This window comes from Nonomuraea insulae (assembly GCF_042656245.1).
Genome location: NZ_JBHSPA010000097.1, coordinates 52,860 through 108,018 on the forward strand (window position 1 = coordinate 52,860; position 55,159 = coordinate 108,018).

55 protein-coding genes (1 of these 55 running past the window's edge) are annotated in these 55,159 nt (G+C 70.2%); 36 read left to right on the forward strand and 19 right to left on the reverse strand.

Annotated features, from left to right (window positions below):
• The 3 genes from ACFPZ3_RS58895 to ACFPZ3_RS58905 form a co-directional block, all read left to right on the forward strand.
• On the forward strand, positions 1 to 805 hold an 805-nt coding region (locus ACFPZ3_RS58895), incomplete at its 5' end, for a sensor histidine kinase (protein WP_379523192.1).
• On the forward strand, positions 793 to 1,446 hold the full coding sequence (locus ACFPZ3_RS58900; protein ID WP_379523193.1) for a response regulator: 654 nt from the start codon (positions 793 to 795) through the stop codon (positions 1,444 to 1,446). The genes ACFPZ3_RS58895 and ACFPZ3_RS58900, both read left to right, overlap by 13 nt.
• A gap of 166 nt (positions 1,447 to 1,612) precedes the next feature.
• Positions 1,613 to 2,536 (forward strand): NADP-dependent oxidoreductase, encoded by a 924-nt coding sequence (locus ACFPZ3_RS58905; RefSeq protein ID WP_379523194.1) that lies wholly within the window; start codon positions 1,613 to 1,615, stop codon positions 2,534 to 2,536.
• A 69-nt stretch (positions 2,537 to 2,605) separates the two neighbouring features.
• Here ACFPZ3_RS58905 and ACFPZ3_RS58910 read toward each other — a convergent pair whose 3' ends face one another.
• Positions 2,606 to 3,190: a TetR/AcrR family transcriptional regulator gene (locus tag ACFPZ3_RS58910; RefSeq protein ID WP_379523195.1), complete on the reverse strand. Its 585-nt coding sequence runs from the start codon at positions 3,188 to 3,190 to the stop codon at positions 2,606 to 2,608.
• A gap of 132 nt (positions 3,191 to 3,322) precedes the next feature.
• Here ACFPZ3_RS58910 and ACFPZ3_RS58915 point away from each other — a divergent pair, with 132 nt between their 5' ends.
• The 3 genes from ACFPZ3_RS58915 to ACFPZ3_RS58925 all read left to right on the forward strand — a co-directional run bounded on the left by ACFPZ3_RS58915 (position 3,323) and on the right by ACFPZ3_RS58925 (position 5,033).
• A complete protein-coding gene (locus tag ACFPZ3_RS58915; protein ID WP_379523196.1) occupies positions 3,323 to 4,060 on the forward strand; it encodes an SDR family oxidoreductase in 738 nt (245 codons plus the stop codon).
• 230 nt (positions 4,061 to 4,290) lie between these two features.
• Positions 4,291 to 4,617 (forward strand): cupin domain-containing protein, encoded by a 327-nt coding sequence (locus ACFPZ3_RS58920; RefSeq protein WP_379523197.1) that lies wholly within the window; start codon positions 4,291 to 4,293, stop codon positions 4,615 to 4,617.
• Positions 4,614 to 5,033, forward strand: coding sequence for a hypothetical protein (locus ACFPZ3_RS58925; protein WP_379523198.1), 420 nt, complete (start codon positions 4,614 to 4,616; stop codon positions 5,031 to 5,033). Before ACFPZ3_RS58920 ends, ACFPZ3_RS58925 begins: the two co-directional genes overlap by 4 nt.
• A 91-nt stretch (positions 5,034 to 5,124) precedes the next feature.
• On the opposite strand, the gene ACFPZ3_RS58930 is transcribed toward ACFPZ3_RS58925, so the two are convergent.
• The 4 genes from ACFPZ3_RS58930 to ACFPZ3_RS58945 form a co-directional block, all read right to left on the reverse strand.
• Positions 5,125 to 5,349, reverse strand: coding sequence for a hypothetical protein (locus ACFPZ3_RS58930; RefSeq protein WP_379523199.1), 225 nt, complete (start codon positions 5,347 to 5,349; stop codon positions 5,125 to 5,127).
• Positions 5,350 to 5,588: 239 nt separating this feature from the next.
• Positions 5,589 to 7,571, reverse strand: coding sequence for a hypothetical protein (locus ACFPZ3_RS58935; RefSeq protein ID WP_379523200.1), 1,983 nt, complete (start codon positions 7,569 to 7,571; stop codon positions 5,589 to 5,591).
• 203 nt (positions 7,572 to 7,774) lie between these two features.
• Positions 7,775 to 8,254, reverse strand: coding sequence for a hypothetical protein (locus ACFPZ3_RS58940; protein ID WP_379523201.1), 480 nt, complete (start codon positions 8,252 to 8,254; stop codon positions 7,775 to 7,777).
• A gap of 156 nt (positions 8,255 to 8,410) precedes the next feature.
• Positions 8,411 to 9,046: a TetR/AcrR family transcriptional regulator gene (locus ACFPZ3_RS58945; protein WP_379523202.1), complete on the reverse strand. Its 636-nt coding sequence runs from the start codon at positions 9,044 to 9,046 to the stop codon at positions 8,411 to 8,413.
• Between the two features lie 141 nt (positions 9,047 to 9,187).
• Between ACFPZ3_RS58945 and ACFPZ3_RS58950 the strand changes: the two genes are divergently transcribed.
• The 6 genes from ACFPZ3_RS58950 to ACFPZ3_RS58975 all read left to right on the forward strand — a co-directional run bounded on the left by ACFPZ3_RS58950 (position 9,188) and on the right by ACFPZ3_RS58975 (position 17,821).
• Positions 9,188 to 10,465, forward strand: a complete 1,278-nt coding sequence (locus ACFPZ3_RS58950) for an erythromycin esterase family protein (RefSeq protein WP_379523203.1) — start codon at positions 9,188 to 9,190, stop codon at positions 10,463 to 10,465.
• Between the two features lie 149 nt (positions 10,466 to 10,614).
• A complete protein-coding gene (locus ACFPZ3_RS58955) occupies positions 10,615 to 12,144 on the forward strand; it encodes an FAD-dependent monooxygenase (protein ID WP_379523204.1) in 1,530 nt (509 codons plus the stop codon).
• 289 nt (positions 12,145 to 12,433) lie between these two features.
• Positions 12,434 to 13,840, forward strand: a complete 1,407-nt coding sequence (locus tag ACFPZ3_RS58960; protein WP_379523205.1) for an alpha/beta hydrolase — start codon at positions 12,434 to 12,436, stop codon at positions 13,838 to 13,840.
• Between the two features lie 260 nt (positions 13,841 to 14,100).
• Positions 14,101 to 15,528, forward strand: coding sequence for a hypothetical protein (locus ACFPZ3_RS58965; RefSeq protein ID WP_379523206.1), 1,428 nt, complete (start codon positions 14,101 to 14,103; stop codon positions 15,526 to 15,528).
• A gap of 242 nt (positions 15,529 to 15,770) precedes the next feature.
• Positions 15,771 to 17,135 (forward strand): ankyrin repeat domain-containing protein, encoded by a 1,365-nt coding sequence (locus ACFPZ3_RS58970; protein WP_379523207.1) that lies wholly within the window; start codon positions 15,771 to 15,773, stop codon positions 17,133 to 17,135.
• A 53-nt stretch (positions 17,136 to 17,188) separates the two neighbouring features.
• Positions 17,189 to 17,821 (forward strand): DsbA family oxidoreductase, encoded by a 633-nt coding sequence (locus ACFPZ3_RS58975; RefSeq protein ID WP_379523208.1) that lies wholly within the window; start codon positions 17,189 to 17,191, stop codon positions 17,819 to 17,821.
• Positions 17,822 to 17,839: 18 nt separating this feature from the next.
• Here the strand turns inward: ACFPZ3_RS58975 and ACFPZ3_RS58980 are convergent, their stop codons facing one another.
• Both ACFPZ3_RS58980 and ACFPZ3_RS58985 read right to left on the reverse strand, forming a co-directional pair.
• A complete protein-coding gene (locus tag ACFPZ3_RS58980; protein WP_379523209.1) occupies positions 17,840 to 20,056 on the reverse strand; it encodes an MFS transporter in 2,217 nt (738 codons plus the stop codon).
• A 96-nt stretch (positions 20,057 to 20,152) separates the two neighbouring features.
• Complete coding sequence (locus tag ACFPZ3_RS58985; RefSeq protein WP_379523210.1) at positions 20,153 to 20,734, reverse strand: dihydrofolate reductase family protein; 582 nt, start codon at positions 20,732 to 20,734, stop codon at positions 20,153 to 20,155.
• A 158-nt stretch (positions 20,735 to 20,892) separates the two neighbouring features.
• On the opposite strand from ACFPZ3_RS58985, the gene ACFPZ3_RS58990 reads away from it, so the two are divergent.
• Complete coding sequence (locus tag ACFPZ3_RS58990) at positions 20,893 to 21,147, forward strand: hypothetical protein (RefSeq protein WP_379523211.1); 255 nt, start codon at positions 20,893 to 20,895, stop codon at positions 21,145 to 21,147.
• Here ACFPZ3_RS58990 and soxR read toward each other — a convergent pair.
• Positions 21,082 to 21,612: a redox-sensitive transcriptional activator SoxR gene (soxR, locus tag ACFPZ3_RS58995; protein ID WP_379523212.1), complete on the reverse strand. Its 531-nt coding sequence runs from the start codon at positions 21,610 to 21,612 to the stop codon at positions 21,082 to 21,084. The two genes, ACFPZ3_RS58990 and soxR, sit on opposite strands and share 66 nt — an antisense overlap.
• Before the next feature lie 68 nt (positions 21,613 to 21,680).
• Positions 21,681 to 22,244, reverse strand: a complete 564-nt coding sequence (locus ACFPZ3_RS59000; protein WP_379523213.1) for an MFS transporter — start codon at positions 22,242 to 22,244, stop codon at positions 21,681 to 21,683.
• A 285-nt stretch (positions 22,245 to 22,529) separates the two neighbouring features.
• Between ACFPZ3_RS59000 and trpB the strand changes: the two genes are divergently transcribed.
• Genes trpB through ACFPZ3_RS59020 form a run of 4 tightly spaced genes read left to right on the forward strand, consistent with a single transcriptional unit; the run spans position 22,530 to position 25,910 of the window.
• A complete protein-coding gene (trpB, locus tag ACFPZ3_RS59005; RefSeq protein ID WP_417629174.1) occupies positions 22,530 to 23,735 on the forward strand; it encodes a tryptophan synthase subunit beta in 1,206 nt (401 codons plus the stop codon).
• Entirely contained in the window at positions 23,732 to 24,547 is an 816-nt protein-coding gene (gene trpA / locus ACFPZ3_RS59010) for a tryptophan synthase subunit alpha (protein WP_379523214.1), read from the forward strand. Before trpB ends, trpA begins: the two co-directional genes overlap by 4 nt.
• Entirely contained in the window at positions 24,544 to 25,299 is a 756-nt protein-coding gene (locus ACFPZ3_RS59015) for a GntR family transcriptional regulator (RefSeq protein ID WP_379523215.1), read from the forward strand. The genes trpA and ACFPZ3_RS59015 overlap by 4 nt, the downstream gene beginning before the upstream one ends.
• Before the next feature lie 53 nt (positions 25,300 to 25,352).
• Entirely contained in the window at positions 25,353 to 25,910 is a 558-nt protein-coding gene (locus ACFPZ3_RS59020; protein WP_379523216.1) for a GNAT family N-acetyltransferase, read from the forward strand.
• Between the two features lie 351 nt (positions 25,911 to 26,261).
• On the opposite strand, the gene ACFPZ3_RS59025 is transcribed toward ACFPZ3_RS59020, so the two are convergent.
• Positions 26,262 to 27,770 (reverse strand): carboxylesterase/lipase family protein, encoded by a 1,509-nt coding sequence (locus ACFPZ3_RS59025; RefSeq protein ID WP_379523217.1) that lies wholly within the window; start codon positions 27,768 to 27,770, stop codon positions 26,262 to 26,264.
• Between the two features lie 221 nt (positions 27,771 to 27,991).
• On the opposite strand from ACFPZ3_RS59025, the gene ACFPZ3_RS59030 reads away from it, so the two are divergent.
• A complete protein-coding gene (locus tag ACFPZ3_RS59030; RefSeq protein ID WP_379523218.1) occupies positions 27,992 to 28,165 on the forward strand; it encodes a hypothetical protein in 174 nt (57 codons plus the stop codon).
• Between the two features lie 288 nt (positions 28,166 to 28,453).
• Positions 28,454 to 29,806, forward strand: a complete 1,353-nt coding sequence (locus tag ACFPZ3_RS59035; protein ID WP_379523219.1) for a glycosyl hydrolase family 28-related protein — start codon at positions 28,454 to 28,456, stop codon at positions 29,804 to 29,806.
• Positions 29,807 to 29,882: 76 nt separating this feature from the next.
• Here the strand turns inward: ACFPZ3_RS59035 and ACFPZ3_RS59040 are convergent, their stop codons facing one another.
• Genes ACFPZ3_RS59040 through ACFPZ3_RS59050 form a run of 3 tightly spaced genes read right to left on the reverse strand, consistent with a single transcriptional unit; the run spans position 29,883 to position 33,179 of the window.
• Positions 29,883 to 31,427 (reverse strand): hypothetical protein, encoded by a 1,545-nt coding sequence (locus ACFPZ3_RS59040; RefSeq protein ID WP_379523220.1) that lies wholly within the window; start codon positions 31,425 to 31,427, stop codon positions 29,883 to 29,885.
• 34 nt (positions 31,428 to 31,461) lie between these two features.
• On the reverse strand, positions 31,462 to 32,295 hold the full coding sequence (locus ACFPZ3_RS59045) for a carbohydrate ABC transporter permease (protein WP_379523221.1): 834 nt from the start codon (positions 32,293 to 32,295) through the stop codon (positions 31,462 to 31,464).
• Positions 32,292 to 33,179 (reverse strand): carbohydrate ABC transporter permease, encoded by an 888-nt coding sequence (locus tag ACFPZ3_RS59050; protein WP_379523222.1) that lies wholly within the window; start codon positions 33,177 to 33,179, stop codon positions 32,292 to 32,294. Before ACFPZ3_RS59050 ends, ACFPZ3_RS59045 begins: the two co-directional genes overlap by 4 nt.
• Positions 33,180 to 33,378: 199 nt before the next feature.
• Here ACFPZ3_RS59050 and ACFPZ3_RS59055 point away from each other — a divergent pair, with 199 nt between their 5' ends.
• Genes ACFPZ3_RS59055 through ACFPZ3_RS59080 form a run of 6 tightly spaced genes read left to right on the forward strand, consistent with a single transcriptional unit; the run spans position 33,379 to position 40,094 of the window.
• On the forward strand, positions 33,379 to 34,668 hold the full coding sequence (locus ACFPZ3_RS59055; protein WP_379523261.1) for an ABC transporter substrate-binding protein: 1,290 nt from the start codon (positions 33,379 to 33,381) through the stop codon (positions 34,666 to 34,668).
• Positions 34,661 to 35,653, forward strand: coding sequence for a Gfo/Idh/MocA family protein (locus tag ACFPZ3_RS59060; protein ID WP_379523223.1), 993 nt, complete (start codon positions 34,661 to 34,663; stop codon positions 35,651 to 35,653). Before ACFPZ3_RS59055 ends, ACFPZ3_RS59060 begins: the two co-directional genes overlap by 8 nt.
• A complete protein-coding gene (locus ACFPZ3_RS59065; RefSeq protein WP_379523224.1) occupies positions 35,650 to 37,245 on the forward strand; it encodes a heparinase II/III domain-containing protein in 1,596 nt (531 codons plus the stop codon). Before ACFPZ3_RS59060 ends, ACFPZ3_RS59065 begins: the two co-directional genes overlap by 4 nt.
• Positions 37,229 to 37,966, forward strand: coding sequence for an amidohydrolase family protein (locus ACFPZ3_RS59070; protein ID WP_379523225.1), 738 nt, complete (start codon positions 37,229 to 37,231; stop codon positions 37,964 to 37,966). The genes ACFPZ3_RS59065 and ACFPZ3_RS59070 overlap by 17 nt, the downstream gene beginning before the upstream one ends.
• Positions 37,963 to 38,769, forward strand: coding sequence for an amidohydrolase family protein (locus ACFPZ3_RS59075; RefSeq protein ID WP_379523226.1), 807 nt, complete (start codon positions 37,963 to 37,965; stop codon positions 38,767 to 38,769). Before ACFPZ3_RS59070 ends, ACFPZ3_RS59075 begins: the two co-directional genes overlap by 4 nt.
• The gene (locus ACFPZ3_RS59080) at positions 38,748 to 40,094 is read left to right on the forward strand and encodes a GTP cyclohydrolase IIa (protein WP_379523227.1); all 1,347 of its coding nucleotides are present in this window, start codon (positions 38,748 to 38,750) and stop codon (positions 40,092 to 40,094) included. The genes ACFPZ3_RS59075 and ACFPZ3_RS59080 overlap by 22 nt, the downstream gene beginning before the upstream one ends.
• An 18-nt stretch (positions 40,095 to 40,112) precedes the next feature.
• Here ACFPZ3_RS59080 and ACFPZ3_RS59085 read toward each other — a convergent pair whose 3' ends face one another.
• The 4 genes from ACFPZ3_RS59085 to ACFPZ3_RS59100 all read right to left on the reverse strand — a co-directional run bounded on the left by ACFPZ3_RS59085 (position 40,113) and on the right by ACFPZ3_RS59100 (position 43,009).
• Positions 40,113 to 40,874, reverse strand: coding sequence for a sugar isomerase domain-containing protein (locus ACFPZ3_RS59085; RefSeq protein WP_379523228.1), 762 nt, complete (start codon positions 40,872 to 40,874; stop codon positions 40,113 to 40,115).
• 64 nt (positions 40,875 to 40,938) lie between these two features.
• On the reverse strand, positions 40,939 to 41,061 hold the full coding sequence (locus ACFPZ3_RS59090) for a hypothetical protein (protein ID WP_379523229.1): 123 nt from the start codon (positions 41,059 to 41,061) through the stop codon (positions 40,939 to 40,941).
• A 10-nt stretch (positions 41,062 to 41,071) separates the two neighbouring features.
• Positions 41,072 to 42,151: an AraC family transcriptional regulator gene (locus tag ACFPZ3_RS59095; RefSeq protein ID WP_379523230.1), complete on the reverse strand. Its 1,080-nt coding sequence runs from the start codon at positions 42,149 to 42,151 to the stop codon at positions 41,072 to 41,074.
• A 9-nt stretch (positions 42,152 to 42,160) separates the two neighbouring features.
• On the reverse strand, positions 42,161 to 43,009 hold the full coding sequence (locus ACFPZ3_RS59100; protein WP_379523231.1) for a fumarylacetoacetate hydrolase family protein: 849 nt from the start codon (positions 43,007 to 43,009) through the stop codon (positions 42,161 to 42,163).
• Positions 43,010 to 43,124: 115 nt separating this feature from the next.
• Between ACFPZ3_RS59100 and ACFPZ3_RS59105 the strand changes: the two genes are divergently transcribed.
• The 5 genes from ACFPZ3_RS59105 to ACFPZ3_RS59125 all read left to right on the forward strand — a co-directional run bounded on the left by ACFPZ3_RS59105 (position 43,125) and on the right by ACFPZ3_RS59125 (position 48,694).
• Entirely contained in the window at positions 43,125 to 44,420 is a 1,296-nt protein-coding gene (locus tag ACFPZ3_RS59105; protein ID WP_379523232.1) for an aspartate aminotransferase family protein, read from the forward strand.
• Positions 44,421 to 44,474: 54 nt separating this feature from the next.
• Positions 44,475 to 45,434, forward strand: a complete 960-nt coding sequence (locus ACFPZ3_RS59110) for a hypothetical protein (protein ID WP_379523233.1) — start codon at positions 44,475 to 44,477, stop codon at positions 45,432 to 45,434.
• Positions 45,435 to 45,439: 5 nt separating this feature from the next.
• Positions 45,440 to 45,769, forward strand: a complete 330-nt coding sequence (locus tag ACFPZ3_RS59115; RefSeq protein ID WP_379523234.1) for a hypothetical protein — start codon at positions 45,440 to 45,442, stop codon at positions 45,767 to 45,769.
• A gap of 162 nt (positions 45,770 to 45,931) precedes the next feature.
• Complete coding sequence (locus ACFPZ3_RS59120) at positions 45,932 to 47,044, forward strand: ABC transporter substrate-binding protein (protein ID WP_379523235.1); 1,113 nt, start codon at positions 45,932 to 45,934, stop codon at positions 47,042 to 47,044.
• A 78-nt stretch (positions 47,045 to 47,122) separates the two neighbouring features.
• A complete protein-coding gene (locus ACFPZ3_RS59125) occupies positions 47,123 to 48,694 on the forward strand; it encodes a phospholipase D family protein (RefSeq protein ID WP_379523236.1) in 1,572 nt (523 codons plus the stop codon).
• Positions 48,695 to 48,830: 136 nt separating this feature from the next.
• On the opposite strand, the gene ACFPZ3_RS59130 is transcribed toward ACFPZ3_RS59125, so the two are convergent.
• Positions 48,831 to 49,313, reverse strand: a complete 483-nt coding sequence (locus tag ACFPZ3_RS59130) for an SDR family NAD(P)-dependent oxidoreductase (protein ID WP_379523237.1) — start codon at positions 49,311 to 49,313, stop codon at positions 48,831 to 48,833.
• Between ACFPZ3_RS59130 and ACFPZ3_RS59135 the strand changes: the two genes are divergently transcribed.
• The gene (locus ACFPZ3_RS59135; RefSeq protein WP_379523238.1) at positions 49,312 to 49,848 is read left to right on the forward strand and encodes a TetR/AcrR family transcriptional regulator; all 537 of its coding nucleotides are present in this window, start codon (positions 49,312 to 49,314) and stop codon (positions 49,846 to 49,848) included. The genes ACFPZ3_RS59130 and ACFPZ3_RS59135 overlap by 2 nt on opposite strands.
• 112 nt (positions 49,849 to 49,960) lie before the next feature.
• On the opposite strand, the gene ACFPZ3_RS59140 is transcribed toward ACFPZ3_RS59135, so the two are convergent.
• Positions 49,961 to 50,500, reverse strand: coding sequence for a DUF1062 domain-containing protein (locus ACFPZ3_RS59140; RefSeq protein ID WP_379523239.1), 540 nt, complete (start codon positions 50,498 to 50,500; stop codon positions 49,961 to 49,963).
• Positions 50,501 to 51,081: 581 nt separating this feature from the next.
• On the opposite strand from ACFPZ3_RS59140, the gene ACFPZ3_RS59145 reads away from it, so the two are divergent.
• The 5 genes from ACFPZ3_RS59145 to ACFPZ3_RS59165 all read left to right on the forward strand — a co-directional run.
• Positions 51,082 to 51,942, forward strand: a complete 861-nt coding sequence (locus ACFPZ3_RS59145) for an MOSC domain-containing protein (RefSeq protein ID WP_379523240.1) — start codon at positions 51,082 to 51,084, stop codon at positions 51,940 to 51,942.
• Positions 51,943 to 52,127: 185 nt separating this feature from the next.
• On the forward strand, positions 52,128 to 52,604 hold the full coding sequence (locus tag ACFPZ3_RS59150) for a hypothetical protein (RefSeq protein ID WP_379523241.1): 477 nt from the start codon (positions 52,128 to 52,130) through the stop codon (positions 52,602 to 52,604).
• A gap of 227 nt (positions 52,605 to 52,831) precedes the next feature.
• Positions 52,832 to 53,674: a class I SAM-dependent methyltransferase gene (locus ACFPZ3_RS59155; protein ID WP_379523242.1), complete on the forward strand. Its 843-nt coding sequence runs from the start codon at positions 52,832 to 52,834 to the stop codon at positions 53,672 to 53,674.
• 317 nt (positions 53,675 to 53,991) lie between these two features.
• Positions 53,992 to 54,198, forward strand: a complete 207-nt coding sequence (locus ACFPZ3_RS59160) for a hypothetical protein (RefSeq protein WP_379523243.1) — start codon at positions 53,992 to 53,994, stop codon at positions 54,196 to 54,198.
• A 34-nt stretch (positions 54,199 to 54,232) separates the two neighbouring features.
• A protein-coding gene (locus ACFPZ3_RS59165; protein ID WP_379523262.1) for an AAA family ATPase crosses the window boundary here: on the forward strand, positions 54,233 to 55,159 show its 5' portion. Its footprint extends 489 nt past the window's final position; 927 of the gene's 1,416 nt are visible here — the first part of the coding sequence; the start codon lies at positions 54,233 to 54,235; its stop codon lies off the right edge, out of view.

Here is a 55,159-nt window from a genome sequence, read left to right on the forward strand (position 1 = left end):
ATGGTGGCGGCCGAACTCCGGCATCTCCCTGAACTGGTGGCTGCTGTTGATCTGCGCCTCCTACGGCGCGCTGCTCGGCTGGGGCGCGCTGGCGCGCTCCCGCCGCGCCCTGCTCGGCTCCCTGCGCGAACGCGCCCGCCGCGCCGAGGCGGAGCAGGGCAGGCGGATCGCCGAGGCCCGCATGGCCGAACGCCGCCGGCTGGCCAGAGAGATGCACGACGTGCTGGCCCACCGGCTGTCCCTGGTGGCCACCCACGCCGGGGCACTGGAGTACCGCCCGGACTCCTCCCCTGACCAGCTCGCGCGGGCCGCGGGGGTGGTCCGCACCGGTGTCCACCAGGCGCTGGAGGAGTTGCGCCAGGTGATCGGGCTGCTCCGCGAGCAGGACGACGAGCTGGACGAGCTGGAACCCCGGCCTGGCCTGGCCGACCTGCCCGGACTGATCGCCGAGGCACGGCAGACCGGCCAGCCGGTACGTGTGCGCGAGGAGGTCACCGACGACGCCGGCCTGCCGGCTGCCGCGTCCCGTACCGCGTACCGCGTCGTGCAGGAGGGGCTGACCAACGCCCGCAAACACGCGCCCGGCCAGCCGATAGAGGTGCTGCTGCGCGGCGCTCCCGGCACGCCCCTGCTGATCGACATCCGCAACCCGCTGGCCCCAGCGGGCACCGCCCCGCTCGCGCCCGGCAGCGGCCTCGGCCTGGTCGGGCTCACCGAGCGGGTACGACTGGCCGGCGGGCAACTGGACCACCACAACACCGACGGAGAGTTCCGGCTGCGGGCCCGGCTACCATGGCCCGCGTGATCCGCGTGCTACTGGTCGATGACGATGCCCTGGTCCGCGCCGGGCTGTCCATGATGCTCGACGGCGCCGCCGGCATCACCGTCGTCGCCGAGGCGGCCGACGGCCAGGAGGCGATCACCGCCACCGACGCGCACGCCCCCGACGTGGTCCTGATGGACCTGCGCATGCCGCGCGTGGACGGCATCACCGCCACCCGCCGGCTGCGCGCCCGCACCCGGCCGCCCGAGGTGATCGTGCTGACCACGTTCGACACCGACGAGAACGTCCTGCACGCGCTCCGCGCCGGCGCCGCCGGGTTCCTGCTCAAGGACACCTCGCCACCGCAGATCGTGGAAGCGATCACCCGGGTCGCCGCGGGAGACCCGATCCTGTCCCCGCGCATCACCCGGCGGCTGATGGACCGCACCGTCGCCCAGGCCGGCGCCTACGAGCGCGCCCGCGCCGCACTGGCCACCCTGACCCCGCGCGAGCACGAGGTGGCCCTGGCGATCGCCCAGGGCAGGACGAACGCCGACATCGCCGCCGGCCTTGCCATGGGCATCACGACGGTGAAGGCCCACGTCTCCAGCATCCTGACCAAGCTCGGCCTGGACAACCGCACCCAGATCGCGCTCCTCGCCCACGACGCGGGCCTCACCTGAAGGGAGTCGCGGCGCCGGGGGTGATGCCGGTTCAGAACACGAGCGCGATCTTTCCGGTCAACCTTCCGGGACGAAAGGGTTCACGACGGTAGATAGGCCCGGAGCAGGGGCACAACCTGGGCGGATACCACCTGTTCGATACCCACACCACCAGCGAGGACCTGTCATGCAAGCCGTCACCGTCCGAGAGCGCGCCGCCGGTCTGGCCGGGCTTTCCCTGACAGAAGAGCCATACCCGCACGCCGCCGAGAACGACGTCATCGTCCGGGTGCACGCGGCAGGTTTCACGCCTGGAGAGCTCGACTGGCCGGGAACGTGGTCCGATCGCGCGGGCCGAGATCGCACGCCCACCGTGCCCGGGCACGAACTGTCGGGTGTCGTCGCCGAGTTGGGGTACGGAACCACCGGCCTGACCGTCGGCCAGCGGGTGTTCGGGCTGACCGACTGGACCCGCGACGGCTCGCTGGCCGAGTACACCGCGGTGGAGGCCCGCAACCTCGCGCCGCTTCCTGCCGACGTCGGCCACACCGTGGCCGCCGCACTGCCGATCTCAGGGCTGACCGCGTGGCAGGGCCTGTTCGACCACGGCCGCCTCGCCGCCGGTCAGACCGTCCTGATCCACGGAGCCGCGGGCGGCGTCGGTTCCATCGCGGTACAACTCGCGCGCGAGGCAGGAGCCCGGGTGATCGGCACCGGCAGGGCCGCCGCCAGGGACACGGCACTCGAGCTCGGCGTTGACGCCTTCCTGGACCTGCAGGCCGATCAGCTTGACGAGGCCGGTCAGGTCGACGTGGTGTTCGACGTGATCGGCGGCGAGATCCTGGACCGCTCGGCCGCGCTGGTGCGCACCGGCGGCACGCTCGTCACCATCGCCTCGCCACCCAGGGTCCGGCCCCGAGACGGGCAGGCGATCTTCTTCGTCGTCGTGGCCGATCGCGCCCGGCTTACGGACCTGGCCCAGCGGGTCCGCGACGGGCGGCTCCGCCCGATCGTCGGGGCGGTGCGGACGCTCGCCGAGGCGCCCGCGGCGTTCGCGCCCGCCCAGCGCACCCCCGGCAAGACGATCATCCGCGTCAAGGAAGGCGGATAACCGGCAACGAGCGATGGGGTGACCTCCAGAAGGCCGGAGATTCCCGCGGAACCTGCGACGTGCCGCCGCTCACGAACGGGCCTTCAGGCCGTCCAGGGTGAGGTCGAGCAGGCGTTCGGCCTGCTGTCGTTGGTCGGGGCTCGCCGAGGTGAGCGCGATGCCCGCGAGGGCGGCACCCATGTCGGCGGGGCTGATGTCGGTGCGAATCGTCCCGGCAGCCACACACGCGTCCATCAGTACGGTGATGGCAGCCTGGATCATGTCCCGGCTGTGGCCGTAGGGGTTGCTTCCCGCGGCGGCGATGGCCCGCAAGGCGTCAGCCATGCCGAGTTTCGCGGTGACGTAGTCCAGGAAGAGGCGTGTCCAGGCGCGCAGGGCTTCGTAGGGCGGCTTCTCCGCGAGCAGGCCGGGAACGGCGTCGCACAGCTGAGCCACCTCATTGCGGTAGACCGCCTCGATCAGAGCCTCACGGGTGGCGAAGTTGCGGTACAGCGTCGCGGTGCCCACGCCCGCCTCCTTGGCGATGCGCTCCAGGTGCGCGTCCAGCCCCTCCCCGGCGAACACGCGCACCGCGGCCGCGAGGATCTTGTCTCTGTTACGCCGCGCGTCAGCTCGCAACGGGCGTTGTGCACTGCCGGCGTCAGCGGTCGCCATTCCCTGTCCGGTTCCCTTCGATTTGCTAAGTGGAGGAGCGCCCACTTAGCCTGACGTAAGTGGTGGCGCCTCCACTTCCACTTTAGGCCATGGTCTGACCTGCGCACATCCCTTTTTGGAAGGACGTTGATCATGTCAGGTATCGAAGGCAAGGTCGTTGCGATCACAGGTGCCAGCAGCGGCATCGGAGCAGCGACGGCGGCCTACCTCGCCGAGAAAGGCGCCCGGCTCGTGCTCGGGGCCCGACGGGAGGACCGGCTGCACGCGGTGGTGCACCAGATCACGGCGAAGGGCGGCTCGGCCGTCGGGACCGTCATCGACGTGACGCGCCGCGAGGACCTCAAGCGCCTGACGGACACGGCGGTCGACCGGTTCGGCCGGCTCGACGTCCTGGTCTCCAACGCCGGCACGATGGCGGTGTCACCGTTCGACGAGCTGCGCCAGGACGACTGGGACGCGATGGTCACGACGCACATCACCGGCCTGCTGAACGGCATCGGGGCGGCACTTCCCGTCTTCAGGCGGCAGTGCTCCGGCCAGTTCGTCAACGTCGCCTCCACCGCTGCCTACGTCGTGAAATCCCCGCAGGCCGTCTACGCGGCCACCAAGGCGGCGGTGAAGGTGCTGACCGAGGGACTGCGGCAGGAGTCGGGACCCCACCTGCGTGTCACCCTGGTCTCACCCGGGTTCACCAACACTGAGGGCGTGGGCAAGGGGGCGAGTCCCGAGGCAGCGGCGGCGGCAGTCCGGCAGCGCGACGAGATGGCCATCCCGCCCTCCGCCATCGCGTCCGCGATCGGTTACGCGATCGAGCAGCCCGCCGGCATCGACATCAGCGAGGTCGTCGTCCGGCCCACCGTGCAAGCCTGACATCCGGCCGCACGGCGTGCGCCTGGGCAAGCATCACCAAGACTTGCCTTCGCCCGTGGTTAGGCGTCGAAACGCCGGGACAGCGTACCGACATGATCCGAGTACGGCTTGCCGGTGGCCTTCTGGCCGCGGGCATGGTGGCCGCCGCCACCGCACACGCTCCCGCGGCAGAGCGTGCGACCGGCCGGGCGCCGGTTGCCGCATCACTTGCGCAGCCACCGTCTGAGACGTTGTCGCCTCTGCTGGAACAGGCGCTCCCGAACGTCAAGGGCAAGACCTTCACTTCGGCGATCGTGAACTTCCCGCCCGCCGCACGCGCGGCCCCGCATCGGCACGGCAAGGCCTTCGTCTACGCCTACGTGCTCGAAGGCACCGTGCGCAGCCGGCTCGGTGGCGAACCGGCGCGTACGTACCGCCGAGGCGAGAACTGGGTCGAGCAGCCAGGCGCCCACCATGTGCTCACGGAGAACACCAGCCCCACCCGGAAGGCGAAGCTGCTGGTCATCTTCATCTCCAACACAGGAGACAAGCTCAAGGTCGACGATCCGCCACGATGAAAGCCGAACCCATGTTCCCGGGAACTCCCGCGGCCGCGGCGGCGCTGTCCGTGGCCACCCGCTGCTACTCGCCCGCGCTGCTCAACCATTGCCTCCGCTCCTACCTCTGGGGAGTGAGGTACGGCACGGCGCACGGGATCGTCTTCGACGTGTCCCCGGCCGCCGACCCCGAGTCCCACCTGCTGCAGGTCGCCACGGGCTGGGAGGTGGTCGGCCGCCGCCCGGAGGAGTTCCCGCCGGACGCGAGGGCGGAGATGCTCGCCCGCCATCCACGACTGGACTTCGGCCCGGCACTCCTGGCGCGCTTCGAGGCCCAGGCGAGGCGCAAACCGGACAGCGCCACCGCCGCCTCGGTCGGCAACGACGTCGCCGGCCGGATCGCCGCCAACCCCCTCGAAGACCGCCCACCCGCCTGACCTCGATCTACAACTGCGGGGCGACGCTGGACAGGTGGCCGGGCCAGGTGCACGACCATCGGAGGGGGTACGCGACGCTCCCGCGCAGGGTTCAGAGCGAGCGCGAGGAGGTGTGGGACCCCATGTGGGCGGTGATCCGGACCGCGGACTGACGCTCGAGGAGGTCGGCCACACTGGGGATGGCGCCTCCCTCGACGAGCTTGCTGAGGATGGTGCGCACGTGGTCCACGAGCCCGCCCGCGGGGTTCGTGGCGAGGATCGGTGCGAGAGCGGTGATCAGGGCCGCGGTGGCGAGCAGGTGAGCATGGCGACGCATACGGGACCTCCTGAGTAACGTACGGTGACGACATCGCTCAGGAGATCACGGTCCGTGGCGGTCCGGGCCGGCACGCCACAGGGACAAGGCGCGTTCTTTAAGCTCCGCCCGGCCCAGCCTGAACCGCGTCTGAGGCCCGGCAGCGGAGACGGGCACCTGGCGGCGGCGGGGGAGCGGGGGGAGCGGCCGCCGCCCGCGAGCGCTGCGCGAGGGTGCCGAGGTGAATGCCGCCGGCCAGGTTATTGGCGGGAGAGCGCGCGAGTGAGGCCCGCCAGGATGGTCGTCGCAAGGGTCCACCCCGCAATGATCATCGCGGCGGCGAGCCATTGTTGGAAGCCGCGCGGGCCGAAGGCGGTCTCCTGCCCGAAGCTGATGATCGGGAGGAGCAGGTCCAGGGTGTAGAGGAAGGCGTTGAAGGGGGGCGCCTCGCCTGGCTTGAAGGCCGGTGGCTGGTGGACGGTGAAAACGACCGTGCCTATGAGGAGAAGGGCCGCGAGCCAGAGCGCGGCGCGGAATGGGCGGTAGCCGTACCCGACGGTCCAGTCCTGCAGGTGCCCCCACAGCCGCGCCCCGAGCCGTTGCCCCGTGCGACGGCGACGCTGTTTGGCCAGCAGCACGTCCCGGGCGGCCTCATCGTGACCATGCCTGCGGTAGACGGTGGCCAACTGCTCATACGGTTGTGGCTGGTAGGCCTCCTTGGCCAGCCAGTCGAGGCGCTCCTGGACAGGCAGGGGAGCTTCCAGGCTGTCGTAGGTGAAGCCGTTCATCAGGAGGTGGGCAGGCCACCGGCCGGGTACGTCATCGAGCACGCCGACCCGGGTGTGGTGAAGGTCGACGGTGCGCAGCAGCACGGTCTCCGGCCCGATCCTCAGCGAAGCCGCTTCGACGCCACGCAGGTGAAGGTCACCGTCGATGGTGGCCTCCGCGAAGCACAGGGTGGCGGCGATCCGGGAATTTCTGATCGAGAGGGATCCCGCGGCCGTGAAGCCTTCGCAGCAGTCGATGCCACCGCCCGCATTCACCTCCGACAGCGTCAGAACCCGGCCGCCGGGATTGCTGAGGGCCGCGCCGTGAAAGTCCACGTTGCCCTCGACTCTGGCGCTGATGAGCACGATCTCCCCGTCGGCGCTGAAGGCCTCGCTACAGCTGAGCCTGCCGGTGACCCCCAGCCGCCGCAGTGATAGCGCCGTCGCACCCGGGTTGGACAGCTTCCCGCCGTCGACGTTGACCGATCCGCGGACCTGGGTGGAGTCCAGGAAGACCTCTCCGGTGGCCACGAAGCCCGGTGTGGCGCGCAGCCCGCTGCCGATCTCCATCAGCGGCGCGTTCAGCGCGCGTCCTCCCGGATTGACGAGACTCGCCAGGGCGAAGGAGAGTTGACCGGCCACGTGGGCACCGCGCAGAAGGACTTCGCCCTCGGCCGTGAGGCCCTCATTGATGAGCAGCCTGCCCTCGACGGTGAGCCTTTCCGCGTTCAGGGCGATGCCGTCGGGGTTGGACAGCCGGGCTCCGCTGTACACGCATCGGCGTCCCACCCGGGCGTCCTGCACGCTCAGTTCGCCGTAGGAGTGGAAGCCGTGACCACATGACAACCCGCCGTCGATGACGATCCCTTCGGCGGTGAGGCTGAGGCCGCCCGGCCGCCCGACCCGCGCGCCGTCGAGGGTCATCGTCCCGCCGATCCTGGCGCCCGCGACGCGTAACTCACCGTCGATGACGGCGCTCGCACACAGAAGATCACGGTCGGCGATCAGGCCGTCGGCCTGGACGGCCAGATCTGCGTGGATCACCGCGCCGCTGAGATTCATCGTCCCGGACACGTGGGCTCCACCGAGCTGAACCGGACCATCCAGCACGCAGCCTTCCAGGCGCAGGCCCCCGCCGATCTCGGCATCCGCAGCCTGCAGTCCGGGCAACCGCGAAGCCGCGAGGTCGACCAGGCCGGCGTGGGCGCCGGTGAGGACCGCCGCTTCCTCGAAATCGCAATCAGTCAAGATCAGGGGGTGTTGGACCTCGGCGTACGACAGGTCCAACCGGCCGGTGATCCGGGCTCCGGACAGGTGCATGCCGGGCGTCTGCCCTGCAAGGCGTTCGCGGGCGCCGAGCAGCATTTGTGCGACGATCGCAGCCCGAACGGGCGTGCCGGGGAGATCCACAGGACGAGCTGCGGGAAACGCCTCCCAGAGGGTGAGTTCCGGCTCGGACAGATCCTCGATGATCACAGGGCACTCCAGGAACGTCGCACGCGTCGGTAAGGAGATGCTCCAAGGTCACCACCGGCTCCGCAACCGTCAGGCCCTGCTCGTCCCTTGTGCCCCATCGAATGCTCCGGAACGAACGAGATGACCCGGCGCGGCGTCACCAGGGCGGCGTCGGGCCCCTCGCCGCCCGGACCCTCCCGGTCATCGGGCTCGCGTGACGGGTCTCACCTGAGGCAGGTCTGCGCGGTCATGACCAGGGTGACACCGAGGACCATGTTCTTCGACGCGACGAAGACGTAGATCGCCTTGGTGTTGCCCGGCACGGTGGCGTAGGTGCCGTACATGGCGTTCTTCCTGAGGTTGGGGTAGGCGGCTCTCAACTGCGCGGGGGTGGAACCCCAGCCGATTCCCTGAGGCGTCTTGACCTTGCCGGGCGCGGAGATCGTCACCACACCCTGTCTCTTCGAGATGAACAAGCCCGCCCGGTTGCCGTCGTACCGATGGTTCTTGAAATCGTAGGCCGAGCAGGTGATATCAGCCTTGATGGTCTTGCGCACGATTCGGCCGGTTCCCTTGGCCTTCGCTTCGGTCATTCCGAGTCGTATGTTGCCGTACCCGAACGGCCCTAATGTCGCCTTACCGGCGGCGGCGTTCGCGGCGGTCGGGGCTCCCGTCAGTGCGACGGCGCCGGCCACGGCCGCCACCAGTGCCGAGCGTCCGACTCGCAGGATTGTCGTCTGGTTCATCATGCTCCTTTTGCGATCATGAACGTGTCACCATAGCCGATAGCCGCTCGGCTGGAGAGACGGAAACACGGTTTCGTGCTTTGAACTGCGCGAGGGTACGAGACGGCTCGGCGGCTATGAAACAGGCCGGACCGATGAGGTCGCCGGCCTGGCACGGGATGCCCGCGCACGCGGCCGGGGCTCCATCCCGGCGAAGAGGGCATCGAGGATCCGGTCGACATACTCATGGGTCAGTGGCCCCTGAGTGATCAGGAACTGGAAGTACAGCGGGCCGGACAGGATCGCCATCGCCAGGGTCAGGTCGAAGTCGGGCGACAGCTGGCCTTGGTCGCGGGCCGCCTTCAGCCGGGCGACGGTCTTGTCCGCCAGGGGAGTGATGAAGCGCTCGTTGAGCGCGGCGGCGAGCTGGGGATCGTACTGGGCCTCGCCGATCAGGGCACGGAACAAGGGGCCGAAAGAGGGCCCGGCCAGCAGGTCGACGGCCCCGTAGATTTGCGCGCGCAGATCGGCGATGACGTCGCCGGTGTCGGGGTAGGCCAGGGCGGACTCGTGCAGACACAGCAGCGAGTCCAGCAGCAGCGCCCCCTTGGAGGGCCATCGGCGGTAGATGGTGTGTTTGCCCGCTCCAGCGCGGGCCGCTACGGCCTCGATGGTCAGCTTGGCGTAGCCGATCTCCTGGCCGAGGTCCAGCGTGGTGCGCATGATGGCCTCGGTTCGTTCGGTGCTGCGACGATTGCTGGCGTCAGGCATGTGCTCACCTTAACGGCACGGCACGTGCCGTGCTTTACATCTGCGCGCTCCTTGGGCATCATCTAATCGGCACGGCACGTGCCGTGCCGAATTTCGATAGTGCCCTGCCTGCGGTTCCAGCACGAGAATTGAGCCATCAGCATGCCTGCTCCGTCCCACCACAACCCATTCGCCGACTGGCTCGACGGCCATGCCACCCCACTCACCCACCTCGACCCTGACGCGCCGCTCGACGACCTGGAGCCGCTGCGCGAGCTCATCGGCGACGCGCGCGTCGTCGCGGTCGGCGAGAACTCCCACTTCATCAGCGAGTTCTCGCGCCTGCGCCGGCGCATCCTGCGCTTCCTGGTCGAACGTTGCGACTTCACCGTCCTGGCCTTCGAGTACGGCTTCAGCGAAGGCTTCCCCCTGGACGCCTGGGCCCAGGGGGAGGGCACCGACGATGACCTGACGGCCCAGCTCGCCGAAGCGATTCCGGTGGGAGTCGACGAGTCGCTGCGCTGGGTGCGCAGGCACAACGCCACAGCCGCGACGCCGGTGCGTTTCGCCGGGATCGACATCCCGGCGGCCGGTGGGTCCCTGCTTCCCGCCCTCGCTCCGGTCGCCGACTACCTGCGCCAGGTCGACCCCGAGACCCTACCGGCGATCCAGAAGGCGATGCGGATCGCCGAATCGTTCGCCGGTTCCTCCGCCGCCTCGGCCGCGCCCGCCTGGACCCGCCTGACCAGCGCAGAACAGGACTCCCTCAGCGCGGCCCTGATGCGCCTGCTCATCCGCTTCCGCGCCGTCGCACCGCTGTACCTCTCCCGCTCCGACCAGCACAGCTACGACATCGCACTGCGCCGCCTGGAGGCCGCCTGCAACGCCGACTACGGCTTCCGCGCCATGGCCGGCCTGTACGCCGGCAACGGCCTCACCGCCGACACCTCGGCCCGGGACGTCTACATGGCCGGGTCGGTCGTGTGGCACCTGGAGCACCTCGGCCCCGGGACCCGTATCGTGCTGGCGGCCCACAACGCCCACATCCAGAAGACGCCGGTCTCCTTCAACGGCCACCTCACGGGGCTCCCCATGGGACAGCACCTGCACGACTCCCTGGGCGATGACTATGTCGCCCTCGCCCTGACCAGCATCACCGGGCACACCGCCGACATGCGCCCCGACGAGAACGCGCGCTTCGGTTTCGCCATCGACAACACCGCGCTGGAGCCGCCCGAGCCGGGAAGCGTCGAAGCCGCCTTCGCCGACGCCGACCTGGGGCTCAGCATCGCCGATCTCCGCCAGGCGCGCACGGAGGTTTCCACCGGCCCCGACCGCATCCGCATACAAAGCGCCTACCTGCACACGCCCATCCTCGACGCGTTCGACGGCATCCTCACCACCCCGACCTCCACCGTGGCCGACGACGTCGAAAGCTGAGCAGCCACTTCCGCCGAGCCGTCAGGCTCACCCCATCAGAAACCAGGCAGACGCCTGACATTGAACGACACGATTGGAAGGCCATCGAGATGAAGCATCACGATCAGGTCGCGCGGGAACGCGACGAGAACCCGCGAGAGGAACGACCGATGACGGACGCCGATGTGATCATTGTGGGCGCCGGTCCGACGGGTCTGATGCTGGCGGCTGAGCTGCGGCTGGCCGGCGTGCGGCCGGTGCTGCTGGAGCGGCAGCCGTGGCGCCGCGACACCCCGAAAGCCGGTGGTCTGGGCGGGCAGATCCTGGAGTTGCTGCGCTACCGGGGCTTGCTGGAGCGTTTCGAGGCGGCCTGCACCGGCCCCGTGCCGGCTCCTCGCTTTCCGTTCGGCGGTGTGCATCTGGACTTCACCCAGCTGGCGGATCCGCCGATGCACGCCCTGCCGCTGCCGCAGCAGCTGCTGGAGCGGCTGCTCGACGAACGCGCTGGCGAGCTCGGCGTCGAGGTCCGCCGCGGGCATGAGGTGGCCGGGGTGAGCCAGGACGATGGCGCGGTGAGCGTGGATGTGCGCGGTCCCGGCGGGCCGTACCAGGTGAGCGCCCGCTACCTGGTGGCATGCGACGGCGCGCGCAGCCGGGTCCGCGACTGGGCCGGCATCGGCTTTCCCGGTGTCACCTATCCGGAGGTCAACCGGCTGGCCCAGGTCACCCTGCCCGACACGGTGACCGTGCTCGGCAACGGCGACCTCGACATCCCCGGCTCCGGCACCATCCGCGCCGGTTTCACCCGGACCGACCACGGTCTGTTCGGCGTCGGCTCCTCGCCCGGCTCCCAGGCCGTTTCTCTCTACACCATCGAGGACGAGAGCACCGAATACGACGACGACGTCCCGATGACCGTCACCGAACTGCAGGACAGCCTGCACCGCGTGCTCGGCCTGCACCTGCCCGTGAAAGAGGCGAGCCGGCTCTCACGGTTCACCTTCAAGGCCCGCCAGGCCGAGCGCTACCGCCACGGCCGCATCATGGTGGCCGGTGACGCGGCGCACCTGTTCCCGGCCACCGGTGTGGCACTCAACGCCGGCCTGCTGGACGCGGTCAACCTGGCCTGGAAGCTGGCCGCCGATCTGCACGGCTGGGCGCCGGCCGGGCTGCTGGACACCTACCACGACGAACGCCACCTCGCCGGCACCCGCACCATGCTGCACACCCGAGCCCAGGTCGCCCTGCGGCGCGGACACGACGCGGCCGCCGAGGCGCTGCGGGAGGTCTTCCAGGAACTGCTCACCGACGAACAGCCGCTGCGCCGCATGGGAGCCCTCGTCGCCGGCGCCGACATCCGCTACCCGACGCCCGGCCCCGGCCACCACCCGCTGACCGGCACCTTCGCCCCCGACCTCACCCTGCACACCGAGCACGGCGTCACCAGCGTCGCCGATCTCCTGCACCCCGCCCGGCCCATCCTCCTCGACCTCGCCGACCGCCCAGACCTCCACCGGATCGCCCAGGACTGGCGGCACCGCGTCGACATCCACACCGCCAAAACCGATGATCGACCGGCCGACATCCTCCTGATCCGCCCGGACGCCCACATCGCCTGGGCCGCCGCCATCGACGAACCCGCCGACACCGCCGCGCCCGCACTGCGCGACGCACTCTCCACCTGGTTCGGCACACCCTGAGCACGACGACCAGACCGCCACGCCGATGTACGCAGCCTCATCCGACGTCGAAGGGCGGCATCCGGATGGGTGACGGCGTAGACGGTGCGCATGAGCGAGCTCTTCCTGAAGGGGGCCGTCCCTCAGCGATCTTAAGAGTGGTTCACGACAGGTAGGAAGCCGGAGTGGATCTCGCGCAGGAGAAAGTTCCTGGTCCCAGGTTCGCGGCCCGGTCCGGAGAAACTTTTGCAAGCGATCTATTCCAGCGCTTTTAAAGAGGACCGCAAGGCTTTCCCGTCAGCTTTTCTTTATGCGACGTCTCATCACCATCATTTTGCCCGTGATCGCAGCCTTGGTCGCCGTAGCCGGTCTGGCCGGTACGGCGAGTGCTACGGCGCCCGGCCGGGTCTCCGACTATTACGGACAGCGGCTGGCCTGGTCAGCGTGTGGCAGCGGGTACGAATGCGCCAAATTAAAGGTTCCACTGGACTATACGAAGCCGAGCGGCAAGCAGATTAAGATCAGCTTGATCAGGCTCCCGGCGACCGGAAAGAAGATCGGTTCTCTGGTGCTCAACTTCGGTGGCCCTGGAGCCTCCGGCGTGGACAGCTTGAAGGCGAACAAGGCGGCCGTGTCGGCCTCCCTCCGCAAGCGGTTCGACGTGGTGAGCTTCGATCCGCGGGGCGTGGGCGGGTCATCCCCCGTCCGGTGCCTGGGCACGCTGGGCCTGGACGCGTTCTTCTCCACCGACCCGACGCCCGACACCAAGGCCGAGGTCAAGCAGACAAAGGCGTGGTCCAAGACGTTCGCGAACGCCTGCAAGGCCAACGCGGGCAAGGACCTGCTCGCGCACGTCAGCACGGGTGAGGCCGCGCGGGACATGGACGTGATGCGGTCGGCGCTGGGCGATGCGCGCCTGACGTACCTCGGCTGGTCGTACGGCACCTACCTGGGCGCCCGGTACGCCGACCTGTTCCCGACGCGGATCCGCGCCATGGTGCTGGACGGCGCCGAGGACCCGAACCAGTCGGGCGACGAGTTCGCCCAGGCCCAGATCGTGGGCTTCCAGACGGCGCGGGACTCGTTCCTGCGTGACTGCTTCAAGGCCAAGGACTGCCCCTTCAAGAAGCACTCGGTGAGCGTGGCGGCGAAGAAGCTCGACGCGCTGTACAAGCGGGCCGATCGCGCGCCCCTGCGCAACGCCTATGACGGCCGCCAGGTGAGCGAGGCTGTCGTGCGCACCGGGGTGCAGCAGGCGTTGTACGCGGTGGCGTACTGGCCGGCTCTGCGCGTGGCGCTGACCCATGGGTTCAAGGGCGAAGGCTCGTACCTGCTGCAGCTCGCCGACCTGTACAACGGGCGCCGGGTGGACGGCACGTACGCCAACACGCTTGAGGCGTTCAGGGCCATCAACTGCCTCGACCGTCCCGAGCTGCGCTGCCCGTACTGGCCGGTCAAGGGCAAGAGGTTCACCAAGAAGGTACGGGCCCACGGCTCGCCCCCGATCGTGGTGGTGGGCACGACCCGCGACCCTGCGACGCCGTACGCGCTGGCCAAGGCGCTGGCGGGCCAGTTGTCGAAGGGCGTGCTGCTCACGAAGGACGGCGACGGCCACACGGCCTACGTCGGCGGGGCCACCTGCCTGGAGCGGCAGATCGACCGCTACCTGATCACGGCCAGGGCGCCGAGGCCGAACACGTGCGCCGCCAGGGTCTGACGCCGACTCCCGTCACCAGCCCCGGCCGGGGCTGGTGACGTTCGGGTATCGGGGGCGCCTCGACCGCCCGAGATCGTCGTCCAGGCTATTGATCATGTCGCCTCGCAGGCGAACGATGGGGTACGCGGTTGTCGCCAGGCCGGAGGCGTTGCCCAGATCTTCAGTGGCTGCTACGTCACCGTTGGTCGACCGGTCACATGCGATCACTACGTCTGGCATGCCGCGACTTCGCGGCCCCCATCGACGGAGGAAAGTCTCTGATGCGAGTCGTCCCATTCCTGACCACCACGACCGCGGTCGTCGCCACGGTGACCGCCACGGTGGCCGCGCTTGCCGTCCCGGCCGTGGCGGTGGCGGATCAGGCCCAGGCCGTTCACGGCCGGCAGATCCAGGTCCGCCGCGATCACCCCGACGTACGAGTCCCGTTCGTGGTGAAGAGGTCCGGCGAGGCGCTCATCGACCTGGACGCCGCCGCGCCCGGCACGGACTGGGCCGTGAAGGGCGGCGAGTCGGCGGTCGTGTCGATCTACGTCGACAACCGCTACACCACCGACCTCGTCGTCTCCGGAGACCAGCCGCTGCACCGGCAGTTCGCCCTCGGCGGGGTCGGCGCGGGGCCGCACCAGCTCCGGCTGCGCTTCGCCGCAGACCGTTCCGCGGCGAGGAGCACCTCCGTCCGGCTCGGCGCGGTGAAGGTGACGACGTACGCGCCGGGCAGCACCGAGTACCTGGCGCTGCGGTACGCCCCGATCGTCCACGGCCGCAACAACGCCGAGCTCGGCAGCCCGTACCAGAACGCCACGACCGACACGCCTCTCATCGCCTGGCACGAGTCCGGGCCGGGGACGGCGCCCGGCCGTACGAAGCTCACCTACTCCCTGGTGTGGAGCAACGAGGACGGCGGGACCAACACACCGGCGCTGATGGCCCGCTGGGGCCGTACCACCGACATCGAATGGATCTACGACGTCGAGGTGGACGAGCACGGCCGCCGGGTCGCGGGCAGTGACACCTATCAGGCCGCCAACCACGAGACGCTGCACTTCTCCGGGAAGTACGAGGGCGACCACGCCCTCCTGGAGACCTGCACCAGCAACAACAACATGTGCGACCAGGTCACCGATCCGATGCGGTTCTTCCTGTCGGCCCTGCAGACGCGGCCGGCGGACCAGGCCCGCGAGCACATGATGGACACCAACGCCTGGACCTACCAGATCATGTCGAAGGAGATGATCAGGGAAGGCAAGATCGAGGTCGCGTCGGACACGACACCTGCCACGCCGGAGGTGAGCGACCAGCGCAACTACCTGTACGCGGTGGTCAAGAAGACGACCGACCGGCCCAACACCGGGTCCTCCTGGGTCGGCGTCTCGCTCGGCGTACGACTGAAGAGCGGCGACACCGTCTATGTGTCGAACCACGTCGACCCGACCTGGTCGATCCAGCGGGACGACCCCGCCGCCACCACGGTGGAGCTGCCGTCCGGCACGACGGCCGACGACATCGAGGAGATCACCGCCAACCGCGTCGTGGCCGGTACGGACAACGGCGCCGTCCTGCACGTCACCGGCATCGGGCGGGGCTTCCTCCTCGGCGAGAACTACCTTCCCCAGCAGTCCTTCCTCTCCTGGAACGGTGACGTGAGCCTCGACCAGGCCACCCCCTCGTCGGTGATCTGGCGCCGCTGACCCCGATCACCCTTCCTGGCGGGGCCGGAGGCGAACCTCCGGCCCCGCCGTCTGGACAAGGCGCTCCCCACTCCTGACGCTTGCCTCCACGTAGAGCCGATCACTACTCTGAAAGGAGCGTGCGAGGGCGCTGCCAGTCCGCGGGCAGGGATGTTCCCACCTCGAGCAGCACGTCAACGCACTGGACAAGACCAACCTCTTTCCGGCCGGGCAAGCGGACCTCGGCGACGAAGGAGGTTGCGATGCCCGATCGCCATTTCGAGCTGCCGGCCCATCCGAACCTGGAGTTCTACCGCAAGCAGGCCAAACACCTGCATCACGCGTACGCGGCGGGCGACGCGGCAGCCGAAGCCCGGGTCGCCGACGTCCTGAGCGATCGAGCCGCCGAGCGGTTCCTGCTCAGCGACGCCCAGTTCGTGCTCGCTCAGGACCACGGATTCCGGACCTGGGCCGAGTTCCGCGCCCACGTCGAAAGCCGCGGCACCACCGAAGAACGGCCGGTCTCCCGCCTCATGGGAGTCAGACCGGGCATCTACGCCTCGATGGCCGACGCCCTCCTCACCGAGCTGCACCGCGGCGATCCCGGCGCGCTGCGACGGTTGCGGGCCTACGTGCCCCGGCACGCCGGCGCGACCTCCGCCGCGACCGCCGGGCTTCGCGACGCGCGGCTGATCATCGCGCGGGAGCTCGGCTTCCCGACCTGGCGGGAGCTCGTGTCGTTCACCGAGAAATCCCGGCGCGATCTCGACGAACGCCGGCAGCGGCGGCGGCGGCTGCGCCGCGAGGCCGAGGCCCTGCTGGCCGGCGACACCGATCGGCTGACCGGTCTGACCGCCGAGCAGGCCGACACCCTGCTGCACACGCTCGCGGGCCCCGAGACGATCCCCGGCGTCCGGTCCGAGCAGGACCTAGGCGTGCCGCGCGCCGGAGTCGAGGTCCTGCTCGGCAAGGCCACCGACCTGGATCTCCCGCTCGCCCGGGCCGCCCGCTACAACCGGGTCGAATACGTGCGCCTGCTGCTCGACGCCGGCGCCGAGTCCGGCATCGGGAAATGGGGTCTCACCCCGCTGGAGAACGCCATCTACCACGGCAACACGGAGGTCGTCGACCTGCTCGCCGAGCACGGAATCGTCCCGGGGGCGCTGTGGACGTATGCCGCCTGCGGCCGGCTGGATCTGGTGCGGGACTGTTTCGACGCCGACGGCGGCCTCCGGCCGGACGCCGCGCCGGCGCGCCCCGACCTCGCCGACACCGGCGCGGGCTTCCCGTCTCGGCTGCCGGCGACCGATGATCCGGAGGAGATCGTGGGGGAGGCGTTCGTCCATGCCTGCCAGCACGGCCGGGTCGAGATCGTGCGCTGGCTCCTCGACCGCGGTGTCCATCCCGACATCGCGCCCTACCTCGGGCGGACCGGCCTGCACTGGGCGATCCCGGGCGGTCGTCTCCCCGTGATCCGCCTGCTCCTGGAGCGCGGCTCCGACCCGTCCATCCGCGACGATCTTCTCCGGATCGACGCCGATGGCTGGCTGCGCATCGCCTTCGCCGCTCGCCCGCACGATCGCGTGGCTCAGCAGCTCCACGATCTGATCGAGTCTGGATCGCGTTGAGCCACCGCCCATCCCCGACGCACCGGCTGTTTTCACACGAGAAGGGACCCGGGATGAAAGTAGAGGTCTACGCCGACATCGCGTGCCCGTGGTGCCGCCTCGGCACGCACCAGTTCCACCGCGCGGTGGCGGCGGCCGGTGCGGAACCGACCGTCGAACTCGTCCATCGCCCGTACCAGCTCGTTCCCGACGCGCCCGAGGAGCCCCGGCCGCTGATGGGCACGGTGGTCGAAATGTTCGGTCCGGAACAAGCTGAGGCGATGGTCACGGAGATGACGCGGATCGGTGCCGGCGAAGGGATCGAGTACCGATTCGACCGTGCGCTGGCGGTCAACACCCTGACCGCGCACCGGCTGCTGTGGCTCGCCTTGCACGAGCAGGGTGCCGAGGTGCAGGCCGCGCTGGCGACCGCCCTCTTCGACGCGTACTTCCGCGACGGCGTGAACATCGCCGACCACGGGCAACTCACCGAACTGGCCGAGCGGATCGGCTTGGAGCGCCGCCGGGTGCGGGACTTTCTCGCCACCGAGGAAGGAAGCGCCGACGTACGTGAGCAAACGGCCGCGGCGCGGCGGGAGGGGGTCACCACCGTGCCGAGATTCGTCTTCGGGAACGGCGAGCTGATCGTCGGTGTGACCAGCACCGAGGCGCTCGGCGACGCGCTCAGGAAGGCCGGCGGCCGGTAACGCGCCCCGGCCGCCCGGTCACGTCACCAGGCGCAGCCAGGCCGCCGCGAGCGCCGCGTGACCGGCCGGCGTCGGGTGCACGCCGTCCTCGGCCCAGTACTCCGGCCCGGTCGTCGCGGCGAGTTCGGCGAACATGCTGTCGGCGGGAAGCAGATGGGCGCCATACTTGGCGGCGAGCTCCCGCACGGCCTGGATCTTCGGGTTCAGGTCGGCGCGCCATTCCTTTCGCTCTGCCTCTCCGATGAGCGCGCGTGCGACACCGGCTTGGACGACGCCGTGGATCGGCAGGAGGAACGGCTCGATGAGGATCAGCTCCGTGCCCGCCTCGGCGAGGGGCGCGAGCAGACGGTCATAAGCCGCTCCGAACTCCTCCACGGGGATCACGTACCCCTTCGGGTCCAGCGTGTGCCAGCCCATGTCGTTGACCCCGGCGAGGATCGACACCACATCCGGGTGCGCGTCGAGCACGTCCGCCTGCCAGCGGGCTTCGAGGTCCATCACCTTGTCGCCGCCGATCCCGGTGTTCAGCCAGGTCACCGGGCGGTCCGGATGCCGTAGGCCCCACTCGCCCGCGATGCGCAGCGGGTAGCCGGACCCGAGGCCGTCCTCGCTCTCCAGCCGTCGGCAGTCGGTGATCGAATCGCCGGTGAACACCACGGTGCTCCCTGGCCGGAGGGTGATCGTCATGTGCGCTCCTTGAAATCGGTTCGGGGTCCGAGGTGTGGCCGGAGGGCCTTCGCCGGCGAGGAGGTGCCAGGCGTCCTGGGGGACGGTGTCGTCGATGGGAGTGGCCGCCTGGTCGCGGGCGGCGCCCCGGGTGCGGGCGATTCCCCAGCAGACGAGGGCCGCCGCGACGACGGTGAGGGTGAGGCCCGCGATGGTGACGGCCTGGTGGAACTCGCCGGTCTGCCGCGGGCTCCAGTGGGTGGTGGTGATGTCGCCGGTGAACAGGGTGGCGAGGATGGTGCCGGTGACGGCGATGCCGGTGCCGGAGGTGATCTCGGTGGCGGTGTCGACGAGCGCGGTGCCGATGGTGGTCCGGTTCTCGGGCAGGCCGCGGACCACGTTGAGTCCGGCGACGACGCCGACCACGCGCATCCCGGCCGCCACGAGGACGAGCGCCGTCGCGACCCACAGGTAGCCGGACCGGCCGAGCAGGCCGTAGACGGCGAGGCCGGACACGACCGCCGCGGCGCTGATCCATGCGGCCCGGTCCAGGCCGACGCGCCGCACGAACGGGTCGACGAACGCGCTGCCCGCGATGAGGACGACGACCTGCGGCAACATCCCGACGGCGGCCAGCGCGGGCGTCCAGCCCCAGTCGAGCTGCAACTGCAGCGTCACCATGTAACCGAGTCCGGCGGTCGCCAGGCCGGTGGCGGCCTTGTAGGCCAGGCCGCTGGAGACCAGGGGGAGGGCGAGGAGCTTCAGGTCGAGCAGCGGATGGCGGGCCAGGCGCTCGCGCAGGACGAAGCCGATCGCCGTCACGGCGGCCGCGGCGGTGGCCGCCCAGGGCGCCCAGGAGCCGGCGCCCTGGTCCACGAACAGCGTCGGAGTGAGGAGCGCGAGCACGATCGTCGCCGTGCCCAGCAGCATCCCGGGGACGTCGAGGGGGTCGCGGTGGAGTCCGGCCGGGTCGTCGGCGGCGATGCCGGACCGCATGCCGAGGAACGCGAGCGCGGCGATCGGCACGTTCATCAGCAGCAGGACCTGCCAGGGCGCGATCGCCAGCACCAGGCCGCCCGTCGTCGGGCCGATCGCGAGCCCGACCAGGCCGACGGTCGAGATGAGGGTCAGCGCGCGCACGCGCGGGCCATCCTCGTCGAACAGCCGGAACGCCAGCGCCATCGATCCAGGCGTCGTCATCGCCGCGGCCACACCCATCGTCGCCCGGACGGCGATCAGCTGCTCGGCGGTGGTGACCACGGCGGTCGCCAGGCTCGCCACGCCGAGCAGGACCAGCCCGATCAGCATGATCCGCCGCCGGCCGAAGCGATCGGCGATCGCGCCGAACGCCAGCATCAACCCGCCGAACACGACCGCGTAGGCGCCCGTCACCCACTGCAACGCGGTCGTCGAGGCGTGCAGCTCGCGTCCGATCACGGGTAGCGCGACGTTCAGGATCGAATTGTCCAGCATCTCGAAGAGGAACACCGCCGACAGCCCCGCCAACGCGACCCACGCCTCCCGCAGCGAGCGGGGAGTATGACCAGACAGGCCTTGTTCGAAGGACATGCCACTAGGTTATCTGACTAAATTAAGTGACACAACAGATTGGAATGCTCAGGACCGGAGCCGGCTCCTTGGTGGCGTGAGGGTGCGTGGACGGACTCAGACATGCAGGGTGGGCCGGTAGATGAGCTCCTGGGTGTGGCCGTCGAGCGTCCGGCTCTCGATCAGTTCGAGGTCGAAGTCGGCCGCACCCTGGAAGATCGGGTCCACTCCGGTCAGACCGGTGATCACCGGGAAGAGCGTCACCTGGACGCGGTCGACCAGACCGGCGGCCATCAGCGCCCGGTTCAGCGACAGGCTGCCGTGCGAGCGCAACGGCACCGCGGACTCCTCCTTGAGCCGGGCGACGACGTCGACGGCGTCGCCGCTCACGAGGGTCGCGTCCGGCCAGTTGAGAGGTCCTTCGAGGGTCGCCGACACCACCGTTGTCGGCAGGTTCCTCATCCGGGTGTTCACCGGGTCACTCACCTCGGACTCCTCGGTGCTCGGGCCCAGCACCTGCACGAATTGCCGAAAGGTGTTGGCCCCGAGGACCATCCGCTGCTCCTCGCCGTACAGGGCGAGGCGGCGGTCCAGGAACTCGGGGCCTTGCTTACCCCAGTAGCCGCCCCAGTCGCCGCCGTCGTAAGAGCCGAAGCCGTCGAGGCTGGAAAAGACGTCGAAGGTGTAGGTAACGCTCATGATGCTCTCCTTGAGTGCGGTCGATCGGGGGCGAAGGTCTTGACTGTTCCTCCGCGGCTCTCACCTTGACTACGAACGCGCTCGACGCCATTCGACACCACCGCGGAAATGCCGCACACCGTGCTGCGCCGCCGGAGAGCCGGTGCAGAATGCCAGGCATGGATCTACGACCGGAACCGCTTCCCCCGCCTGTCTCTCAGGAGCGCCAGGAGCAGCTGGGACGGCAGATCGGCCGGATCGCGGAACTCGCCCGGGATGCCGCCCGCCCGGATCGGCTCAAGGTGCCGGACATCACCCGGGAAGAACTCGCCGAGATCGTCCGGAGAATCATGCAGGCCGACCCTGAATTACAGGACGCCACCGCCGAGGAGATCGTTGACGCCGCCCTCAGCTATCGTCCCATCGCGTTGTGACCGCGGAGCGGGGGCCGTGGCCTCCTGGAGCCGCACCGGCCCGGGGCCGCGGCCCCGGAGGGCGTCGTCGGGATTGAGGAGCAGGCAGGCCTTCATGGACAGACAGCCACAGCCGATGCAGCCGGTGAGCTCCTGCTCGAGGCTTTCGATGGCACGGCGGCGTTCCTCGAGTTGCTTCTTCCAGACGCGGGAGACTCGCTGCCAGTCCTCGTGGGTGGGGGCGCGGTCGGAAGGGAGGGTGGCGAAGACCTCGGCGACGTCCGACAGCGGGATGTGGAGACGCTTGGCCACGATGATCAAGGATATCCGGCGCAGCATGTGCCGGGAGAAGATCCGCTGGTTGCCGCTGTCGCGTTCGCTGAAGATCAGACCCTTGCGTTCGTAGAAGTGCAGGGCGGAGGCGGACACGCCGGTCCGGCGGATGATCTCACCGATCGTAAGATGATCGTCCGGACTGGCGCGCACGGCATCTCTCCTTGCTGCGATGGGGCAGTGGTGGTCAGGCGGGGTGGTCAGGCGGGGTGGCGGGACGTTCAGTCGATCCTGCCGGCGCCGGGCGCGCGGGACTCGCGGGCACGGGTCGCGCCCAGGGCGACCAGCAGGGCGATGACGGTGAAGAGCGCGAAGCCTCCCCGCCACCCGGTAGCCGTGATCAGCAGTCCCGACAGGGTGGGGCCGATGGCGATGCCGACGCCGGCCATGGTCCCCATCAGGGCGAAGGCGCGGTTGCGGGCGGCGCCGTCGTAGCTGGAGGCGAGGATGGCGCCGCCGGCGGCCATGATCCCGGCGCCTCCGACGCCGGAGACGATGCGGGCGACGTCAGTGATGATGATCGCCGGGCTCAGTGCCGTCGCGAGAAATCCGGCCGCGAAGACCAGAGCCGCGGCGACGAACACCCGGCGGCGGCCGACCCGGTCGGCGGCCGATCCCGCGACGAGCGTCATGGCGGCGAAGGCCAGGTTGTACCCGGCGACGACCCAGTTCAAGGGGGACCCCGAGGCATCGAGGTCGCGGCCCATGCTCGGCAGCGCGACCGCGGTCCCCGAGATGGACATCGCCACCAGCACGACGCCGACCAGGACTACCGGAAGCGTCAACGCTGACGGGCGATCCACTGCGGCCGGGTGTGGCGATGAATCTGTGGTGGTGTCCATGCTCTTCGCTTTCTCTGGTCAGAAGGCCGACGGCGAACAGCCCATCAGCTCAACCGAAGTTGAGGTCAAATGCGCTGGTCAGCGCGGAGCAGGGGAGCGCCAAGGCGGCCGTCGGGCCGACCCGCCCGGAAGCTGTGCCGGGTGCCGGGGGTGGCGCGTCCACACCGCGCATGCCACACTCACTGTTATAGAACTCCTTGTAGAGTTATAGAACGATCGGAGTATGGCATGAGAGACATGTCGCCGTGGCGTGAGCCGGTCCCGCTGGACGGGACGATGGGCGAGCCCCGAGCGCGAGGCCGATTCGGCGAGTACGGCGGACGGTACGCGCCGGAGTCCCTGGTGGAGGCGTGCCGCGAGGTGGACGAGGCGTTCCGGGAGGCCTGGGCGGATCCGGGGTTCCGCGGCGACCTGGCGCGCCTGCTCGCCGTGCACGCCGGGCGGCCGACCCCGCTCACACCGGCCGGCCGGCTGTCGGAGGCGCTGGGCGTGCGGCTGTACCTCAAGCGCGAGGATCTCACCCACACCGGATCCCACAAGATCAACAACGTGCTGGGCCAGGCCCTGCTGGCCACCCGGATGGGACGGCGCAGGCTGATCGCCGAGACGGGAGCGGGCCAGCACGGGGTGGCCACCGCGACCGCCGCCGCGCTGCTCGGGCTGGAGGCCACGGTGTTCATGGGCGAACGCGACATCGAGCGGCAGGCGCTGAACGTCTTCCGCATGCGCATGCTGGGTGCCGAGGTGATCCCGGTGACCACGGGCAGCCGCACCCTCAAGGACGCGACCAGCGAGGCCATGCGGCACTGGGTGGGCGCGACCGCCGACTCCCACTACTGCGTCGGCTCGGTCGTTGGGCCGGATCCGTACCCATGGATGGTCAGGGAGTTCCAGCGGATCATCGGCGACGAGGCCCGCGGGCAGTACGCCGCCGAGCTGCGTACCGGCATCCCGGACTACGTGGTCGCGTGCGTCGGCGGCGGCTCCAACGCGGCCGGCACGTTCGCCGGATTCGCCGACACCCAGGCGCGGCTGGTCGGTGTCGAGGCGGAGGGCGGCGCCGGGGCGGCCCGCGGCCGGCTCGGCGTCCTGCACGGCTGCCGCTCGCTGTTCCTGCAGGACGACGACGGGCAGATCACCGAGGCACACTCCATCGCCGCCGGGCTCGACTACCCGGGAGTCGGCCCGGAGCACGCCCACCTGCGCGACCTGGGCCGGGCCCGCTACGCCACGGTGACCGACGACGAGGCGATCGCCGCGGCGGTACGGCTGGCGCGTACCGAAGGCATCGTCCCGGCGCTCGAATCGGCGCACGCCCTCGCCTGGGTGATCCGCGCGGCGGGCAGCGGCGACCTGCCCGCAGGATCGACGGTGCTGATGACGTTGTCCGGCCGGGGCGACAAGGACGTCTCAACCCTGAAGGAGCTGCTGTGACGAACCCCACCGTGGCCGCGGGCCCGGTCGAACGCCACCTGCGTGCCCGCCGTGACACCGGCCGCGGCCTGCTCATGCCGTACGTCACCGGGGGGATCACGCCTGGCTGGACGGACTACCTGCGGGCGTTCGCCGCGGCCGGGGCGGACGCGATCGAGGTCGGCCTGCCCTTCTCCGACCCCACGCTGGACGGCGTCACCATCCAGCAGGCCAGCGGCATGGCACTGGCCCAGGGGACGAGCACCCGCCGGATCCTCGCCGACCTGTCCGGCATGGCGGACCTGGATGTGCCGCTGGTGGTCAGCACCTACTACAACCTGGTGCTGCACGACGGCCCCGAGGCGTTCTGCGCCGCGCTGCGCCGGGCCGGCGTCGGCGGCCTGATCGTGCCCGACCTGCCGGTGCACGAGGCGGACGAGCTGACGGACGTGGCCGCCGACGCCGGGATCGACCTGGCCCTGCTGGCGTCGCCGGCGACGCCGCAGCCGCGGCTGGCGGAGATCTCGGGCCGCAGCCGCGGATTCGTCTACGCGGTGTCGCTGATGGGCACCACCGGTGAGCGGTCCACCCTCGCCGCTTCGGCGGCGGAGCTGACCGAGCGGGTCAGGCGCGTCACCGACCGGCCGGTCTTGCTAGGATTTGGGATTTCCACCCCGGAGCAGGCACGCGAAGCCCGCCGGCACGCCGACGGCGTGGTGGTCGGCGCCGCGGTCATGCGGCGAGTGCTCGACGGGGCTGGGCCGGACGACCTGCGGGTCTTCCTCGCGACCCTGCGGCAAGCCCTCGACCAGGAGTGTGACCGACCACGATGACCCCCGACGCCGGGCACGAGGCGAGATACCGCGCCATTGCCGCCGACCTCGCCGCGAAGATCCGGTCGGGACACTACGCTCCCGGTGAGGCCCTGCCGCCGCAACGGGAGCTGAGCGTCTCCTACGGGGTGACCCTCATGACGCTGCGCCAGGCGTTGCGGGAGCTCAGCGACGAGAGGCTGATCGTGCAGCAGCCCGGCAGGGGTACGTTCGTCGCCCCGCCGCACCTGGCCTACCAGCTCGACTCGCTCCGCAGCCTGGTCGACGACCTGCTTAAACAGGGCCACGACGTGCGCACCGCGGTGGCCGGGCGGGCGGTGCGCCGGGCCCCCGCCCGGATCGCCGCGGAGCTGCGGCTGCGTCCCGGTGACACCGCCCTGCGGCTGGAGCGGGTCCGCGAGTTCGCGGGGCGTCCCGCCGTGCACCAGGTGTCCTGGGTCCGCCGGCCGGTGGCCGACCAGATCCGCGACCGCGACTTCACCGCCGTCTCCCTCTACACGGCCCTCGCCGACGCGGGAGTGACGGTCGCCAGGGCGTCCGAGGTGGTCCGGCCCGGTTTGCTCGACCCCGCCGCCGCCCGCCACCTCCACGAGCCGCAGGGCAGCCCGGTGCTCGTCAGCTCCCGGATCACCTACACGCTCGACGCCACGCCCGTGGTGTCCGACCAGGCCACCATCCTCGGCAGCATGATGGAGATCCGCACCGAACGCGCCGCCACCGGCCTCTCTCTCACCTGGGGCGCCACCAGCTGAGAAGCTTCTGCGCGACGAGCAGGATCTCGCCGGTGTTCTATGATCACGGGTCTATGAGCCAGTTGCCCACGCTGTCCGCCACGCAAATCCCTTCGGAACGACTCCTGCTGCGCGGAGCGCAGGATGCCGACCGTGAAGAACTCATCGAGCTCCTCACCGATCCCGAGGTTCAGGAATACCTCGGTGGTCCCCGGCTCCGGAGTGACGTCGAGCAGCACTTCGACACGGCAATCGCCAACGCGACACCCAGGCCCGGCAATTTCGTCATCGCGGACAACACGACGAACCGACTTGTCGGAACATTGATGCTCGCCCGCCGGTCGGCCGATCGCCCCGGGTATGTCGCCGAGAATGGCGAGGCGCTGGAACTGGGCTATGTACTGCGGCGCAGCGCGTGGGGCGCGGGGTTCGCATTCGAGGCCGCCACGGCCGCGTTGCGCGCTGCGGCCGGCGAACTCCCCGACCAGCCGGTCCTGGTCGTGACCCAGACCGCGAACAAGCGATCTCTGAAACTCGCCGCCCGCCTTGGTTTCCGCCCCGTCAGCACGTTCGAGGAGTTCGACGCCGAGCAGACGCTCTGCACGGCTCCCCTGTCCCTGTTCCACATCTGATCACAGCGGGCCTGCAGACCAGGTCAGCTGCCCCTCGGGGCCGGGTTCCGGCGCTGCCGATTCCGCCCACGATAAATCCCCCTTTCCGCTTCCGCGATGGGCATGCCGGGACACCGTCGCAGCTGGCATCGTCAGATCATGGCTGCCGCGAGCCCCCGACTACCGGGGGCCTGGTTCTGACAGCGGCGCGGGTGCCGGCGGTGTTGGACGAGCGGCTCCCTGCGGTCACCCACCTGCCCGCGGACCGGCCGTACGCCGGTGGCGTACGGCCGCGGTCAACGAGTCAGGTGATGCGGTGGCGTGTCTGGTTACCTCGTCTCGCCAGGTGGCCGTGTTAGCGGGGATGGACGGTTACGGTCGCGCCAGCAAGGGGAGGGCGGCGAAGGCGTGCCCGGCCCACAACTCACGGGAGCTCTCCTCCGGATAGGTTGTCGTGCCCGGCTCGGTGTCGATGACCCAGGTCTGCCTGTTCTGCGGCTCGTACGCCGGCCAGCCCGGATCCCCGGTCGTGGCGAAGGCGATCCAGGCCGCTCGGACCCGGGCCGACAGCTCGGCCGCGGCCGGCGGCGGCTCCTGCCCGAGCAGCAGGCCTGCCGCTCCAGCGGTCAGGTTGCCGAACGTCAGCGGCAGGCCGAGCCCGTGGCAGGCGCCGAGGACATCGCCGCCCATGCCGGGGGCCGGCCAGGTCAGCTCGTACAGATGGGACCGGCCGCCGTGCCTCTGGTGGGCTTCGGCCAGCCGGACGGAAGGCATCCGGAACATCCAGTCGGAGTGCACCAGCTCGTACAGCATCTCTTCGTCGGCCCTGGGGTAGGCGGCCCGGTAGGCCTGCGGGTCCGGGGCGAGCTCACGCAGCGCGGTGGCCGCCCGCTCGGCGGTGATCTGACCGGTGTCGCCCATGATGGCCATGAACAGCCGGTACTCGTCGCGGGTGTGCCCTGCGATCAGTTCCACATCGCGCGCGGCTCCGTCCGCCAGTGACCGCCACGGCACCGCGGGCAGCACCTCGCCGTCCACGACCGGCGCGAACGGCGACCGGACGTAGGCGACCCGGCCCCACTGCGGGTAGCCGCCTACCTTGTCCGCCACCGCGTCCCCGGCGTCGATCAGCCGCTCCGGCGACAGGCGCGCGATTTCGCCCGCGAGCGGGGCCAGGCCCAGCTCACCGGCTACGGCGGCGGCGATGTCGGCGGCCAGTTCGGCGGAGAAGAACAGAGCCGGCACGCTCTGCGCGATCGCCCTGCGGAACAGGCCGGCGGCTCGGGGCATCGTCATCAGCGCCGCGATGCTGCCGGCTCCGGCGGACTCCCCGAAAACGGTGACCCGGTCCGGATCTCCGCCGAAAGCCACGATGTTGTCGTGCACCCAGCGCAGAGCGGCCACCTGGTCCAGTAACCCGCGGTTGGCCGGTGCCCCCTGGAAGTGCCCGAAGCCCTCGGCGGAGACCCGGTAGTTGAAGGTGACCACGATGACGCCGTCCCGGGCGAGCACCCGGCCGTCGAAGACCGGGTCGCCGGACCAGCCGTACATGTAACCCCCGCCATGGATCCACACCATCACCGGCAGCCGGGCGGTGCCCAGGTCGGGGGACCAGACATTGACGGTCAGCCAGCCGCCGTCCGCGCCGTCCGCGCCGGAGGCGCCCAGCAGCCTGGACTGCGGCGGCGGCGGACCGAACGCGCCGGCCTCGCGCACGCCGTCCCACGGCTCGGACGGCACCGGTGCGGCCAGCCGCAGCGCGCCCACCGGCGGGCGCGCGAACGGCACGCCGCGGAAGACGGTCACGCCATCCGCCATCCGCCCGCGCAGCCTTCCCGTGGTCACCCGGACCTCGGGGTCCGCGGATCCGATAGCGCCCATGGCACACTCCTCTTCCGGGGTGCCGGCTCCCACAGCCAGTCGCGGCCATCTTCGCCCGAACCGCATGCTCGCCGCACCTCGATTCTTTCCGGCTCCCGCAGGACGTGCGGGGGAGATCGGCCCCGGTCGGGGTCCGCGCTATCGCCGCGCTAACCGCCCGCGAATGCCCGCCCCGATGATCGCCACAACCGTCAGCAGGTAGGGATATGAGGAGGCAGGACGTGGGAGTGCTCATCGACAGAGCTCTGGCGCTGGTGGTCCCGGAGGTGGGGGCGTCGGCGGTGTGCAGATACCAGTACAGGTGCATGGGCGGCTGGCGCAGGAGGCTGTGCTGCTCCTCTTCCGGCGACAACTGCACGCCCTGGGAGCTGGTCAGCGCCGCCTGCCCAGTCTAGGGAGAAGGTCCGCCACGGGCCGTGCCGTCAGAGGCGGGAAAGCCATCGCCGCGCTGCCGATCCCGGACGCGCGGGTGATCCGAACCGAAGGTTGTTGATCGCTGACGGGCCGGGCTCGGAAAGCAGGAGCCCGGCCCGTGAGCTGCCGCAGGGAGAGGTCTCTACCACCGTCCGTGATTCGGACAGTCTATTCATGCGATTTCGGTTGTCCATCGAGCCTCCAAGACCCTAGCGTGATCGCGATCATGCCTCTTGGGGCGCCTCCTCCAGTCAAGGAGCGATGTTCGCATGTCCGGATTCGAAGCAGATGAGCGACGCGGCCAGGTCAGCAGGCGCACGCTCGCGGGTGGTTTAGCCGTCACGGGCATGGGCGCCCTGTCGATGTGGGGCGCCGGCCCGGCCGAGGCCAATACCGACCCTTCGGTCTACAGCGTCGACGTCAAGGACTACGGCGCGAAGGGTGACGGCACCACCGACGACTCCGACGCCATCAAGGCCGCGGTCACGGCGGCCCTGTCCGGCCGCAGCAGCGGGGTCGTCAGGAAGGAGGTCTTCTTCCCGCCGGGCAACTACAAGATCACCAAGAAGGACACCCTGATGTGGTCGCCCACCTCGGGGAACGCCGACCAGGTCTTCGGCCTGCGCTTCCGCGGCGGCGGCCCCCGGGTGACGAACATCAACTTCGCCACGAACTTCACGGCGAACGCCGACCCGCGCGAGAACAACCTGATCACCGCCGCGGTGCGGTTGCGGTACGCGTACTTCGAGGACATGAGTTTCCAGTCCAACAACGCCAACAACCGCTTCGCGTACTACTGGTCGGTGGACACCATCGACGCGAACTCGCAGTACCCCGCCTACGGCAACGGCCAGAACCAGTACTTCGTGTACAAGAACGTCGAGTGGAAGGGCCCCTGGGACCGGGTCATCGGCATCGACGGCGACCACGAGGCCAACAACAACAGCGAGCACCACTTCATCCTGTGCACGACCGACACCGTCTCCGTCTACACCGACGCGTTCCTGCACTGCGGGATCTCCAGCCCGTCGAGCCGCAACCAGCAGAACCAGTTCCTCAACTTCTTCATGCTGTCGTGCAACTTCGCCCTGGCCGGCGGCGACTTCTTCCGCTTCGACCGCGGCGGCTCGATCAACGTTCTCGGCGGTTCCTGGTCGATGGTCGGCTCCAACCCGGCCCGCTACTTCTACATGCCCCTGGCCAACGGCGAGCTGAGCGCCACCCGCCTGAACGTCCAAGGCGTGCGCTTCGAGCCGAAGAGCGCCAACCACAAGATCATCGACTGCAACTGGAGCAACGGCCACGTCACCTTCACCTCCTGCTCCGACATGGCCGCGCTGCAGGTGGCCGGGGCGGCGAGCTACAACCTGCACCGCTACGGGACCACCTCCGGCAAGATCCCCATCGTCCGCTACCAGGACTGCTCCCTGGCCGGCAATCACCTGGTCGACGGGGCGGGCACCAGCCTGACCAACGGCAAGATGATCTACGAGGGCTGCCGTTTCTACCACACGAACACGGCCGTCAGCACGACCTCGGGCACCGCGTTCCTGCGTTACGCCAGCGCCCCGGCCCGCTACGCCTTCCGCGACTCCTGGGCCACCGCCGACGTCTCCGGCTGACCCGCCACCCCGGCCCTGCGGTGTGATCACGGGGCAGGCCGCCGGGCATCCTGCGGGATGCCCGGCGGATCGGCCGTCACCTGCGGCGGGCGTGCCAGTTGAGGTAGGCGACGGAGCTCAGGTAGGAGCCGTACTGCGGCTCGACGGCGCGGGCGTCGTAGATCGAGCGGGAGTGGGTGAACACCGCGTCGTCCCACTGCGCGACCGCCATCCAGCGGGGCGCCTGAAGGTACTGCCCGGGGGTGGTGGCGCCGCCGGTGCCGTCGACGCGCACGTAGGCGGTCGGGTGGCCGTCCTCGCCGGTCGGGGCGATCAGGTTCTTGGTGTACGTGCGCGCGAACCTGGCCATGTCCCCGCCCGTGAAGAACAACTTGTTGCGGAAGGCGGCGGCGGCGAACTCGACGTCGATCGCGCCGTGGCTGAGGTCCTCGATGCTGCGCACCGGGTTGCTGGACGGAGTGTACTCGGAGACGCCGTCGCTCTTGGCGAAGCCGTTGTACGTCCTGCCGAACGCGGGCCAGTACGACCACACGTAGGCGTCGTCGGCGTCGACCGTGAGCTCGCGGGCGAACATGCGGGCCATCCGTCGGGTCCGGTCCCGGTAGAACGGGTCGCCCGTGGCCGCCGCCAGCTCGGCGTAGGTCTGGCCGAGTGCCAGGCCCTGGTTGGTGGGCTGCTCGGTGCCGTCGTAGCCGAGCGGGGTGCCCTTGTTCCAGACGAAGTAGCCGTACCCGTCGTCGGTCTGGCGCCACTCGTCGTCGTGCACGGCCGCCGCGTCCCGCGCCGCCTTCAGGTACTCGATCGCCTTGCGCCGGTACTTCGCGACGGCCGCCAGCCGGGGATCACGCAGGACGATCTTGGCGAACGACGCCATCGGGTAACTGATCATCCCGGTGTGCACGGTGAAGACGACCGGCTGCGAGACGAACGGGGTCGCTCCCGGCGCGGGCGCCGCGTCGCCGGACGGTGCGGGCCGCAGGTCCTTGGCCGTCACCCGCGTCGGCGTCGGGAAGGCGTCGAGGATCCGGCGCACCGCGTAGTCCGCCGCCGCCGGGTCCAGCGACAGGTCGGGGAAGGTGGCGACCAGGTTGGTCCGGTTGTTCCTGACCTCCAGGGTGAAGCGGCCCTCGGAACCGCCCGCGGTGACGGTGGCGACCGCGTCGTTTGCGTAGGTGAGCGAGGTGCGCACCTCCAGCAGCGGCGTGCCGTCGGCGCCCTTCAGCGTGACGGTCCCGACGGTGTACGGCGCCCCGGCCCGCCAGGCCGGCAACGAGCGGCCGCGATAGTCGCTCACCCCGCGCACCGAGTCGCGACCGGCCAGCACCAGGTCGATGTTGGTGATCAGCCGGTCCAGGTAGTGGGTGTCCCGGTAGGCCTCGTACATGCGGATGAATCCGGCCAGGATGTACGACTGACCCCAGGCCAGCCCGCCGGCCTCGTTGGTGTCGCTCGGCTGCCCGGCGGCGCCGCTCTGGTGGAAGGTCCGGTCGAACAGGTCGAACGTCTCGCGCGCGGTGTAGTCGTACCCGGCCGCCGCCGCGGCGCGGGCGCTTCCGGTGAGGGGCGCCAGGATGCCCATGGCCAGGGCGCCGGTGGTGAACTGCCTGCGGGACAGATGCATGGAACGAGCCTTCCGAGGGGGGTGGGACGCGGCGTCAGCCCTTGACCGCACCGCGCATGCCTTCCAGGACGTGGCGTTGCATGAGCATGAAGAAGACGATGACCGGCAGGATCGAGATCACCGTGCCGGCGGCGAGACTGCGGACGTCGGTGCCCGTGATGCCCGCCAGGTAGGCGATGCCGAGCGCGATGGGGTAGAGCGAGGAGTCCTTGAGCACGACCATGGGCCAGATGAAGCTGTTCCAGACCGAGATGAAGCCGAAGACGCCGAGGATGGCCAGGGTGGGCCGGGCGGCGGGCAGCATGATGTGCCAGAAGATGCGCAGCTCGTGGCAGCCGTCCGTCCTGGCGGCGTCCACCACCTCGCGCGGCACCCCGGCGAAGGTCTGGCGGAGCAGGAAGATCCCGAACGCCGAGAGCACCCCGGGCAGGATCACTCCCAGATAGCTGTCGGCCATCCCGATCTGGGAGACGACCAGGAACCTGGGCAGCAGCATGACCTCGCCCGGCATGAACATCGTGGCCAGGATCGCGAAGAAGATCAGGCTCCGGCCCCGGAAGCGCATCTGCGCGAGGGGATAGGCGCACAGCGCCGACACCAGGATGTACAGCGGCACCGTCACGCCCACCAGGAGCACGGAGTTGAGCAGGTAGCGCAGGAAGGGGATGGCCGTCCACGCCTCCTCGGCCCAGGTGAGCACGGGCGGCCGGGGGATGACGTCGGGCGGGAAGGAGAAGACGGCCTGTCCGGCCGGTTTGAGCGCGGCCGACAGCAGGATGAGGAAGGGGCCGACGAAGAGCAGGGCGATCGCGACGAGCAACGCGTACATGCCCGTGCGCCGCGCGTAGAAGCCGAGCCTGTGGATCAACGCTCCGCCTGCTTTCCGCCGGTGAGCCGATAGTTGAGCAGGGCCATGACGATCAGCAGCACCCACAGGACGAGGCCGACGGCGCTGGCGTAGCCCATGTCGTACTTCTCGAACGCCTCGGACCAGATGTAGTAGCCGAGCATGAGCGTGGCGTCCTGCGGCCCGCCCTTCGTCATGACGAACACCGTGGTGAAGGCCTGCATGGCGTCGAGCATGGCCATCGTGATCGCGACCGCGATGTAGGGCATCATGAGCGGCACCGTGATGCTCCGCATGCGCCGCCAGGCGCCCGCCCCGTCGACCCGCGCGGCCTCGTACAGGTTGGCGGGGATCGTCTGGAGGCCGGCGAGGTAGATCATCATGTAGACGCCCATGCTCTTCCAGCCCTCCACCAGGATGAGCGCGGGCAGCGCCCAGGTGGGGTCGAGCAGGAACTGGATGGGCTCGTCGAGCAGGCCGAAGCCGGTGAGCAGCCAGTTGAGGACGCCCTGCTGGTGGAAGACGTAGTTCCAGGCCACCGCCACCGCGACCATCGAGGTCACGACGGGCAGGTAGTAGAGCATCCGGAACGTCCTGATCCCCGGCAGTTTCTGGTTGATCAGCGCGGCGAGCGGCAGCGGGAGCACGACCAGCAGCGGGAAGAGCCCGAGCAGGAACAGCAGTGAGTTGCGCAGCGCCGTCCAGAAGCGGCTGTCGCCGAGGATCCTGACGAAGTTGTCCACGCCGGTGAAGACGGGCGGGCTCACCCCGTCGTAGTCGGTGAAGGAGAGCTGCAGTGCGGTGATCGCCGGCCAGGCGAAGAAGACGCCGAACAGCACGAGGGCCGGGATCGGAAAGAGGTACGGCGTGTACCAGCGCTGTCCGGGAATCCGGCTGATGGCCATCGGCATCACATCCCTCAGAACCTAATTGTGCTGGCCGAAGTTCCGATAAAAACTGGCCAGAATGTGGACGGAGCCTATAAACGGGCGGCAAAAGGCGTCAAGGTCCACGTGGGAAGAGACTTGACGGAGAGAGCAGTCGCCTGCCAGGGTGCCGAAAGAAGCATTAAGGACGGCCATAACAGCCAGGAGGTCCGCGGTGATGAGAACAGGCGCCTTAACGGCAGGAGCGCTCGCCCTGGCGCTCCTGACGTCCGGCTGCGTCGCCGGCACGTCGGGCGGCACCGCGGGAACGGCCGACGACCAGCCGTTCGAGGGCGAGGTCGAGTTCTGGACGATCAACCTGAAGAAGAACTACGGCGCCTACATCGACGGCCTGATCGCCCAATACGAGAAGGACCACCCCAAGGTCACCGTGAAGTGGGTCGACGTGCCCGGCGCGGACATGGCGACCAAGCTGCTCGCCGCGGTCGCCAGCGGCGACGTCCCCGACGCCGTCAACCTCGCCTCCAGCGATCTGGGCAGGTTCGTCCCGTCGCTGGCCCCGCTCGACGCCCTGGTCAAGCCCGCCGACCTGGCCGACTTCCAGCCGAACCTGGTCGAGCCGCTGCGCGTGGACGGCAAGCTCTACGCCGTGCCCTGGTACAACGGCGGCACCCCGGTGGGCATCTACCGCAAGTCCGTCGTCACCAAGGCCGGCTTCGACGAGAAGGCCCCGCCGAAGACGTACGACGAGGCGCTGGCCCTGGCGGACAAGGTCTACGCCGAGACGAAGGTCTACGGCACCAACGACATCCCCGGCATCAACGCCGCCTCCGTCCTGCGCTACTACGGGGTCGACCTGCTGTCGGCGGACAAGAAGAAGGCCGCCTTCAACACCCCCGAGGTCGCCGAGCTGCTCGCCACCTTCAAGCAGAGCTACGACAAGCACGGCATCGCGCCCGGCTCGATCTCCAAGGACGTGCGCAACTTCCCGCAGAGCCTGGAGAACGGCCAGCTCGCCATGTCCGCGAGCACGTTCGCCGCCACGCTGCTCAACATCCAGAAGAACGCGCCCGACGTCTACGACGACCTCGCGATCACCGAGCCGGTGCGGACCGAGACCGGCGGCTACCTGCTGCTCGCGCAGCAGACCTTCGCCATCCCCAAGGCCTCCGCGCACCAGCGGGCCGCGGCCGAGTTCATCAAGTTCTTCGCCAACGGCGCCAACCAGCTCGCCTTCTGCAAGCTGGTGCCGATCTACCCCTCGACGATCTCCTCGACCAAGGACCCCTTCTTCGCCGGCCAGGGTGGCGACGACCCGATGGACGCGGCCCGCCGCGTGATCGTGAAGGGACTGCCGAAGCTGGAGTACACCCCGCTCGGCACGTTGAAGGACATGGAGCTGTCGGAGTCGCTGGCCGAGGAGCTGAGAGCCTTCCTCCAGGGCTCCAAGACCGCCGAAGAAGCACTCAAAGCCGCCGAGAAGCAATGGAACGAAGCACTTGCCTAAGCTCAGAATCGGGATCGTCGGGGCCGGGATCATGGGTCGCGGGCACGCCGAGGTCCTGGCCGCCCACCCGTACGCCGAGATCACCGCGGTCGCCCGCCGCCCCCTCGACCAAGCCCCGCAGGCGGCGCTCTACCCCGGCTACCGGGAACTGCTCGCCTCCGGCACGGTCGACGCCGTCTCGATCACCACACCCGACCACCTGCACGCCGACGTGATGGTGGCCGCCGCGGAGGCGGGCGTGCACATCCTGGTCGAGAAGCCGTTCACCACGACGGTCGAGGACGCCGACCGCTCCGTCGCCGCGATCCGGCAGGCGGGCGTGAGCGCGATGTGCCTGTTCAACCACCGCTGGGTGCCCGCGTACGCGCAGGCCAAGGAGCAGATGCCGCTCATCGGCGAGCCCGTCGTGGGCTACGCCCGCAAGGACGACACCATTCACGTGCCCACCGAGATGATCGGCTGGGCCGACCGCACCACCTGCGCGTGGTTCCTGTCCAGCCACGACATCGACCTGGTCACCTGGCTGTACGACGACCGCGTCGTCGAGGTCTTCGCCACCGCCCGCTACGGCAAGCTGCGCGGGCTCGGCATCGAGACCCCCGACGCCATGCAGATCCAGGCCAGGTTCGCCGGCGGCGCGGTGGCCACGTTCGAGTCGGCCTGGATCTATCCCAGCACCTTCCCGACCATGGTCGACAGCTACGTCACCGTGGCAGGCGAGTCGGGCGTCATCCAGCTCGACCGGCAGAAGGAGAACATCCAGCTCGCCACGGAGCAGGGCTACTCCTATCCGAGGAACATGTTGCAGCGGGTGGTGCACGGCGTGCCCGCCGGCGCCTACCGCGACGCCATCCACCACTTCGTCGACTGCGCCCGTACCGGCGCCGAGCCTCTCGTCAGCGTGGAGAGCTCGCGGCACGTGACCGCCGTGCTCGCCGCCGCGCACGAGTCGGCCCGCACGGGGCTGCCGGTGAAGCCGGCATGACTCACGTGGAGAAACCGCCGCACGTCGACCCCGAGCGGATGCGGCACATCAGCGACGCGGCGCTGCTCGACGCGCTGGGCGCGGCGGACGTCGCCGAGGCCAGGCCCTGGCGGCGGCCCCGCCCGGTGGCCGCGGCGCTGCCCGCGGCCGGCGCGGACGAGCTGATCGGGGCCGAGGTCGACTTCCTCGACAAGGGCCACGGCCGCTCCCGGCTGTACGGCTTCCACTACCTGCGCTGGATGAGCCCGCTGGTCACGGCCTACGCCGAGACCGGCGACCCGCGCTACGCCGCCGAGTGGGACCGCCTCTTCCGCCAGTGGTACGACGGCCGTGACCAGGTCCGGGGCGACTGGCCCGGCCTCGACGTCATCTGGTACTCGCTCGGCGTGCGGGCCCGCGCCATGTACGTCACCGAGGCTCTGGCCGTCCTCGCCGACGAGCCCGCGCTGAGCGACGGCTGCTGGCTGCGGATGATGAAGACCGTCCTCGGCGGCGCCCGCTGGGCCGCCGAGGAGCACGACGCGTTCAGGCACGGCAACTGGCAGTTCGCCACCGCCTGCGAGCTGCTGCACACCGCCAGGATCTTCACCGATCTGCCCGAGTCGGCCGGCTGGGCCGCCGTCGCGACGGACCGCGTCCTGGAGCACCTGGAGCACGACGTACGGGCCGACGGCGGCCACCACGAGCGCTCGCCCGGCTACCACGGCATGTGCCTCGAAGGGCTCGCCCGGGCCGCGGCCGTCGAACCCGAGCTCGACACGCACCCCCGCTACCAGGCCATGCGCCGCTGGCTGACGATCCTGTCGACGCCCGCCGGCTGGGTGCCGCACCTCCAGGACAGCGGCGTCGTCTGGCTCGACGGCGACCGGCCCGCCGAGGGCTCGCACAACCTGGCGGCCAGCGGCTACGCGACCTTCCGGCACGACCACTTCCACACGGTGATCAACTACGGTCCTTACGTCGGCCACGAGCTGGAGCCGCACAGCCACCACGCCGCGCTCGACTTCGTGTTGTCCGGCTGGGGCGTGCCGCTGGCCTGGGAGGGCGGTGGCCCGCCGTCCTACGACGACCCCGGTTACTACGACTGGTACCAGGCGACCAGGGCCCACAACACCCTGCTGGTGCCGGGCCAGGAGTACACCGAGGACCGCCGCGCGGCCTGCGACGTGTACTCCGTCACGCCGGAGGCCGACCTCTTCGCCGGGCACCACCACGGCTTCAGCGCCCGGCACGACCGCGAGATCCGCTTCGTCAAGGGCCCGTCGCCGTACTGGGTGATCACCGACCGGATCGACGCCGAGGCGATCTGGCAGATTCACGGCCTCTCGCCGTGGACCCCCCACGCCGGCGGCCACATCAGCGGACATGGTCCCGGGATCCTCGTTGTCTCCCTCGAACCGCCCGACGAGATCCTTTACGGGAGCGGCCCCGCCAGGATCCCCGACCCGGCGACGCGGACGGCCGAGTACGGCGAGATCCACTCGCTCGGCCTGCGCCGCCGCGACGGCCGTTTCACGGTGGGCGTGTTCCCCTTCCGCGACGAGCCGCCCGCGATCCCTGACGGTTGGACGGTCCATGCTCATCGACGCTGACGCCATGCTCGGCCGCCACCCCCGCAGGGACACCGGCCCGGGCACGGTCACGCGGGCACTGGCGGGGATGGACCGCTTCGGCATCGCCGAGGCCGTGGTGAGCCACACGCTGTCGTGGCTGCACGACCCAGGGACGGGCAACAGGGAGCTGCTCGGCCTGGTCGCGGCCGAGCCCAGGCTCCACCCGTGCTGGGTGATGCTGCCCGACACGTGCGGGGAGACGGGCACGCCCGCCCAGTTCGTCGCCGCCGCCCTCGACGGGGGCGTCCGCGCCGTCCGCGCCTACCCCGCCGACCACGGCTACGACCTGGCGGGCAGGGACGCGGCGCCGATGCTCGGCGCGATCGCCGAGGCCGGGCTGCCGCTGCTGGTGGACGCGCCGCAGATCGGCTGGGCCGCCGTGGAGGCGATCGCGGGCGCGCATCCCGGACTGGCGATCGTGATCGGCTCGCTCGGCTACCGCCTGCTCAGGCAGGCGGCCGGCGTGCTGTCGCGCACCGGCAACGTGCACCTCGGGCTGGCCAACCTGTCCTCGCACCGCGGGCTCGAATGGCTCGCCGAGCGGTACGGCGCGCACCGCCTCGTCTTCGGCACCGGGGCCCCGCTGCGCGACCCGGCCGAGGCCGTGACCCGGCTGCTCTGGGCCGAACTCGACGACGACGCCGTGGCCGCCATCGGCTCCGGCACCCTGCTGGGACTGCTGAAGGCGGAGGCCGCGTGAACCCGCTCGTGTCCGCGCTGCGGGAGCGGCGCCCTCAGACCGAGGTCCGGATCGTCGACGCGCACGCGCACGCCGGCCCGTACAGCCTGTTCTTCATCCCCGACGCGGGACCGGAGGCGATGGTCAGGGTCATGGACCGGTGCGGTGTGTCGCACGCCGTCATCTCCAGTCACCTGGCGATCCAGCTCGACGCCGCCGCGGGCAACGCCGCCACCGCCGCGGCGGTGGACCTCGCGCCCGGCCGTTTCACCGGCTACCTGACCGTCAACCCCTGGCAGGACCCGGTGGGGGAGCTGGAGAAGTGGGGTGGCGACGAGCGCTTCGGCGGCATCAAGCTCCACCCGGACCTGCACGACTACCCGCTCACCGGCCCGCGCTACGCCCCGGTGTGGGAGTTCGCCCAGCGGACCGGCTGCCCCGTGCTCACCCACACCTACGACGGCTCGGCGTACAACGACCTGCCCATGGTGGAGGAGGTGGCGGCGGCCCACCCCGGCGTGGTGATCCTCGCGGGACACGCCGGGGCCACCCCGCTCGGTTTCGAGCTCGCGATCGAGGTCGCGCTCCGGCGGCCCGGGGTGATACTGGAGGTCTGCGGCTCCTTCAACACCGGCGCCGACATCTCCAGAATGGTGCGCGAGGTGGGCGCGGACCGGGTGGTGTACGGGTCCGACTTCCCGTTCATCGATCTCCGGATGTCGCTCGGCCGGGTAATCTTCAGTGACCTTGCCGAGCATGATCGGGCGGCGGTGCTCGGCGGAACGATGACCCGCCTGCTTCGATGGCGTTCGGGAGTGGGGTGATCAGCAACATGGATCGGCTGCGTCCCGAGACACGGTCCAGGGTAGGGATCGGGGTGGTGGGCCCGCACGACCTCGTCGAGCAGATCGTGATGGTGGGGGCCGACCTGCCCGCCGCCGCCGACTGGCGGCTGGTGGGCGCCCCGCACGCCGGGGAGCACGAGACCTACGAGAAGTTCTCCCGGATCGCGGACAGCATCGACGTCGTCCTGTTCACCGGCCCGCTCCAGCACGACCTCGCCAGGCAGGCGGGTGAGCTGCCCGTTCCCGCCACGCACGTCCCGATGAGCGGGGCCGGCCTGTACGCCGCCCTGCTGCGCGGGGTGCTCACCCAGGGCATCGACCCGGCCAGGGTGAGCATCGACTCGCTGCCCGCCGCCGACGTGGACGAGGCCTACGGTGAGATCGGGGTCGGCACCGCGGGCGTCCACCTGTCGGAGTACGACGAGCCCGAGTCCGTCCGCGGCTTCATCGGCTTCCACGAGCAGCTCTACCGGCAGGGCGCCACCACGGCGGCGCTGACCACGATAAGGAGCGTCGCCAAGGCGCTGACCACCGCCGGGGTGCCCGCCCTGCGGATGATGCCGACCACGCACACCCTGCGCCTGGCCCTCAACACCGCCGCCCTGCTCGGCACCGGCAGCAGGCTGGAGGAGGCGCAGATCGCCATCGTCGTGGTCGAGCTCGCCACCTCCGCCCGGCCCGGCTACTCGGGGCCGGGCAACTACTGGCAGCAGGAGCTCAAGCTCAAACTGCACCAGGCGCTGCTGGCCGACGCCCGGCTCATGGGGGCGACCGTGGCCCCCAGGGACGAGAACAGCTATGTCGTCACCGCCACCCTCGGCGCGCTCGGCCAGGCCACCGACGGGCTGCGGGCGGCGCCGTTCATGGACCGGATCCGCTCCGACACCGGCGTCGAGGTCGAGGTCGGCATCGGCCTGGGCAGCACCGCCAGGGACGCCGACGCCAACGCCATGGTGGCGGTCGAGAAGGCGCGCAACGCGGGCGCGGCGGCCGCCTACCTGGTGGGCGTCGACGGCGCCGTGCTGTCCCTTCCGGTACGCCGGCGCAGGCGTGCCGAGGTCGAGCCCGCCGTCACCACCAAGGCGGCCCAGCTGCTGGAACGGCTGATCCAAGGGCTCGACGACGGGCCGGACGCGATGGTCGTGGACGCCGAGATCGTCGCCGACGTGCTGGCCATCGCGCCGCGCAGCGCCCGCCGGGTGCTGCAGAGCCTCGCGGAGGAGGGGCTGGCCTGGCCCGTGCCCCCCGTCAAGGGAGCCCAGGCGGGGCGGCCGCGCCAGCCGTACCGGCTGGTGCGGGCCTGACCTCCTGGGCGGTGTCCTTCACGCGTCGCCCAGCCGTACCCGGTCGCCGTACCCGGCCAGCAGTTTCTCGTTGTGCGCGTCGCCGCCGGGGGTGTTGGCGGATCTGTAGACGGGCGGTTCCTGTCCGGCGGCCAGGAACCTGCCGGTCACGTCGGCCACCAGGAGCTGGGCGATCAGGATGCCGGTCACGTTCGACACCGGGCAGACGGCGCCGCCATCGGGCAACGGCACGGCCGCGTCCCCGTACGGCGCCCCGTTGTCGATGACCACGTCGGCCAGCCCGTCCAGCCGCACCCGCCTGCCGCCGGCTCCCTCGCGGGCGGCGGCCTCGGCCGTGTGGGCCCGCGAGGTGATCGCGATCACCGGGTGCCCGCGTTCGCCCGCCAGACGGGCCATCTCGACGATCGCCGCGTTGCCGCCGGAGTTCGAGATGATCACGAAGACGTCGGCGGGCTCGATCTCGGCCAGCTCCCAGATGCGCAGTGCCAGCCCCGGTTGCCGCTCGATCTTCGGGTCGAGGATGTCCTGTGGGGAGGCGTCGCCGTAGTAGGCGAGGTCGCGAATGCCCAGCTGGTTCGCCGGGACCAGCCCACCGGCCCGCCCGACCAGCTCCAGCGCGACCGCCCTGGAGTGCCCCGTGCCGTACGCCTGCACCACCCCACCGGCCCGCAGCCCGTCGTAGACGAGGCGTCCGGCCTGTTCGATCGCCGCCCGCTCCGCGCCGAGCACCCGCTCCACGGCGGCCCTGGCGACCTCCGCGTACGCGCTCTGGTCGATCACATGTCCTCCATCAGTTGTCGTGCGGCCCCGGCCAGCATCTCAGCGCTGCCCGGGGCCACCTGGCTCACCAAAACTTCGTACCCTCGGCGTAGGACAGGCCGGGCCTCTCGTGCACCTCCCGGATCCGGCCGCCGCTGGCCAGGCCGAGGCGCAGCCCCGTCTGGCCGCCGTCGATCGCCAGGTCCATGCGCCCTCCATCACGAGCAGGGCCGGAGGCCGGCCTTGCGGTATTCGGTCGGGGAACAGCCGACGTGCCGCCGGAACGCACCGCGCAGCGCCTTCGCGCTCAGGTAGCCGGTGCGGGCCGCGATGACGTCGATGGGCAGCGGCGAGGTGCTCAGCAGCCGGCGCGCGTGTTGCAACCGCAGGCCGGTGAGGTGGCGCAGGAAGGTAGTGCGGCGCTCCTCGGCGAACAGGTGGGAGATGTAGAACGGGCTCGCGCTCACCGCCGCCGCCACCGTCGTCAGGCGCAGCCCCGGATCGGTGTAGTGCTCGGCCAGGTACGCCTCGGCCAGCGCCAGCACGTCCCGGCGCGGAGGCGGCGGCATGAGCCGGCCGAGCGTCTCGCGCAGCCAGATGTGCAGGTAGGAGCGCTCGTGAATATCGCCGACCGAGACGATGTCCTCGATCGGCAGCCGGGCGCACGCCTCCACCCAGTCGGTCGAGCCGTCGGTCAGCCTGGACCGGTTGGCCACGTCCACCACGAACAGCAGTTGCCCGATGAGCCAGTTGCGCAGCGTCCGGGGGTCCACGTCCGGCTCGCGGGCGCACCGGTCCACCCATCCCGCGAGCAGGCCCGCCGCACCGTTGTGGTCGCCGGCGCGTACCCGCCTGGAGAGCTCCTGCTCGATGCGGACGGGAGGCGCGAGCGGCACCCGCGCGGGCGGCGGCGGGGCGATCACCCGGTCGCCGCCGAGCACGAGCTTGTAGTCGTTGGCCAGCCTGGCGTCGTGCTCGGCCGTCCCGCCGCCCGCCAGGCTCGGCGGGCCGAGGCTGACGGTGGCGGTCCACGCCGTCTCGCGCACCATGCACGCGCGCACCTCCTCCGCCAGCGCCGCCGCGTCGCTCATGAGGGCGTCGGGGTCGGCTCCGGTCAGCAGGACGAGCCACTCCTCGGGCGGCTGCGGCCGGCAGGTGGCCCCGGGACGGCTACGGGTGGCCGCCCGCACCACCTGGTCGGCGTGCTGGAGCTGGCGGCGCGCCCACGACCTTCCCCGAGCCTGCTCGGAGGCCATGTAGTCGTCGATGTCCACCAGGGCAGCCACAGCGTAGTCCATGCCTCTACTTTAGGCGGACCGAAATTTGACCGTATTTACCAGCGTGCCGACTCCTGCCACCGTTGCCCGCATGGTGTCGCCGTCCTTGAGCGGGGCGATTCCGGCCACGGTTCCGGTCGCGATCAGGTCTCCGGGCATCAGGGTCATCCCGTCGGACAGGTCCTCGATCAGCCGGGGGAGGTCGAAGACCATCTGCTTGGTGTTCGCCCGCTGCCTGACCTCGCCGTCGACCTCCAGGACCAGCTCCAGGGCCTGCGGATCCGGCACCTCGTCCACCGTCGCCAGGAACGGGCCGGCCGGTGCGAAGGTGTCGAACCCCTTCGACTGGTCCCATGGCGCGTTCCTGGCGATGTTGGCGAGCTGCAGGTCGCGGGCCGTCATGTCGTTGATCACGGTGTAGCCGGCCACGGCCTCCTGCCACCGCTCCGCGGGCAGGTCCCTGGTGACCTGGCCGATGACGACCGCCAGCTCCACCTCGTGCTCCAGATGGCGGGTACGGGCGGGCGCCACCACCGGCCGGTTGTGACCGGTGAGCGCGGACGGCGGCTTGAAGAACAGCACCGGCTCGGGCGGCACCTCCATGCCGCTCTCCTCCGCGTGTGCCCGGTAGTTCAGGGCCAGACAGCAGATCTTCGTGCAGGTCGCCACCGGCGGCTCGAAGAGCACCGCGCTCTGGTCCAGCAGCGGCCCTGACGAACGCTCTCCCGCCAGCTCGGTGAGCCGGTCGAGTCCGTACGCGCTCAGGGCGGCCACCGGGTCGTCGCCGAGGTCGGCGAGGCTGAGCAGGCCGCCGTCCGGGTGCAGGGCCACCAGTTCGACGGGGCCGGAGGGGGTTCGCCGAATACGTCCAAGGAACATGACCGCAACCCCATCAAGGGCCCGCGACCACCACAAGCACCGAAATTTGCGCTGACAACCCGCTTCTTGCCCTCTTTCTTGTGGGCCGGTGACATCTCACCGTTTGATGGTCGGCATGACCCGGACACTGGACGTCAGTCGTGACCTGTACACCACCGCCCAGCGCCACCTCGCCGGCGGCGTTTCCAGCGACGCCCGCCGCATGGCCGGCGTCCCGCTCTACGTGGACCGGGCGGCGGGCGCGCGGCTCTGGGACGTCGACGGCAACACCTACCTCGACTACGTGCTCGGCCAGGGGCCGGCGCTGCTCGGCCACTGCCCGCCCGCGGTGGTCGAGGCCATCACCGCGCAGGTGTCCCGGGGGATCGTCTACTCCGCCCAGCACGCGGCGGAGGCCCGCGTGGCCGAACGGCTCTGCGCCATGGTGCCCTCGGCCGAGCGCGTCAGGTTCAACACCGTGGGCTCGGAGGCCGTGCACGCCGCCTGGCGGCTGGCGCGCGGCTTCACCGGGCAGCCCAAGATCCTCAAGTTCGAGGGGCACTACCACGGCTGGCTGGACCCGGTCCTCTACAGCGTGCATCCGCCGCTGGAGGCCGCCGGGCCCGCCGACCGCCCCGCCGCCGTTCCCGGTACGGCGGGCCAGCCGGAGGCGGCCGACCTGGTGGTCTGCCCATGGAACGACATCGACGCCCTGTCCAGGCTGATGGACGAGCACGCGGGGCAGATCGCCGCCGTGGTCACCGAGCCGGTGCTGTGCAACACCGGCGCCATCGAGCCGGACCCCGGCTACCTCCAGGCGGTGCGCGAGCTCTGCGACCGCCACGGCAGCCTGCTCATCTTCGACGAGATCATCACCGGTTTCCGGCTCGCTCCCGGCGGGGCCCAGGAGTACCTCGGCGTCTCCCCGGACCTGTCGGTGTTCGGCAAGGCGATGGCGGGCGGGATGCAGGTGTCGGCGCTCGCCGGACGCGCCTTCGTGATGGACGCCATCTCTTCCGGCAAGGTCGCGCACGCGGGCACGTTCAACTCCCAGCCCATCGGCATCGCCGCGGCCGAGGCGACCCTGCGCATCCTCGACGAGCAGCGGGAGGAGGTGTACGGCACCCTGTACGCGCGCGGCCGGGAGCTGATGCGCGGCCTGACGGAGGCGGCCGCCAAGGCGGGGGTCCCGATGCTGGTCGACGGGCCGGGGCCGGTCTTCCAGACCTACTTCACCGAGGCGCCCGCCGTGCGGAACTACCGTGACTTCGCAGCGACGGACCGGGCCATGATGGGCCGCCTGCACGCCGCACTGCTCGACCAGGGGGTCAACATGGTGCCGCGCGGCCTGTGGTTCCTGTCGACCGCGCACACCGAGGCGGACATAGCCGACACCGTCGAGGCGTTCTCGGCGGCCCTGAACTCACTCTGATCACCACGGCCGCCGCTGGACACGAATACGGTGCTCCTCCCTCTCCGAGCGGCTATGGTGCGCGATACCCGAATTGATCTGGATCTCAGGGGGCGCGCCGTGCTGAATGTGGGGGAGCCCGACTGGGCGTCCGTGGGGAAGGCTCTGCTCAAGGTCCTGGCCGTCACCGCGGTGCTCTGCCTGTCCTTTCGCGTGGTCGACAAGGTCGCATGGCTGTTCATCGACGACGATGAGCGGATGGCCCGGGTGTACGCCACAACCGCTCGCGTCGCGAACCCCGACAAGCGCCTCTCCTACGGTCAGTCCGAATGGGGCGGGTTGCTGGAGTCGACCTACACGCTGCAGGGAGAACCGCGCAGGATCGGTCCCAGCAAGGGTGAGACGGAATATCAGATCACGGAGAACGTGTTCGGTGCCGTCCGGGCGCCCTCCCTCGACGGGCCGTCCGGCAGTCTGGGCACCGCGATCGATGCCATGTATCTGGATGAGGATGATGCCGTGTTCGACGGGCTGCGGGCGGAAAAGGCGCGCAAGGCCATGGACGGGCTTCCACAGTCGCTCGAAGCCGTCGCGGTCGTGGAGTTCAAGGACGCGATGACCACTGAACGGCTTGTCGGCTTCCAGCACAGGCACAAGATCTGCGGAGGGGAGGACCTCTCTTACCTCTACTACCCCTCCTATTACGACGATTCGGCTGATCCACCCTCGCAGAACGCGGTCGTCTGGAACCGTGGCATGGCCAAGGAGCCGTCCTGGCAGGACCTCACCTATCAGTGCGCGAGCGAGCCCTATGTGGCGCTGACGGAGTTCCGCAGATGGGTCGGGCTGCTCGACGAGAAGGACGACTTCGAGGCGTTCGGCCTGACCTACGGCTGGCTTACCGAGGCGGCCGAGGACGGGTTGGTGTACGGGCTCGTCGTCGACGGCTGGCAGGTCGCCGACCTGCGCAAGCTTCTCGACGACCCGGAAGTGCGGATCGTTCACCTCGCCGATGTCGCCTTCGACCTTGGATGAGAGGCATGTCGTGCGGCGCCACGCGGAAGATCGTCCTGGCCTCGGGGACGGGCAAGCGGATGGTGAACTTCTGGCACCGCGACGCCCGCGGCCCGAAGCATCCGGCCGGCTACCACATCAAGCAGCTCCTGCTCAACGGCAAGGTGGTCTGGGAGCGGGACGTCGCCGCCGACACGGCGGACACCTGGGTGAAGGCGACGGTCGAGAACGCCGCCGTCTGGACGCCCGTCCTGGCCCGCCAGGGTGGCGCGGTCTACTGCTCCGCCCAGGTCTACCACGAGAACTACGGCGCCGACCTCGGTGCGCGCATCGCCAAGCTGTACGCCGCAAAGTGAGCCCTGAGCTGGAGGACACGCCGCGGTGGAGCATGTCCGGCATGGTCACCCAGGTGCCCCCGCCACGGCGACATGAGATGAGCTGGACGCGTACAACCGAGCCTTGCCACACTGCGATCCGGGCAAACGGAGACCGAATGGCCACACGGGAGACGCCAGCGCATGAATACGCCACCATCGCCACCTGGAGCGGAGCGGACCGACGGATCATCCGTTCAGATCGGCGCCCTCGTTCCGCTGACTCGGCCCGGCTGGGTCGAGGCGGGCCGGCATCTGCTCGCCGGACTCGAGCTCGCCGTTCGCGAGGTCAATGACGCCGGCGGGATCGCCGGAAGACCACTCGAGCTGCTGGTCCGGGACACCGCGGCTGATCCGCAGAGGGCCGCGGCGGCCGTGGACGAATTGGCTCGCCTGGGCGTGGCCGCGGTGGCGGGGGAGTACCACAGCGTCGTGGCTCGCGCCGCTGCCGCCAGGGCCGACGCTCTCGGCCTGCCGTTCCTCTGCTCGTCAGCGGTTCTCGACGCGCTCACCGAACAGCCGACGGAATGGGTCGCGCGCCTCGCCCCGGCGCAGTCCCGCGGCTGGCGGATCTACGCGGACTTCCTCCTCAGCGTGGGGCACAGCCGAATCGCCGTAGCGGCCGAGCCGAGTGTCTACTGGGCGTCTGGGGCCCGCATTCTGCGGGACTACCTCGCTCCACGAGGCGGCACCGTCATCGAACTCGACGTGCGCGCGCTCGGCCCCACGGCCGTGTGCGACGAACTCGCCGGCAATCGCGCGACAGCGGTGCTGCTTCTGGTCGGCCACCCGGAGCCGGCAGTGTCGATCGTCACGTCTGTTCGCCGCGACCGGCGCCTCGCCGAGATCATGATCGGGGCTCCGGCCGGGCAGCCGGAGTTCGCCGAATGGGCGAGGTCGCTGGGCGACGACAGCGCCGCGATCCCGTTCTTGCGTTACCTGCCCGAGCGCCTCAGCCCACTCGGCGCGCGAGTCGAGACGGCCCTTCGTGAGCGGCTGGCCGAAGCGCCCTCCTTCGTCGCCTTCGAGGGCTACGACACGGTCACCGTCCTGGCCGATGTGCTGCGTTCTCACGGCGCGGGCCGGGCGCGCATCGCCGAATCCTGGTCGCGCGTCGCCGTCGAAGGCACCCGCGGGCAGATCCGGTTCTCCCGCACACCGGGCATCAGCGTTTGGCAATGGGCTTGGCCGCCGATCCAGGTCGTTGATCGAGATCCGGCGGCACCCGATCGCTTCCGGATCCTTCACACCGGCTGAGGCCGGCCCGCGACATACGCGAGACCTCACCAGTCCAGAAGGCGCATCAGCCGCCGCTGCCTGGGTAGTCCAGGACGAATGCGGATTCAGGACTGGTTTCTCACCGGAGAAGAGCGCGGCAATCGGGCGACCCGCCTCCCGGCCTGGTCGGAGGGCAACGACGTGCGGCCGCTGATCCACGGGGCGACCTATTTCGCCGAGCTGAAGACGCAACTGGAGCAGCTGGACAAGGACGATCTGCTGCTGTTCGCCGACTGGCGGGGCGACCCGGACGAGCGGCTGGCCCCCGACGGGCCGAGTGTGGGCACCGCGATGGCGCAGGCCGCCCGGCGCGGCGCCCTCGTACGCGGCCTCATCTGGCGCTCCCATCTCGACCTGCTGCGCTTCAGCTCCGCCGAGAACCGTCACCTCGGCCAGGACATCGAGGACACCGGCGGCCAGGCCCTGCTCGACACGCGCACGGCCGTGGGCGGCTCGCACCACCAGAAGTTCGTCGTCCTGCGCCACGACCGCGGCCCCGAGCGGGACGTGGCCTTCCTCGGCGGCATCGACCTGTGCCACAGCCGCCGCGACGACGCCGCCCACGACGGCGATCCCCAGCCGGCCCCGATGCCGGAGGTGTACGGCCCGCGCCCGCCCTGGCACGACGTCCAGGTCGCCATCCGCGGTCCGGCCGTGGCCGAGGTGGAGCAGGTGTTCTGCGAACGCTGGGAGGACCCCGCCCCCGAGACCCGCGACCCGCTGCGGCGCCTGCGCGACCACCTCGGCCGCCTCGACGACACCCCCGATCTTCCCCGGCCGGGGCCGCCCCCGCCGGCCGCCGGCCACCACTACGTGCAACTCCTGCGCACGTACCCGGCCCGCCGCCACGGTTACCCGTTCGCCCCTGACGGGGAGCGCAGCATCGCGCACGCCTACCACAAGGCGCTGGCCCGCGCGCGCTCGCTGATCTACCTGGAGGACCAGTACCTGTGGTCCACCGACGTGATCGAGCCGTTCGCCCGCGCGCTGGAACGCGAGCCGGAGCTGCGCATGATCGTCATCGTGCCGCGCCATCCCGACCAGGACGGCTGGCTGGCCGGTCCCGCCAGCCTGATCGGCCGCGCGGACGCCCTGCGCCGCCTGCGCGCGGCCGGAGGCGACCGGGTGGCCATCTACGACCTGGAGAACCATCGGGGCACGCCCGTGTACGTGCACGCGAAGGTCTGCGTCGTGGACGATGTCTGGGCGACGATCGGTTCGGACAATGTCAACCTGCGGTCGTGGACGTACGACTCGGAGCTGAGCTGCGCCGTCCTGGACGAGCGAGAGGATCCGCGCCCGCCCGCCGGGGCACTGCGCTTCGCCCGAGACCTGCGCCTGTCCCTCATGAGCGAGCACCTCGACCTGCCCCCCGAGGACCTGCCCGCCGAGCAGCAGGACGAGCTGTGCGACCCGGTGGCCGCCTTCGACGCGTTCGCCCGCTCGGCGGCGGCTCTGGAGGCCTGGCACGAGGGCGGCCGCGAAGGGCCGCGCCCGCCCGGCCGCCTGCGCCCCCATCCGGCGCCGCACCTGTCCCAGGCGCAGAAGCTGATGGCACTGCCCCTGTACCGGTTCGCGGTGGATCCGGACGGCCGCCCGCCGGCCCTGCGCCGCTCCCAGGACTTCTGAACCTCAGCCTGTTCTGCGATCAAGGATGCTGGAGCCGGTGGCCCGATCGTTCCTGCGCGCCTGCCAGCGCAACTCCCCGGTTTCGTCCTGGAAAGCCCCTGCCGGACCGTCCGCGTCGCACAGGTGGTTCCGCCACTCAGATCTGGTTCAGGCCGCCGTCGACGTACAGGCTCGAACCGGTGATGAAGCTGCTCTGTTCGGAGGCGAGGAAGGCTACGGCGGCGGCGACCTCCTCCGGGCGCCCGAGCCGGCCCAGCGGCACATGCGTGGCCAGTTGCTGTTTGAACTGCTCCGGGCTGGGAGCGAGCCCCGACAGACCAGGGGTGTCGGTCGGGCCGGGCGTGATGGTGTTGACCCGGATGCGGCGTCCCTTGAGTTCGTTGGCCCAGGTCCGGGAGAACGATCGGGTGGCGGCCTTGGTCGCCGCGTACACGCCGAGCGCCTCATCGCCGACGTCCACGTTGGTGGAGCCGTTCGAGATGACCGAGGCGCCGTCGTTGAGCAGTGGCAGCGCCTTCTGAACGGTGAACAGCGTGCCCCGGACGTTGATACCGAAACAGGGTGGCCCGATCGGCCGGCCGCGAGGATTCGACGCCGACGAAGCTCTCGAGCGCGCCATGCTGGTGTTCTGGGAGCACGGCTACGAGGGGGCCAGCACGGCTGGCCTCACCGAGGCGATGGGCATCTCCACCACCAGCATGTACGCGGCCTTCGGCAACAAGGAAGAGCTGTTCCGCAAGGCACTGGAGCGCTACACCGAAGGCCCGGGCGGATACCTGACCCGGGCCCTGGAGGAGCCGACCGCCCTCGGCGTCGCCACCGCGATCCTGGCCGGCACCGTTCGGACCACCACCCGCCCGGCCCATCCCCACGGGTGCATGGGCGTCCAGGGCGCCCTGGCCGCCGGCGACTCCGGGCGTGGAGTCCGCGACCTTCTCGTCGCCTGGCGTACGAACGGCTGCTCCTGCGTCCGAGAGCGGTTCCAGCGAGCCGTCGACGACGGCGACCTGCCGCCGGAGACCGACCCGGAGCTACTGGCCCGCTACGTCACCACCTTGGCATTCGGCATCGCCGTGCAAGCCGCGAGCGGTGTCGACCGCGATGGACTCCAGGCGATGGCCGCCGCCGCCCTGCGCAACTGGCCGCTCTCCTGAGAAACCGCCCGGGGTTCGCCTTCGCGAGCACCAAGACGCCGGCTGGATCCAAGGCAGAACACGGCACAGCCGTGTTCTGCCTTGGCGGAGAGGGTCCTACCGACGCCTGGACCTACTGAACCGACCACATCAGGACGAAGGAGAAATCCTGTTTCGTCCTGCGATTCAGCGGGATATCGATCTTCACTCGGCGAGCGACCTCATTACGGCTGATGCCTAGTGCATGAGCGATGAGCCGTTCGGGACGGACTGGTACGGGATCGTCGAAGGTGACCGTGATCTGAAGGGGCCACGGATCTTCGGGAACGGGAGGTGCGTGGAGTTCCCAGCGCCCGTCCCAGTCGAGCGCGAACCCGTTGCGCCGGGCGATCAACGGGTCGAGAAGGATATCCACGACGAGGGAAGGCGAGTTGGCCGAGTAACCGGCCAGAAGGCCGGCGGGCAGTGAGCGGACCGGGACACGATCGTGGACCGTGAGTTTGCTGGTCCGGCCACAGGAAACGCAGTCGACCAGAAGCCAGACGTCGAGAAGTTTGCCGTTGGCGTTGACGCGGAACCTGCCGGTGCCGACGGTGGCGCGGCCGGAAGGGCAGGCCACGCACTGGAGGGCGAGCAGGGGCAGGCGGGTGCGCCGCACCACCCAGGGCAGCACGATATGAGGATGTGAAGACATGATCTCTCTGAAGACCTGACGAAGAGCACGGAAAACAGAGCCGACGGCGTCGTCGGCGACCGATGCGCAGGGAAGGTGTCAGGTCTAAAGAGCAGGCGGCGTCATGCGCGCGAAGTCCTCACGTTGGGTGAGGGCCCAAGCTAACCGACCACCATCCACAAGATCCACCCGTTTTTCGCGACCGCCCAGGTGGGGGATCGGCCTTCGCCGGTCCGCGCAGGCGGGGCAGGCTCCGCGTCAGGCCCGGGCGAGGACTGTCGACCGGCCGTATACCCGTCCCCTCAGCGCTATGGCACGGTCGCGCCGGCGGTGGAATGCGGCGGACAACGCGCGCACATTCGCCGCTGATCGTCGGGAGGACGCGCAGCGGTTCCGTGAACATTTCAGGCCGTGGCTTGGACGGCGCCTGCGCAAAACCGCCTCCTGCGGCAACGTCACCGCGAAAGACCGGAGCTCATCCCGTTCGAGACGGGCGACATCTGGACGAGCGGCCTCTGGACGGTGAGCCGGGCAGATGCCAACCCACTCGTGAAGGCGTCTCCCGGACGTAAGGTGTCGGGGTGGAGCTAGCTGAGATCCGGAAATATCCGGTCAAGTCGGTTTCAGGGTGGGTGGTGGATTCGGCGGTCGTGGAGCCGTGGGGGCTGGCCGAAGACCGCCGCTGGGCCGTCGTGGACGAGCAGGGGAAAGATTACTGGCTCGGGGAGAATCCCCGGCTGCTGTCCGTCGTCGCCAGCGTCACGGACGAGGACGGGCTGCTGCTCGACGCGCCGGGACTGCCCCAGTTGAAGGTCCCCCCGGCCACCGGAGAAAACGTTCCCGTCGGTTTCCCCGGACTGGATTCCGCGATACTCGCGCACCCCGACTCCCACGCCTGGTTCACCCGCCTGCTCGGCAAACCCGCCCGCCTGGTCTGGCTCGACGACCCCAACCGCCGCGCCGTCCCGCCCTCCCACGGCGGCCTGCCCGGCGAGGTCGTCAGCCTTGCCGGGGACGCTCCCATCCTGCTCACCTCCCGCTCCTCACTGCGCCGCCTGGACGACTGGATCCTCGAAGGCGCCGTAGAACGCCTGGACGACCCGCCCGCCCCCCTGGACATGGCCAGATTCCGCCCCAACCTCGTGATCGACGGCGCGCCTCCGTACGCCGAGGACGACTGGCGCGAGATCCGCATCGGCCCGCTCGCCTTCCGCGTCTCGGAACGTTGCGACCGCTGCGCCGCCACCACCTACGACCCGGTCACCTTCCAGAAGGGCAAGGAACCCCTGCGCACCCTCGCCCGCCACCGCCGCTGGGACGGCAAGACCTGGTTCGGCATCCGCCTGGTCCCCCGAAGCCGAGGCGAACTACGACTCGGAGACCCGGTCACCGTCCTTGCCTCCGCGCCGCACTCGGCCGTCAGCGGGACCGGCCCGGAGTAAGCCGGAGACACACCGAGGGGCGCAGGCGTCCCGCCTGACATCAGTCCGGCCTCAGCCGATTGACGGATGGGACCTTCTACAGGAGTCCAGCTGGTTGAACATCGGAGTTGGCAGCGATCAATTGTTGATCGTGACTTCGCAACCTTTACCGGCGCTTCGTCGTCAGAGCAGACATGATGAAGACGATGATCGGGGCCTCGCTCCTCGCCGGCTCGCTGCTGGTCTCCGGCGCCACCATGGCGGTCGCCCAGACGAAGCCGACCCTGGGTTCCAACGGTTACGGTGCCGTCAAGCTCGGTATGACCCTCAAGCAGGCCAAGGCGACAGGGGCCGTGGTCAAGAAGATGCCGGGCGACGGCTGCTCCGGCTGGGACCTGAAGAAGTTCCCGACTCCGAAGGACTCGGTCGGGGTCTACATCTCGGCGCGCGTGGGGCTGGCCGCCATTTTCGCCGCGAAGGGAATGAAGACCCCGGAAGGCATCGGGATCGGCTCTACCGCCAAGCAGCTGAAGGCGGCTTACCCGCACATCAAGAAGGACTTCCACGGCTTCTACGTGATCACGGTTCCCGGCAACAAGAAGGCTTACTACAGCTTCGGCGTCACGCACGGCAAGGTCACCGAGTACGGCATCGCGCTCCACAAGCAAGACTGCTTCAACTAGTGATGGCCTGCTGAAGTCTCACAACAGCACAACGCGCTTGCCACGAGCCCGGTCGAGCGCCTCCGTCACACGTGGTGGGGCGGCGTCGCTCGTCGCACCGGCTCTCGACGAGCGATGCGGGCGTGGCCGGGCCGGCTGGTGAAGCGCCCTCTGAGATCCCCGGTCTCTGGAGCCGACCCAGGAAATTCGATCGACCGGCGATCATGCTCCTTGTCATCATGTTCGCCATGGCGATCGAGTCACGGCAACAGGTGCGCAGATACTTCGACGCGTTCGGAGACGCCGAGTGGCACCGCCTCACCGATGACGTCGCGGGCCGCGTCAGCCTTGAGGTGCACCGCCGCTTCCTCGCCCGATTCGTCCGGCCGGGCGATCGGGTCCTGGAGGTGGGCGCGGGCCCCGGGCGGTTCACGACCGAACTGGCCGCCTTGGGGGCGAGCATCGTGGTCACGGATCTTTCCCCCGTGCAGTTGGCGTTCAACGAGGAACGGCTGCGGGGCGGCGCGGCCGACGCGTCGGTGGAGCGCCGGGAGATCGTGGACGTCTGCGACACCAGCCGGTACGCCGACGGGGAGTTCGACCTGGTGCTCGCGTACGGCGGCCCGCTGTCGTACGCCTTCGAGCAGGCCGGGGACGCGCTGCGCGGCCTGCTGCGCATCACCCGGCCGGGTGGTCTGGTCGTCGGCTCGGTCATGTCCCTGCTGGGGGTGTGGCGGCACTTCCTGCCCGGCGTGGTCAAGGCGGCCGAGGCCATCGGAGAGGACGCCAACGACCTGATCCTGCGCACCGGGGACCTGCGCCGCAAGGGGGACCAGGACGGCCATGTCTGCCAGATGTTCCGCCACCGCGACCTGGCCGCCCTCATCCGGGCCGCCGGAGGGGAGATCGTGGCGGCCACCGCCAGCAACTGGGCCAGCCTGGGCGACCCGGACACGCTCACGGCGCTCGAATCCGATCCTGACCGGTGGGCGCGCTTCCTGGAGCACGAGATCGCCGCCTGCCAGGAGCCCGGCGCCGTGGACGGCGGCACCCACATCCTGTTCGCCTGCGTTGCGCTGAGGACTGAGTGACAACCACCACTGACGAGCGGACGGTGGTGAACTCTCTGAGCTGGTCACGGCCGTTGCAATGCTTTAGTTCGAGCTGCTCCGGACAGGAGTATGAAGAGTCTGGCCCCGAGATCGTCCAGTGGGTCCGACGTGATCCCTCATGATCGGCGCCTGGGACAGCCCGACCGGCCGCCGATCTCCGGCATGCCGGTATTTTGGCTCAAGTCGCCCGATGACAGGCGGCGAGGAGGATGGATGGTCAACGCGTTCGGCTCGCTCCTGCGGAGCTGGCGGCAGGCCGCGCGCTTGACGATCGAGGAGCTTTCCACGCTTCCGGCGTGAGTGTGCGAGCCATCGGGGACATGGAACGCGGCATCAGCCGCGGCCCGCAACGGCGCACGGTGCAGGCGCTGGCTGAAGCGTTGCGGCTCGATGACGAGCAGCGGGCGGAGCTGGCCGAGGCCGCCAAAGCCGGCCGGCCGCGGCCCAGTGGCCCGGGGGGCGGAGCGGTCGGAGAACCTGGTGGGGCGGTCGCGGCTGTATGACCTGCCGCGCGGGCCCGGCGACTTCGTCGGCCGGGTGGCGGAGCTAGAACTGCTGTGCGAGCAAGGGCGGGCGGCGTCCGAAGACGGCCTCACGCCGGTCGTGGTGGTGCACGGCCAGGCGGGATTGGGGAAGACGGCGTGCGTGGTGCGGGCCGCCGAACCGCTGCGGGAAACCTTCCCCGACGGGCAGTTCTACGCGGACTTGCGCGGCACCGACGCCGAGCCGATGCCGGCGGCCGAAGCGCTGCTCCGGCTGCTGCGGGCACTGGGCCTGGACCCGCGCGCGATCGCCGATGAGGAGCAGGAGCGGGCCAGCCAGCTGCGGGCCATCCTGGCGGAGCGGCGGTGCCTGCTGGTGCTGGACAACGCCGCCGACGAGGCCCAGGTACGGCCCCTGCTGCCGGGCCCTGGAGCGGGGATGGTGGTGGTGACCAGCCGCCGCACGCTGGGCGGGTTGGAGGGGGTGAGGCGGATCGCGCCGGTGCCGTTGTCGCAGGAGGAGTCGGCGGAGCTGTTGCGGGCCATCGTGCGGGCGGCCGCCGATCGCGCGGCGGCGGAGACGGCGCAGGTGGCGGGGTTGTGCGGATACCTGCCGCTGGCGTTGCGGATCGCGGGCACCCGGCTGGCGTCCCGGCCCGGATGGACGATGCGGCACCTGGCGGAGCGGCTGTCGGATGAGGATCGCCGGCTGGCGAACCTGGCGGTGGGCGATGTGGGGGTGGAGGCGGCGTTCGCGTTGTCGTACGCGGTGCTGTCGCCGCCGGCGAAGGCGACGTTCCGGCGGCTGGCGCTGGTGCCTGCGGTGGATGTCGCCGCGCCGATCGCCGCGGTGCTCACCCAGAGCGAGTTGTTCGCCACCGAGGATCAGCTCGATGACCTGGTCGAGCTGGGCCTGCTGCAGCACGAAGGCGCGCCGGCGTGCAGGCGCGCAGGAAGCGCACGCGTCCCCTGCCCCTGTCCC

Excerpts from the sequence above, each read along its gene's own strand:
- ACFPZ3_RS59105 (WP_379523232.1), top strand. The coding sequence starts at position 43,125 with ATGACCCGGACACTGGACGTCAGTCGTGACCTGTACACCACCGCCCAG.
- ACFPZ3_RS59070 (WP_379523225.1), top strand. The coding sequence starts at position 37,229 with ATGCTCATCGACGCTGACGCCATGCTCGGCCGCCACCCCCGCAGGGAC.
- ACFPZ3_RS59025 (WP_379523217.1), bottom strand. The coding sequence starts at position 27,770 with ATGGGCGCTATCGGATCCGCGGACCCCGAGGTCCGGGTGACCACGGGA.
- ACFPZ3_RS59120 (WP_379523235.1), top strand. The coding sequence starts at position 45,932 with ATGAATACGCCACCATCGCCACCTGGAGCGGAGCGGACCGACGGATCA.
- ACFPZ3_RS59125 (WP_379523236.1), top strand. The coding sequence starts at position 47,123 with ATGCGGATTCAGGACTGGTTTCTCACCGGAGAAGAGCGCGGCAATCGG.
- ACFPZ3_RS58950 (WP_379523203.1), top strand. The coding sequence starts at position 9,188 with ATGCCTGCTCCGTCCCACCACAACCCATTCGCCGACTGGCTCGACGGC.
- ACFPZ3_RS59020 (WP_379523216.1), top strand. The coding sequence starts at position 25,353 with ATGAGCCAGTTGCCCACGCTGTCCGCCACGCAAATCCCTTCGGAACGA.
- ACFPZ3_RS59100 (WP_379523231.1), bottom strand. The coding sequence starts at position 43,009 with ATGTTCCTTGGACGTATTCGGCGAACCCCCTCCGGCCCCGTCGAACTG.
- ACFPZ3_RS58965 (WP_379523206.1), top strand. The coding sequence starts at position 14,101 with ATGCGAGTCGTCCCATTCCTGACCACCACGACCGCGGTCGTCGCCACG.
- ACFPZ3_RS58930 (WP_379523199.1), bottom strand. The coding sequence starts at position 5,349 with ATGCGTCGCCATGCTCACCTGCTCGCCACCGCGGCCCTGATCACCGCT.
- ACFPZ3_RS59065 (WP_379523224.1), top strand. The coding sequence starts at position 35,650 with ATGACTCACGTGGAGAAACCGCCGCACGTCGACCCCGAGCGGATGCGG.
- ACFPZ3_RS59040 (WP_379523220.1), bottom strand. The coding sequence starts at position 31,427 with ATGCATCTGTCCCGCAGGCAGTTCACCACCGGCGCCCTGGCCATGGGC.
- ACFPZ3_RS58910 (WP_379523195.1), bottom strand. The coding sequence starts at position 3,190 with ATGGCGACCGCTGACGCCGGCAGTGCACAACGCCCGTTGCGAGCTGAC.
- ACFPZ3_RS58900 (WP_379523193.1), top strand. The coding sequence starts at position 793 with ATGGCCCGCGTGATCCGCGTGCTACTGGTCGATGACGATGCCCTGGTC.
- ACFPZ3_RS58905 (WP_379523194.1), top strand. The coding sequence starts at position 1,613 with ATGCAAGCCGTCACCGTCCGAGAGCGCGCCGCCGGTCTGGCCGGGCTT.
- ACFPZ3_RS58960 (WP_379523205.1), top strand. The coding sequence starts at position 12,434 with ATGCGACGTCTCATCACCATCATTTTGCCCGTGATCGCAGCCTTGGTC.
- ACFPZ3_RS58915 (WP_379523196.1), top strand. The coding sequence starts at position 3,323 with ATGTCAGGTATCGAAGGCAAGGTCGTTGCGATCACAGGTGCCAGCAGC.
- ACFPZ3_RS59135 (WP_379523238.1), top strand. The coding sequence starts at position 49,312 with ATGCTGGTGTTCTGGGAGCACGGCTACGAGGGGGCCAGCACGGCTGGC.
- ACFPZ3_RS59110 (WP_379523233.1), top strand. The coding sequence starts at position 44,475 with ATGGTGCGCGATACCCGAATTGATCTGGATCTCAGGGGGCGCGCCGTG.
- ACFPZ3_RS58925 (WP_379523198.1), top strand. The coding sequence starts at position 4,614 with ATGAAAGCCGAACCCATGTTCCCGGGAACTCCCGCGGCCGCGGCGGCG.
- ACFPZ3_RS58985 (WP_379523210.1), bottom strand. The coding sequence starts at position 20,734 with ATGAGCGTTACCTACACCTTCGACGTCTTTTCCAGCCTCGACGGCTTC.
- ACFPZ3_RS58955 (WP_379523204.1), top strand. The coding sequence starts at position 10,615 with ATGACGGACGCCGATGTGATCATTGTGGGCGCCGGTCCGACGGGTCTG.
- ACFPZ3_RS59155 (WP_379523242.1), top strand. The coding sequence starts at position 52,832 with ATGGCGATCGAGTCACGGCAACAGGTGCGCAGATACTTCGACGCGTTC.
- ACFPZ3_RS59015 (WP_379523215.1), top strand. The coding sequence starts at position 24,544 with ATGACCCCCGACGCCGGGCACGAGGCGAGATACCGCGCCATTGCCGCC.
- ACFPZ3_RS59090 (WP_379523229.1), bottom strand. The coding sequence starts at position 41,061 with ATGGACCTGGCGATCGACGGCGGCCAGACGGGGCTGCGCCTCGGCCTG.
- ACFPZ3_RS59130 (WP_379523237.1), bottom strand. The coding sequence starts at position 49,313 with ATGGCGCGCTCGAGAGCTTCGTCGGCGTCGAATCCTCGCGGCCGGCCG.
- ACFPZ3_RS58990 (WP_379523211.1), top strand. The coding sequence starts at position 20,893 with ATGGATCTACGACCGGAACCGCTTCCCCCGCCTGTCTCTCAGGAGCGC.
- ACFPZ3_RS59035 (WP_379523219.1), top strand. The coding sequence starts at position 28,454 with ATGTCCGGATTCGAAGCAGATGAGCGACGCGGCCAGGTCAGCAGGCGC.
- ACFPZ3_RS59080 (WP_379523227.1), top strand. The coding sequence starts at position 38,748 with ATGGCGTTCGGGAGTGGGGTGATCAGCAACATGGATCGGCTGCGTCCC.
- ACFPZ3_RS58980 (WP_379523209.1), bottom strand. The coding sequence starts at position 20,056 with ATGTCCTTCGAACAAGGCCTGTCTGGTCATACTCCCCGCTCGCTGCGG.
- ACFPZ3_RS58970 (WP_379523207.1), top strand. The coding sequence starts at position 15,771 with ATGCCCGATCGCCATTTCGAGCTGCCGGCCCATCCGAACCTGGAGTTC.
- trpB (WP_417629174.1), top strand. The coding sequence starts at position 22,530 with ATGAGAGACATGTCGCCGTGGCGTGAGCCGGTCCCGCTGGACGGGACG.
- ACFPZ3_RS59115 (WP_379523234.1), top strand. The coding sequence starts at position 45,440 with ATGTCGTGCGGCGCCACGCGGAAGATCGTCCTGGCCTCGGGGACGGGC.
- ACFPZ3_RS59055 (WP_379523261.1), top strand. The coding sequence starts at position 33,379 with ATGAGAACAGGCGCCTTAACGGCAGGAGCGCTCGCCCTGGCGCTCCTG.
- ACFPZ3_RS59050 (WP_379523222.1), bottom strand. The coding sequence starts at position 33,179 with ATGGCCATCAGCCGGATTCCCGGACAGCGCTGGTACACGCCGTACCTC.
- ACFPZ3_RS58945 (WP_379523202.1), bottom strand. The coding sequence starts at position 9,046 with ATGCCTGACGCCAGCAATCGTCGCAGCACCGAACGAACCGAGGCCATC.
- ACFPZ3_RS59150 (WP_379523241.1), top strand. The coding sequence starts at position 52,128 with ATGATCGGGGCCTCGCTCCTCGCCGGCTCGCTGCTGGTCTCCGGCGCC.
- ACFPZ3_RS59095 (WP_379523230.1), bottom strand. The coding sequence starts at position 42,151 with ATGGACTACGCTGTGGCTGCCCTGGTGGACATCGACGACTACATGGCC.
- ACFPZ3_RS58975 (WP_379523208.1), top strand. The coding sequence starts at position 17,189 with ATGAAAGTAGAGGTCTACGCCGACATCGCGTGCCCGTGGTGCCGCCTC.